Here is a 51,390-nt window from a genome sequence, read left to right on the forward strand (position 1 = left end):
ATCGCAGTACTGATCTACCACGGTGATCGTGGAGGTAGCCGTTCTTGAACCCAATTAAATACCCTTGCTAAGTTAAACTGTTAGTAATTAATTATACTCTCATGAGAGTAATAAAAGAGCGTTAATCTATTTTGTTCTCTTGGAGATGTCCCTCTCGGTGCATTCCTATTTTTTCATGACTTGTGCTAATGAGATGAGGATTAACTAGATTTTTCCCATCTGTATCTCACCTCACTCCTGCTTTCTCTCTGCTATTCTCAGTTTGGCCGATCGCGATCGCGGATTATTACTAATTTCCTCTTCTTGAGCAATAATCGGTTTTTTTGTCAAGACCTTTAATAAAGGTGAATTTCTTAAACCATGTTTCACGGGGCGGTCTTCCAGACTGTGAAAGCTGATAATCGCAATTCTGCCGCCAGGGACAAGGGCATTTGGTGCTTTATCCAAAAAGGTTTCTAGGGATTTTAACTCATCGTTGACGACAATTCGCAGAGCTTGAAAAACACGGGTAGCGGGGTGAATTCTCCCATAACGGTATTTCGGGGGAACTGAAGAAGCGATCGCATCAGCCAATTCTGTAGTCGTGTGCAACGGCCGCCGTTCTACAATACGACGAGCAATGCGCCGCGATAATCTCTCCTCACCATATTTAAAAAAAATATCTGCTAATTCTGCTTCATCCCAATTATTAATCACATCAGCAGCAGTTAGCGATCGCCCTCGATCCATTCGCATATCCAAATTTGCAGCTTGGCGAAAGCTGAAACCTCGTTCTGCTTGATCTAGATGGTAAGAACTTACCCCCAAATCGGCTAAAATACCATCGAAGGTGTTAGGGGTAAACTCGTAGTCAGCAAAATTGCGATGAATAAATTGTACGCGATCGCTATATTCAGCTAAATTCTTTTGCGCGGCGGCTAAAGCATCTTTATCTTGGTCAACTGCTGTTACCCGCACATCCGCCGCAGCTTCTAAGATCAAGCGACTGTGACCACCTGAGCCTACCGTCACATCTAAATAATGCCCGCCTGGACGCACCGCCAAACCCTCAATTACCTCCCGGCCCAAAACGGAAATATGGGAAAAAGCCAGTTCTTGTAAATCTAGCGGTGTTTGTGAATCTGATTTCATCTTTAATTTTATTTTTGATAAATAAATTGGCTCCTGTATTCTGACTTCTGAATTCTTCTTCAAAAATCTAAATAGCTGTTGGCTGTATACGTACCATTCTGCTTAGACACTAACTTATACAAGATTGAGCAGGATTTAACAACATCAGGATTTTAAATGCAAAAAGAGATTACATGAAAAAAACCTGTGCCTCAATCCCTTGCATATCAAGCTTCCCTATAATAATTGAAGAGGTGCAACGAAATGAAACATCAATTACAACTCCTCGGCTGCTATCCTCTCTCCAACATAACCCTGTAGAGTCCTAATTATATAGATTGCCCCTACAAACCTCATTTTGGCAAACTAGATAAATCGGGTCTGGTTGGCATCTGGGCGATTCAATTCAAAATTTTCACGAACGGAGAACACGAAATCTATGACCAGACTAGAAACCCGCACTGAACCAATGGTGCTAAACATGGGGCCACACCACCCCTCAATGCACGGGGTTCTGCGGCTAATCATGACTCTGGATGGCGAGGATGTTGTTGACTGTGAACCGGTTATCGGCTATTTGCACCGGGGAATGGAAAAAATCGCTGAGAACCGTACTAATGTAATGTACGTCCCTTACGTTAGTCGCTGGGACTACGCGGCGGGAATGTTCAACGAAGCCGTCACTGTCAACGCTCCAGAAAAGCTTGCAGGTGTTGCTGTCCCCAAACGTGCTAGCTACATCCGCGTCATCATGCTGGAGTTGAACCGCATCGCTAACCACTTGCTGTGGTTTGGCCCCTTCCTCGCTGACGTAGGCGCACAAACTCCCTTCTTCTACCAGTTCCGGGAACGGGAGATGATTTATGATTTGTGGGAAGCCGCTACAGGTTATCGGATGGTGAATAACAACTACTTCCGCGTTGGTGGAGTAGCAGCCGATTTACCTTATGGTTGGGTAGATAAGTGTCTAGAATTCTGCGACTACCTATTGCCCAAAGTTGATGAGTATGAACGCTTAGTAACCGATAACCCCATCTTCCGGCGACGTGTTGAGGGTATTGGTACTATCACCCGTGAAGAAGCAATTAACTGGGGACTTTCTGGCCCAATGTTACGCGCATCTGGCGTGCAATGGGATTTGCGAAAAGTTGACCATTACGAATGTTACGACGATTTCGACTGGGATGTACAGTGGGAAACCGCCGGTGATTGCTTTGCCCGTTACGTGGTGCGGATGCGGGAAATGCGCGAATCTGTGAAGATTATTCGCCAAGCAATTAAAGGACTTCCTGGCGGCCCTTACGAAAATCTGGAAGCCAAGCGTTTAGCCGCAGGTAAAAAATCCGAGTGGGACGCATTCGATTATCAATTCATCGGTAAAAAAGTTTCCCCCACTTTCAAGATTCCCAAGGGTGAAATTTACTCTCGTGTAGAAAGTGGCAAAGGTGAATTGGGAATTTACTTGGTTGGAGATGATAACGTCTTCCCTGCACGTTGGAAGATTCGCGCAGCAGATTTTAACAACCTTCAGATTGTCCCACATTTACTGCGGGGCATGAAGGTTGCAGATATTGTGGTGATTCTCGGCAGTGTTGACGTAATCATGGGGTCTGTGGATAGGTAGTAAATATCTATCTTGGTAGTTTTTAGAGCAGTTGTATTACAGTGCAACTGCTCTATTTTTTTATAGTATTGGGTAAAACTGCCGACCATTGCACAGTACAGTTGAGTTAGGAATTTCTTCCTTCTCTTCAATCTGGGGAGATTTCCCGATAAGCTTGCCGACACTGCTCATAATTGTCTGGCAAAATCTCGGCATTACCAAAATATAATTGCTCGTGAGTGGTAATTAAAGTCTCATAAGGCTGTATAGGAGTCACAGACGATCGCAGCAATTGCAGATATTCTCCATCAGTGCGACTGAGTTTGTGGGGTGCAATCGCGTTTTGATGCAACTGCTGCAACATTGCTAAATAGAGACAACGGCAAGCTTCACGGTAGTTTCCTTGACGGTAAAATTGTTGCGATCGCTCCAACAGAAGGGCTATGGATGACTCACTAGAGTGAGTTTTTACGCGAAAATCAGTGAGATTACCACTTCTATTCAGCCAAGAATATATATAAGGACTGAATTCTCGCCATAATCGCCAACCCACCCAAGCGATAAATAAACCTAGTACCAGCCAAAACAGGAATTTCAGCAATTCACCTAGCCTTGGGCTAATTGACCATCCACTAGGAAATTCGGGCATTGCGCGTTCAAAGCGGTAAAACTGGTATTCCCACCATTCTCCCGCTTGTTGTTGAAATTGAGAAAGCTGCCAACTCCAGCTAGTTTTTTCAAAAGTATCTGTCATAGGGGGGAGTGGGGAGCGGGGAGTGGGGAGCAGGGGGAGCAGAACTATTGATTATTGACCCATGCCCCATGCCCAATGACTAATGACTAATGACTAATGACTCTTGACTTTTTTATCATTATCCAGCCGATGACAATAAGTAGCACACCGAATGCAAGAAATCCTAAATCCCAAGCTAACTCATTTGGCCCTGGTTTCACATGATGGATACCGAGAATTTGATGGTCAATTAAACCTTCAACGAAGTCGAACAACCCAGTACCAATCAATATTGACCCAATAAAGGTCTGTGATGACCAAGGTACATCATCACGCCCTCCGGCACGCCATAGCAACACAAGTCCCACCACGGTGAATACCCAATCCAAGGTATGAAATAACCCATCCCATACCATGTTCAAATCTATATTTGCCGTGTTGTTCAGAGGTCGAATGTTACTGAGCATGTGATGCCACTGGAGGATCTGATGCAGTAAAATTCCATCAATAAACCCTCCAAGACCCACACCAAGAAAAATTCCAGCAGTAATTAGCGGTGCGCGTCGGTTAAGGGTTTCACTTTTCGCCTCCATTGTCAACCTCATTAGATAGGCTTCTTCACCAAAATACAACTCTTTTAGGAAAAATATCTTCTATCTTGAGGCAAGTACAATAGACATTTGATGATAATTAATTATGCGTTGCCCAAAATCCTTAGTATAAATACCCGTTACAAAACTTAATTACGTTATCTACGTAGAAGCGTCATTACGAATTACGAATTACGAATTACGAATTACGAATTATTTTTATCTGCATACCCGCTTTCACTGGGTCGAAATCTTGGGGAAAATGGGTGCTGCGATCGTAGTCTGCTTTTTCCAGCTTCGTTCCTTTGAGATCGGCTTGGCGAAGATTCGCTGACATCAACAATGCTCCCCTCAGATCGCTATCTTTCAGATTAGCTTGACCCAGATCGGCAAAACTCAGATCAGTTCCCCTCAAATTTGCGCCACTCAGGTTAGCTTCACTCAAGTCAGCATAACTAAGGTCAGAACCTTTCAAGTTAATGCCTTGCAAATCAGCATTACCAAGTTCTGCTTTACTAAAGTCCCGTTTTCCTGCTGCATAATTCTCCACCAGAGTAGCGGCACTATTTATAGGCTGTTGAGAATTTACTTCAGGCATATAACAGCCTCACAGGTTATTAGTTTCATACTAAGGATGAAAATTTTCCTACTTCATCCTTTCTAAATGTAATACATGAGTTCCTTTTGCTTTCGCATTGATCTTCGTTCGCAAAGGTCTTGGAGTGTATATTTTTCTAAAACTGAGTTAGCAGCCTGACGGGCTTCCTGCCAGACTTCCTGAATTAGCTCACCTTCTACTGTGTTTGGAGTTGGCTCAGAAGTAGAGACAACGATATCTGACCCTTCCATGCAGCTAAAAGCATCTAACACTGTAATCTTTCCGGGATCTCGCGCCAGAACATAGCCACCTTTGGCTCCGCGTATACTCTTAATTAAACCTCCACGCCTTAATGTGGCTAGGAGTTGTTCCAAATAGCGGTTCGGTATGTCTTGTAATGCCGCTATCTCTCGAATTTGCAGGGCTTCACCGTTAGGGTAGCAGGTTGCTAACTCTAACAGGGCTAGAAGTGCGTATTCTGATTTGTTAGAGATTACCACAGGCGTAATATTTTAAACTCACAGTTAAATATACAAAGTATTTGAATTGCTTTCCCTAAGCTACTGTTAAGAAAAACTTTACAATCAACTTATTGTTGACCGGCTAACCCCACTTTAAAGACCTTTCAGCATAGAAGCAATTATATTTTATTTTGAATTCAATAAATAAAAGTGATTGATTATTTACAGCAGAATTCAGAATATAGAATTCAGCAGTAAAACACGCTTTATGGCTGGGTAACAGACTTAGCTGGTGTACCTCACCTTCCTTGAAATCTGCTGTATAAAGTCTTCTAAAGTGTAAATTGACTTAAAAGCTGTGCAAGCTGCTATATATTCAAATTTCTCGAAAATGGCAGAGTTACGGTAAAGGTAGTTCCCGCACCGATCGCACTTTCGACAATAATCTCGCCGCCATGTAAATCTACAGCCTGCTTGACGATGGACATTCCTAATCCCATTCCTGGCATATTGCTTGCATTACTGGCGCGATGGAAGGGTTCAAAGATGTGTTTAATGTCATTTGGGGGAATGCCAATACCAGAGTCTTGAGTCTGGAATATAGCTTGCTCGTTGGCAGTGGTGACAGAAAACTTAACTGTGCTACCAATGGGAGAGTATTTTAGACAATTTGAGAATAAATTACTCAAGATTTGCCGTAGTAGTTTCGCGTCTAAGTTAGTTAAGGTGCATTGGCACTCACTGCTAAAAGCGATCGCGTGTTGTGAGCGATCGCTCTGTTCTAATTCTTCTAATAAATCGCGGCAAAATTCCACCAAATTCAGGGGTGTTGGATTAAACTCTAACTTGCCTGTTTCATCCTGACTCAGCACCAATACATCATTCAACAACTGGGTTATATGCATAACAGATGTTTGAATGCGGCGCAGGTGGGTCTGTTGTCGCTCGTCGCTCCATAGATGGCGATAATATTCTAGTAGTTCCGCAGAAGAGTGGATGGTGGTCAAAGGAGTGCGAAACTCATGGGAGGTGATGGTGAGCAAGCGGGATTTAAGTTCACTAAACTCCCTTTCTTTGGCAAGCGCTTGTCGCATCGCCTGTTCTGCCCATTGCAGCTTGCCTTGGGTTCGTTTGCTTTCGCTAATGTCCCGCAATATCCACCGCAAACTGATTAACCTACCTTCTTGATTACGGATAGCAACCACCTTAACCCCAGCAATAATTGGCGTTCTGTTACGTGGTCGCAGGTTTACTTCCCATTCTTGCATTTTCCAGTCTGGGATTTCGGCATGATCGCGCAGATCAAGCAGTTTCAGATGAAAAGCAATTATTTCTTTCTCAAGCACATAAATCCCCAGGAGTTTTCCCAACAGGAAACTTTTGGAAATGTTGAGCAGAGTAGTGGCGGCTGAGTTAGCTTCCTGAATTAGCCCTTTTGTATCAGTCACAAAATAAGCGTCTGGTACTTCCTCAAATAGTTCCTGGTAGCGTTGACCTTGTGCTTCTAATAACTTTTGGGACTTGGATAATTCTTGATTCTGCTGTTGTAAGTCTTCATGAGCTATTTGCAGTTCTTCCAAAGCTAGGTAGACTTCTTTTAATACTGCGGTAACGAGTTCAATCTCTTCTTGTGTATTTTGCTGTTCACTCTGGCGTTGCAAAAGGGCGACGCACTTACGTATCTTCTGTATCTGTAAGGCTAAATCGTCCAATTTCACGCTCGTACTCCTAATTTTGGATATTCTGACCGAAAAAGCAGCGCAGCACGCAATAGGTTCGCATAAGGGACTTCCAAATAAAAAAATATATATCCCAAAACTGACGCAAAAATCTTCTCTATTTCTCCCCTCTCTGTGTTCTCTGCGTCTGGAGTGGTAGCCTTCGGCAAGCCCTCCGGCTTGGTGCAGTCGCTCATGAGGGAAACCCCCAGGACCGCGCTGCTTCACCGCTTTGCGTCTACGTTCATTTGGATAATTTATTTCTTGGAAGTCCCTAAGATCCCCCCGCCTGCGGCGACCCCCGATAAATTGGGGGTAAAGATCAGGAAGAGCAAGCCTTTTGTCTAGCAATCTTGCTTAATTTGGCTCTTAAATCTGCCCATTTGACCCCTTCTAAGCTGGGCAAAACAATATGAGCGGCTCCAACTCGTTCAGTTGGGCCGAGTCCTACTGCCCACATACCACCGGCTAGGGCCGCCTCAACGCCTGCTGCGGCATCTTCTACAACTACAGATTGCGCTGGTTCGAGTTCTAGCTGCTTGGCTGCGTACAAAAATAGGTCGGGTGCTGGCTTGGGTTGTTGTACACTATAACCGTCTGCGATCGCATCTACTTTATCAGCAATGCCCAATCGCTCGATCACTGTGCGGGCATTTTTGCTAGCTGAACCAATACCTATTTTAATCCCAGCTTGCCGCAGTTCATCCAAGAGGGCGATCGCACCTGGTAATAAATCCTTGGGTGTCATGTTTTGGATCGATTCCACATAGTAGCGATTCTTCCGCTCCATCATCTCCTCGATTTGTGCCTCCGAATAGGGTCTATCTCCAATAATATGCATCAGGGAAGCACGACGGGATACACCCCGCAGCGCTTCGTTAGCTTGCCGATTAAACGGTATACCCTCTTCATCCGCTAGCTTTTGCCAACCTTGATAGTGAAGTTCTGCTGTATCTGTTAGCACTCCATCTAGGTCGAAGATGAATCCTTGGATGTTGGATGTTAGGGGAGTGGGGAGTGGGGAGTGGGGAGTGGGGAATGGGGGGGATGAAAGGGCAGGGGAGGCAGGGGAGGATGAGGGAGCAGGGGGGGAAGTCTGGTTTTTAGAAGCTTCTGAGGGGAAATTTGGGGGATTTGAGGAGAGGGAAAGTTGGAGATATTCTAGGTGACGAGTTCTATTTTGCGTGACTTGTTCTTTGCGTAGATCAAAGTCGTGCCATAATCCTTGCCAGTGGAGTTTAAATTTCAGGCGTGTCCAGCCATCAGGCAGATGGGAGTTGGCTACGGGGCCATTTTCGGTTAGTTGAATGCCGCCGAATCCAAAAATTACAGCTTGCCAAACGCCACCAGCAGTAGCACCGTGAATTCCATCGCTGGTGTTACCTCGGTTATCTTCAAGATCCACCATTAACGCTTGCATAAACACTTCGTAAGCTTCCGTTGATTTGCCCAAATCGGAAGCTAAAATTGCGTGAACTGCTGGGCCAAGGGACGAACCATAGCTAATGTCTGTGCGGGGTGCGTAGTAGTCCCAGTTTGTCTGCAATGCTTTTTGGTTGTAGGGAAAATCTGCTGATTCCCGCATTAAATAAAGGAGCATCAATATATCTGGCTGTTTGATTACTTGATATTTATTGGTTTTCTCAATACCCAAGATGGCTTGCATGGAGCGATCGCGCCCTTGGTAATCTGCTAAGTTGATATCTTCTAATTGGAAAAATCCCTCAAACTGCTCGATTAGCTCTGTTAATGGGTCATGGAGGAACAAGATTTTGGCGATGATATCTTGCCAGTGCGTTCGCTCCTGTGGTGTAAGTTTTAGTTTCTGTTCTAGTTCAGTACCTCGTTCGGGGAACTTGTGAGCCAACCAATCATAAACTGCGATCGCTTTCTCTAGATGCCATTGCGCCATCCGATTTGTAAAGGCGTTATTGTGGACGAATTCATGGTATTCATCCACACCGATCACTCCCCGAATTTCATACTGTTGGCGCTCAGGATTGAATTCGACCCGGCTACCCCAGAAGATGGCGGCATCCAAAATAATCTCTGCGCCGCGCTGTTGCATCCACTCATCATCACCAGTGGCTTGCCAGTAGTTCCAAGCGGCGTAGGGAATATCTGCATTGATATGAATTTCGCGATCGCGGCACCAAATCCGCACGTCTTCACCATAAAAATCATTTCCGAGCGCCCAACGTGGTGTTACTTCATCTCCGGTATCAGCACTTTCCCAGGCAAACATTGCCCCTTTATATCCGTAATGGGCAGCCTTGCGTCTAGCTCCTGGTAAGGTGTGCCAACGGTAACTGAGTAAATTTCGAGCGATCGCTGGTTGGGTAAACAGAAAAAAGGGCAGCATAAAAATTTCTGTATCCCAAAAGATATGACCGCGATAGCCGAACCCAGAAAGGGTTTTAGCAGGAATGCTCACCCTGTCATCATGGCGTGACCCAGCTATCAGTAGCTGGAATAGATTGTAGCGAACAGCAAAAGCAGCTGTGCTATCCCCCTCAATGAGGATGTCGCTTTGCTGCCACACCTCATCCCATGCCTGCTGATTGGCTTTTAGTAGTGTTGCGTAGTCTGGCAGGTGCGCGAGTTTTTCTGTAACTGCTGAAACTGGTGTCTCAGTCTCCCGCGAGGTAAAAACTGTCACGATTTTTTCTACGGTTACAGTCTGTTGTGATTTAGCCAGGTAGGTCATGCTCAAGGTTGGATAACCAGGTGCAGTACTGACTTGCGAAGATGCTTCAGTGCCTGAGATTCTCATTGTTGCGCCCATACCGAGTTCAATTCGGGAGTGGCGGGTGCGGCGTTGCAACCAGATTCCTTGGTCAGTCTTGCCTTGATCTAGTCCTTCCCAGTGATTAAAACCCTGATTTTCTGGATAGCCGTTGATACTTCCCTGAACTTCAATTGACCCATCAAAATCTACTGGCGTTAAATGGCAGCGTTGCGCCAACACATGCTGATCTGCAAAACTAGCAAAGCGTTCAAAGTTAATATCTATAGTGTTTCCACTGGGAGAGCGCCAACGCAAGTAACGGCACAGAAGTCCGTAGCGTAAATCAAGCTGCCGATCATAGCGCAATATCTCACCTTGATCGAGACGGAAGCGATCGCCATTTACAATCACTACCAAAGGTAACCAGTCAGGGCAATTTGCCAGTTCAGTGTACACCACCGGCACATCGTCGTAGACACCGTTGATAAAAGTAGCTGGCAATGCATGAGGATAACCTTCTTCAAAACTGCCTTTTGTTGCCAGGTATCCATTGCCGATTGTAAAGACGGTTTCTTTAGAGTGCAATTGCTCAGGGTCAAACTGGGTTTCGATTAAAATCCAGTCTGTGTAGATAAAATTGCGAGAATGACCTTTTGTTTGCATAAGTTGGGGAGTAGGGAGAAACTAATTCGTAATTCGTAATTAGGATTGGATTGGAGATTTTGAGTATCTGAGGTAGATGAATGAGTCTTTGAGGTGGATGAATGAGTCTTTGAGGTGGATGAATGAGTCTTTGAGGTGGATGAATGAGTCTTTGAGGTGGATGAATGAGTCTCTGAGGTGGATGAATGAGTCTCTGAGGTGGATGAATGAGTCTCTGAGGTGGATGAATGAGTCTCTGAGGTGGATGAATGAGTCTCTGAGGTGGATGAATGAGTCTCTGAGGTGGATGAATGAGTATCTAAGGTGGATGAATGAGTCTTTAGGGACTTCCAAGAAATAAATTATCTAAATGAACGAACCACAGAGACGCAGAGAACACAGAGAGGGGAGAAATAGAGAAGATTTTTGCGTCAGTTTTGGGATATTTTTTTATTTGGAAGTCCCTTAAGCCAATGCTTTAACTTGTAACTCCCCCTGCTCCCCCACTCCCCACTCCCTCATCCCCCCTTATGTTTTTCCAAAATCTTTTCGGCTCTAGGTTTATAAATGAGATGAAATAAGGTTTCCATATAGCGATCTCTGGCTTCGTTATTTTCTGGAGCAACAAAGTTCCAAAAACTAAATATTTTGGCAAGCTGTAGTAATTGATTACTATGTAAATGCCAATTGTATCTATGATGAATTCGCTGACTCATCCATTCTGAGACTTCCTGCCAATAGTCATCTTCAGTACTGCATTGTTCAACAAAGCCTAAAATTTTCTTTGCTGTACCTTCTAAGTCTGTAGGATTAACATTAAATTCATTCTCTTGGTTTTCGATAATTTCTAAAGAGCCGCCAAATTGAGTAGCAAAAGTTGGCAAGCCGGAAATCATCGCTTCCAAGATAGACCGACCGAAGGATTCAAAGCGGGCAAAGTGGACATAAATTCCCTGAGAATCTGCAACTACTCGGTAGGCTTCGCCGACGTTGCTGCTAGGGATACGCATCCCCACCCAGCGAATTTTGCCATTGAGATGATATTGCTCAATAATCTCGTGGAGTTTTTGGATTTCTTCTGCTTCTTCTAAGTTTGTAGCTTCATCTGGATGCAGTTTACTACTTAAAAGGATTAGGTTACAGCGCTCTTGCAACGCCTGACTTTGACCAAAGCATTCCGCTAACCCAGTGAGATTTTTGATTGAAGTGATGCGAGCAACGGCAAAGATTGGTCGCTTGTTAAGGTTATCTAAATGACCAAAGATTTGGGGGTCTTCGCGGGTAAAGAGGAGGCCATGAATTTGTGTGCAAAGCTTAATATCTCGGTCTTCTTTTTGGCTATAGGGAAAGAAAATCTTTTCATTTACTCCCGGCGGCACTAAGTTGAATTTAGGACTAAACAAATCAATGCCATCAACTACATGATAAAGTTGCGGCATCGTAAAGCATTTGTACGATTCGTATTGACCTATGGTGTCAGGTGTGCCGACAATTTCTTGATAGGATGATGTGATGATAAACTCGGCTGCATTCATGCTAATCAAATCGGCGGTAAATTGTACCGAGAAGTGATATTGGTCTTCTAAATCTTGCCAATATAAATTACTAAATAGATATTTAGGTTTTTCTAAGGAATGGGCAATGTTGCACTGGGTAACTTTCATCCGGCGCGATAAAAGAAAAGCCACTAAGTTACCGTCGCTGTAGTTGCCAACAAGAAGATCAGGTTTACCTTGGAATTGAGCTAGCAATTCTTTTTCTGCATCTAGAGCAAAGTTTTCTAAATAGGGCCAAATCTCAAATTTAGAAATCCAATTGTTCGTAATTTCAGGATTGAATTCACCAAAAGGAACGCGCAATATCCAAGCATTTTCAGTATCTTGAACTTTTTCTAAGCGCAGGTTGCAAAATGTCCCTTCGCAGTTAGGGATTAGCCGGGTGAGAATAATCACATGTGGCTTCATACCCAGCACATCCAGTCCAGCGAGTTTGATTTGTTCACGCAGTTCGTTTTCTAAGCTGCGGGCTTGTTCAAGGACGTAGATAACTTGACTTAGTGTTTCATCTCTTCCTAAGACATCTTCTTGTCCCACCCAGCCGTGGATGGAAATGAGGACAACGCGAAAAATGGCGGGGACGCGGGCCACAAATGTTTCTAAGATGCCAGGTTCTGGAGAATAAATGAGTCGATCGAGGAGTTCTAGGGTTTCGGAGACTCGCGCCGCAGTGTTACCCCAACCCGGCTCAAAGCCGAGTTCTTGAAGAGCGAAGCGGAATTTTTCATAAGGTTCATCAGGCTCAAGCTCATTTAGCAATTTGAGCGCTAGCTTAATTTGTTTGGCTAGGTGAATCCCTGAAGGAATGCGATCGCTCAACAGCAGCCGAATTCCATCGTGTTGTAGCCCCTGTAATGCTTGAAATAACATTTCCACCCAATATTGGGGGTCAGTCAACAATTGATTGCACAGGTAACGGTTGAGGAAGGCTAAACCTTGACCAATATTTCTGGGGTCGTCGATTCTTGGAGAACTTTCGTAAAACGGGTGGAGGTCGATTTCCAGGATGTGGGGTTGGTAGCGGTTGACTAGGCGATCTCTCACATCTAGCAGCGCTTGAGGCGTCATCTGCTCGAAACTATTAAAATCAGCTGTCAGTTTCCAAACTTCCTGGCTAGCAATCCTGGGGCGAACCACGAACCAGGTACTTTCTTCTTCAAAAATTATTTCGTGGGTGTACTGTATCAGTTTGCCCACAGAAGAAGAATAGTAAAAATAGGCTGGCTTTTGGGATTGATGACAGTAATCGGCAAAAGCTTGTAAAATTTCATTTCTCAGGAAGTAACGCTTACCTGAAGCACTCAACGTATAAATCAACTGATGTAGAGCAGTTTTTTCATCACCGTTGAAGACAGCTTGAACTAGTTCATACATGATGACGAATCCCAAAATTTTAGCTAGGTCACGACCTCATTTTTATCTCCAGTCTCCGGTTTTCTGAGGCACATTCCCCGTTTAATGGTATATAAACATGAAAACCACCCGCGTCTAACTCTGGGATGAAACGCTGCGAGGGCTTCAAATCTATGGGATGAGGGAGTCACAAAGAGGAAAAGGGGCAGGGGGCAGGGAGCAGGGGGGAGAACCCGTTAACAATTCAAAATTCAAAATTCAAAATTCAAAATTAAAGACATTTCAGACGGGGATTTAAACCCCGACTGAAATGGATGCTACATGTAATGGTTGGGGTCTTAAACCCTTTAATTTACGATAAATAAATTCATTGAAAGCTTAGACGCATTATTTCTTGTGTCACTTTCCGCTCAAAATAAATATTTAGAACTTCAGTTCCTTGCGGGACATGACTTTTACGTTAAGTTGACACCAATGAGCATTGCTGTGCCCTTACAAAAGATATGTTGGGCATAGAGTGCGATCGCCTCTATACCTTTTCGCTTATCTTTGCAAACTACGAGGGTCAAGAGCATCTCTGAGTCCATCACCGAGTAAGTTGAATGCTAGCACTGTGAGGATAATCAGCACAGCAGGCGGCCAGATTAGCCAAGGTTGCAATACCAAAATTGAAGCATTGCTAGCCAGAGAAAGCATATTCCCCCAAGAGGGGTCTGGTTGTTGAATTCCCAAGCCGATGAGACTCAGTATCGCTTCTGCACCAATAAAGCTGGGAATTGCAAGAGTAGCAGAGATAATTACATAACTAGCCGTTTGCGGCAAAACGTGGCGGAGGATAATATAAAGTGGGTTTGCGCCCATTGCGCGTGCCGCTTGGACAAATTCTCGCTCTTTGATTGATAGTACCTGTCCTCGAATCACCCGTGCTAAACCAGCCCAGCTAATAACCGAAGTAATCACCACAATCAGCAAAAAGCGCTGGGTACTGCTTAAACCAGGTGGTAAGACTGCTCCCAAAGTCACCAAAAGATAAATACTAGGGAAAGTCATTAGCACTTCTGCCAAGCGCATAATGACGCTATCAGTCACACCGCCGAAATAGCCGGAAATTCCCCCGATGATCAAACCGAGGGGGTAGGTAATGATAATGCCAAAAATACCGATAAACATACTGATGCGACCGCCATGTAAGAGGCGACTGAATTGGTCGCGGCTTTGGTCATCAGTGCCCAAGATGTTGAATTTGGCTCCAGTTGTGGTGCCAAATAAATGCCAATTTAAGGGAATACCAGGAAAGATTGTGACTTCATCCCACTTTGGGGGTAATGGCAAACTCATCTGCAACAATCGGTATTCTGGCCCGGAGACAAATAGACGCAGGGGTGAGGGCTTTGTCAAGTCTACAATGAGTTCGCGATCGCCTGTTTCTAAATTCGTGTCTCCCTGAGTCGTTGGATAAACATGGGGGCCGATAAACTGCCCTGACTGAGAAACCCAATGTATCTTAGTTGGTGGGAGCAGTGAACCATTGGGCTGTGAGGCGTAGGGGTCATAAGGAGCCACGAAATCTGCTGCAATTACTGCTACGTAGAAAATTAACAGCAAAATTGCCCCAAATCGTGCCAAAGGATTTTTTTTCAGTCGTCGCCACCAATCCATAGTAGTTAGGAGTTATAAGTTAGGAGTTATAAGTTATTAAACTTTTATCTTAATTCATAACTCATAATTAATAATTATTAACAGACGCGATTAATCGCGTCTCTAATTCCCAACTGTACAGACGCGATTAATCGCGTCTCTCCTAATTCCCAACTGTACAGACGCGATTAATCGCGTCTCTCCTAATTCTCAACAGACGCGATTAGTCGCGTCTCTCCTAATTCTCAACAGACGCGATTAATCGCGTCTCTCCTAATTCTCAACAGACGCGATTAATCGCGTCTCTACTAATTCCCAACTGTACAGACGCGATTAATCGCGTCTCTCCTAATTCCCAACAGACGCGATTAATCGCGTCTGTACTAATTCCCAACTCCTAATTTCTCTAAATAGCGCTGCTGTTCTTCCTGTTGTTTTTCATGTTCTACAACAAACACATTTGAGTAGAGATTAGCCAGAATTTGTTTTCCCTGTTGTGTCAGTGATAGATAATGCAGCCCCTCTTGGATATAGGGATAGACGCCATTCCAGTAAAACTTAGCGTAGTTATTACGTAAATCAGCAGGGGTTTTATAGCCCAAAACTTTATTTACACCAGTTTCTTCAAACTCGTAAAATAATGAAGTAATTTTTTTCAGGTAACGCGGGTCGCTTAGTTGACCAATCAAATCAGCAGCACGGACTAATCCTGCAAAACACCTTGTATCTTGATGATCTTCTGCCGCAGGCACGGGAAATCGAGTCAATTCAATATTGCTTTTAATTGCCTCAGCATCGATTAACTTGTGACCTCCAAAACGCTCATCAATAAAAAGCTTGGCTCTATCAACATGATACGGCGTCAGACTGGCATCAGAAGCGCCAGGAGCTACAGAAATCATTTTGCCATTTTTACCTGTGGCATATAAGCTTGCTGTCTCTCGGTCTTGTCGGCAAACTCCCTTAACGTAGCCAATATCATGAGACACTAAGGAAATGATACAATGCAGCCAGTCTTCACTGGAAACACCGCCTTCCCTAATGTGTTTGCCGCGTAATATTTCTTGCCCCACCAGGGTTACAAGTACTGTGTGTTCAACATTGTGATAAAGAGCGTCGCTATTGGCAATGTTTTCCAAAGCCATGTTACCAGCCCAGGCGATAATGTCCTGATAATCATTTTTGAAGCAGCCGTATGTGCGACGGTAACCTTCTCGAATTTCATTTACAAAGGCATCAATTAAAATTTCAGTGGCATTGAACATATCTGGTTACTCTGGTAAATACCAATTATTTATTGATTTGATTGATTTCAAAATTCCATAATCAGGGTCACTCTTGCGGGAATTTAACCTCTCTCTTTCTAGGACAGAGGCTTAAAAACCCGATTATTTCATTGCTCCTCCCCTCTGGGAGGCTGGGTGGGAAAAGTTCGTCGAACTCATGTGAATTTAGGACAATACATTTTGCTCCTTTGTAACTCACCTATAGCTATGGACGCTAGCTTGTCCTATGCCTAAATTGCATAGTAGAAAATAGTTTCCTGGTGACACAAAGGCTTTAGAGGAATTATCGATGCCGGTCAAAAACATTTTATTGATATAATTTTATACATTAAAAGTCGGATTTGAATTTAGATAAATCTAGATTAGCTTCACTAGTTTTTCATATCTAACCATTGGTTGACGGTGATCTAAATACATTTAGTGTGTGACCTTGAGTGGCTAGTACTGCAAGGCGGAAGTCACGCATTCATGCATACTTTAATTTTGGCCTTTCTGGCTGTAATGAAATGGTAGTTTATTTCCGCCGACCTGTACTAGCCGATGTTCGCAGCAGTGTTGTTAAGGTGCAACAACTACAAACTCAGTTGCAACAAACTGTGGTGCGATCGCACGGACGAGTCAGGGAGTAAAATTCAAAGTCTCTCCCTGTTTGGAGAGAGGTTAATTTCCCCATTCCCCACTCCCTACTCCCTACTCCCCATTCCTTAAGACTGTGCGATCGCATTTACCAGTGGGAATCATAACAAACAGATTCATTACGGTAAATATCCAATGGCTTACCAAAACATTACCGCTTCCCTTTCCCCAGCAGATATCCAAGAAATTAAAGCAGCCTTTGCGACTATTGAAGCAAAGTTACCTTTTCTTGTTACCCTCAGTGCAGAAGAACGACGCAACTTATTTAAGATGGGCGATAAAAGACTAGCTTTTGTCAACACTAGCCTGATTGCTGCCCAGTCTAACCGAGAAATTCTCCCAGCCAGTTTTGATTTAGACGAATTTGTGCGGGATTATCAACTAGCCGCCAACCTCACCGAAGTTTTGATTGGACTGCGACAACTGACAGAACAGGTAGATGATACCCTAATGGCAGTCGGTAGCGAAGCAATGGGTAGCAGTTTGACAGTTTATGATTATGTGAAGACTGCTGCTAAGAAAACTCCAGGGTTAAAAACTATTGCCGAACAGTTAGGCGAACGGTTTAAAGCTATTAAAAGTAAACCTGCAAAAGCTGCTGTAGATTCTTAAAGGATTTTTTAAAAGCCTTTAGTGATGTAGCAAATACTTTGAGATCCCCCTAAATCCCCCGATAAATTGGGGGACTTTGATTCTAGTTCCCCCCTTTTTTAAGGGGGGTTAGGGGGGATCAAAACGTTAACTGAACCCTATTGCTTTAAAAAGGGTGACTTTGACTCCGGTTCCCCCCTTTTTTAAGGGGGGTTAGGGGGGATCTCGAATGACTATGCACCTTAACCGAGCAGTATTGGGTAGGGGGTATAAACACTAGAAAATATGACAAACAAACTCAATAGCAGCAATCACCATTTACCTTACAATCCAAAGCTTGTAGAAAGAGCGAAAGAACTTCGTAAAAATATGACCCCAGCAGAAAAAAAGCTGTGGTATGAATATTTGAGAAATTTTCCATTTCGGGTTTTAAGACAACGACCGATTAATCATTTCATAGTTGATTTCTACTGTCCTACTTTAAAAACAGTTATTGAAATTGATGGGGATAGCCATTTTACAGATGCAGGTCAAGATTATGATCTGGAGAGAACAAACGTTTTGGAAGGCTATGGTTTAAAGATTATTAGGTTTACAAATGGTCAAGTTTTAAATCACTTTGATAGTGTGTGTGAGCAGATACAGCGTCTGATCCCCCCTAGTCCCCCTTAAAAAGCTACGGTGTCTTCTAGAGTTGCGCTACAGGCTTTTGATCCCCCCAACCCCCCTTAAAAAGGGGGGCAAAAAGCTCTTAAAGTCCCCCTTCTTAAGGGGGATTTAGGGGGATCTAAAAAGCTCTTAAAGTCCCCCTTCTTAAGGGGGATTTAGGGGGATCTAAAAAGCTCTTAAAGTCCCCCTTCTTAAGGGGGATTTAGGGGGATCTAAAACGTTTTGCTACCGAGGAGAGGACTTTTCAAATATCCTCTTAACCGAATCGTATTGAGAGTCTCCTAATTTGCAAAACGAGATGTATCTTTTGGTCAATGAACCTCAAAGCTTCGGCGATAAACCTCAAAGCTTCGTTGATAAACCTCAGAGCTTCGTTGATGAACCTCAAAGCTTCGTGAATGAACCTCAAAGCTTCGTCGATGAACCTCAAAGCTTCGTCGATGAACCTCAAAGCTTCGTCGATGAACCTCAGAGCTTCGTCGATGAACCTCAGAGCTTCGTTAATGAACCTCAGAGCTTCGTCGATGAACCTCAAAGCTTCGTTAATGAGTCTTTAATACTCGCCCACAAGCATTAAAGACTCTCAATCAGGAATTAGGAATTGCAAGCTTGTTGTTATACTCATAATTGCGTGCAATCTGCCGCCTTGCCCTGATTTATGCTCACCATACCCCGCTATACCAGCAAGCGATCGCTCTTTTTCCTTTTCTGTTTCACCCTACTCCTAACTCTCTTCCTCTCTTTACCTTGGGTAAACGCTGAAAAAAAACCTAAGCCGCAAGCATGGCAGATTAACGGTATCGTAGCAGCCCTAAAAGACCCAATACCCGAAGTCAGGGCTACAGCAACCCAAAACTTACAGGAATATCAGCTAGATAACCCTAAAACCCAGATAAAAAACTATGATGAGCTTGTAAAACAGTTTGTCAAACAGTTGCAGGATAAAGATTCAGCAGTCTCCCGTAATGCAGCAGCACAGGCACTAGGGCAGATGCAAGCCAAGGAACAAGCTCCACAAGTTGCTCAACTGCTCAAAGATTCTGACACTGATGTCCGTAAAACAGCAGCATACGTACTAGAGCAAATGCAAGCCAAGGAACAAGCTCCACAAGTTGCTCAACTGCTCAAAGATTCTGACACTTATGTCCGTAATGCAGCAGCAAAGGCACTAGGGCAGATGCAAGCCAAGGAAGTAGTTCCACAAGTTGTCCTGCTGCTCAAAGATTATGACTCTCGTGTCCGTAATGCAGCAGTAGAGGCACTAGGGCAGATGCAAGCCAAGGAACAAGCTCCACAAGTTGCTCAACTGCTCAAAGATTCTGACACTGATGTCCGTAGAGCAGCAGCATACGCACTAGGGCAGATGCAAGCCAAGGAACAAGCTCCACAACTTGCTCAGCTGCTCAAAAATCCTGACGGTGGTGTCCGTGGTGCAGCAATACAGGCACTAGGGCAGATGCAAGCCAAGGAAGTAGTTCCACAACTTGTCCAGCTGCTCAAAAATCCTGACGATAATCCCCGTTATGCAGCAATAAGGGTACTAGGGCAGATGCAAGCCAAGGAAGTAGTTCCACAACTTGCTCAGCTGCTAGAAGATTCTAAAGCCTATATCCGTGAAGTAGCAGCAGAGGCACTAGGGCAGATGCAAGCCAAGGAAAAAGCTCCACTAGTTGCTCAACTGCTCAAAAAAGATCGTGAAGCCTATGTCCGTAAAGCAGCAGCAGTGGCACTAGGGCAGATGCAAGCCAAGGAACAAATTCCACAACTTGTCCTACTGCTCAAACAAGATCCTGACTCTAGTGTCCGTAAAGCAGCAGCAGAGGCACTAGGGCAGATGCAAGCCAAGGAACAAATTCCACAACTTGTCCTGCTGCTCAAACAAGATCCTGACTCTGGTGTTCGTAAAGCAGCAGCAGAGGCACTCATAAAACTAGAACGACAAGATTTGCCTGTTGTTGTGCAAGTTCTAGATTCAGTTCACTCTTATCCCTCTGAAGTTGGTCAAATCAGGTTTGTAGCTCATTTTTTGGGAGGTGGTAAACCACAAGTAGAAATTCTTATGCAATGGGTTGGTAGGCCTAAAATGCGACCAGAGAAACCTACCCATGACCAGGGAGTGGAAGTAATGGAAGTTTTTAAGGAAACCTGGAAACATTGTGATTCTCTGCCAGAACTGCAAAGAGAACTAGCAGAACAAATTTCCAAAGTTGCTGCTAAGAAAAAAATTATTTGGAAAGCCCAGGATATTAACTTACTGCAAACTCACTATAGCAACCTCAAAAAAATTAACTCCACTCACGCCGATGCACTACAGTCAGTAATTAAGAATGTGGAATATTTGCAGTGGTTTCTCAATGCTAAAATCACTATCATCTCTCACGCTGCCTTTTGGCTAGCCCTCATCTTTGCCTACCCCAAATTTCCCCAAGTCCAAGCCATCTTCTTCTGGAACCCTTGGGTACGCCGTATTCTCGGCGTGGGCTATGTTGGCTTTCTCCTCACCTGGGTTCCTTTCCTGCGCCGCAAATTATTTGAACCATTCAAACCTTCCCTATTAGCCGATGCCGGGTTAGATAATTTTCATGACCAATCATACTTCCCAGAATCTAAAGTCAAAGTTCCCACTTCAGGAGACATCCAGCCAATTACCGCAGCCCTACCCAGTATTCAAGGACAAATTATCTTAGAAGGAGATTCCGGCTTAGGCAAGTCGATGTTTCTCCGTCATCTCTTGAAAAACTCCCAGCGCATAGTCGTTTATCTCCCCGCCCAAAAATGTCATAAAGGCGTAATTGAAGCCATCCAAGACAAGCTACACGGCCAAGCCCAAGATGCCGGCTTCCTAAAAAACCTCATTTACAGTGGCGCCATAGATATCTGCATCGACGGACTCAACGAAGTCACCGCCGACACACGGGCAAAAATCTGCCAGTTTGTCGAAAGCTATTTCCGGGGCAACATTATAATGACTACCCAGCCCCTAGAGTGGACACCCCCCTCAACAGCCAAAACATACTACTTGCAGCCCCTTGAACAACAACAAATTCAAGAGTTTTTGATATCCCGTCAGCCGCGACTCCCCAAACATGCCAAAGTTCAAGGTGCTGATTACGCCAAAGCCTGCACCAATTATTTAACAGAAGTCCTCAAACAGCAGCAAGCCCAAGAAGAGTTAGATGCTGTGCGCCGAATTCTTTCTAATCCAATGGATCTAACAGTAGTAGCGCTGATGCTATCACAAGGTAAACATCCAAACTTGTTTCGCCTGCAAGAACAGCAATACAATTTGATGGCGGCAGAATACCTGCAAGAATGGAATCAAGATTTTCCGCTCAAAAGATTTTCCGCCGCCGTCTACCAAATGCGACTCGAAGACAAACAAGCCTTACCTGGGGATGAATTTCACCAAGTTGTCAAGTCTTTAGAAGATGAGAAATACAAGATGGTAGTCAGCCGTCAGTGGCAAGATGAAAAAGGCGAAGCCAAGAAAGAATGGTACTTCCGCCACGATAAAATCATGGATTTCTTCTTAGTGCAAAACTTTCTGGGCGAAACTGATGCCGCCGAAGGACTATTAGTTGATAGAATGGGCGATCCGCGTTTTCGTGGTGTTTATTTCTTGCTAGCAACGTTGCTGCCTTTAGATGCAGCCAAAGAACTGCGGGAAGATTTGATTCAATACGCGGCGGATACTAAAGACAATACGGTGAGTAATACTTTTGTGCAGTTGTTGCGAACTAGGTAAATGGGGCATTGGGCAATAAAAGAACCCCACCCCCAACCCCTCCCCGCAGGCCTACCGTGTATACAGAAGTCTGAAATAGCTGATTAACCAAGTTTTTACCCCACCCTAACCCTTCCCTTGGAAAGGCTACGGTGTACACACAAGTCTTACCGCAGCCATATCTTTATTAATAATCTTGCACTGTGTTTCTATCCCGCCTCGGAATGAATTCCGAGTCTCATAGCTGAAGTCCACTTAAGTGGACTGAATAATCAATTTAGTCCACTTGAGTGGACTTCAGCTATCAGCCCTGAACTTTAGTTCTGGGCGGGATATCGGTGAGTGTGACAGTTTCACTCATATCACTGGTTATATTAACTTCGCTTTGAAGAAGATTGTTTCTGTTTGGAAACGCCACGCTGAGGATTTAAAAATGGGGGAATGGGACAGTCTAGCGTCATTGCGATCGCTCTTAGTAAATCTGCTTCTGATTGTGTAACTTTGTTGTTTAATAGTACAGTGTGGGCGCAGGCATCAACAATAGCTTGCTTGAGTTTGGGACTGGCAAGACGGAGGCGATCAATACTCTTCTTAAGCTCAGTGAAATTACAGGTAAGTGGCGTGTCTGGTTTTTCTTGTTCTCCAGCTTTCGGAAGTCGAAAAACTCCAGAACGAAAAGCATAGGCGATGTCTTCGGTGGAGGCATCGGGTTGGGAGTATCCGATGCGGGCAATGACGGACAGCACTAATAGACTATCTGGCCAAATCTCTTCTATGCAGGTAAATTCGACCGTTGTCGCAGATATAGGATTTATACTAGGTTGGAGGCGATGCCACAGGATTAACTGCAACACAAAATGCCAAAGTGATAAACTTCCGGTAGCTACAACTAAACCGTGGACGCATTTGCACAACCTTTGGCATTCTTTGGCAGAATTTTGACGCAATACAGGTACTGCTAAATCCACAAGTGGCAAGCGAATTCTGGGATCTAACTGGCTAATTTCGCTGCTCAATTCCAGGGTTTTATCTACCAACTCAGCAGGCTGCACCTCGCGTAACCAAGCAATTTGACGTTCTTGGATCTCGATATTTTCAGTATCTAAGGCTAGGGCAAAAGCGATCGCCATTGCACTTTCCTGCTCCCGCACGCCCAAACGCAGAGATTCTGGTAACTGCGATAACAGCGCTTGAGCATGGGCAAAATGCTCTGGTGTAACGCTTCCAACTTGGTTTACAACCTGTTCTGGCGTGGGGCCAGAACCACCAGCAAAGCCCATTGTTAGGGATTCCTGGGAGGGGGAACGCACTTGATTGCGAGATGGCATTGCTGCTAAATTGCTGACGTTCAAACCCCCAACGCGGCGGATACGTTCTGTTAAGGGTGGGTGAGTAGAAAACATATTTTCCCAGAAAGAGGGGTTGAGAGCATTGCCAAAAAACATGTGGCTAGCGGCTTCTGCTCCCGGCGCAATCAAACGTGAATCCATCTTTTGGAGTTTTTGGAAGACTCCGGTAAGTCCGTTGGGGTTACGAGTGAACTGTACAGCTGAAGCATCGGCGAGAAATTCCCGTTGGCGAGAGACGGCGGCTTTAATCAGGCGTCCACAGAGTAATCCGATACCGCCAATTGCCATTAGTGCTAAACCAAAAGCCCACAAAGGCAAACCCTTGTCTTCGCGGGAAGCACCGCGAATGCGCCAGAGCAATTCCCCAGTTAAATAAATGAACAAAATCCCGTGCAGTAGTCCCACCAAACGCAAATTCAGCCGCATATCTCCATTGAGAATATGACTGAATTCGTGGCCGATGACTCCTTGTAGCTCATCCCGGTTCAGATGTTGCAAAGTTCCACGGGTAACTCCAATTACAGCATCATTGGGCGTAAATCCGGCAGCAAAGGCATTAATGCTGGTTTCTCTCTCAAGGAGATAAACTTCTGGGACGGAAATACCAGAAGCGATCGCCATTTCCTCGACAATATTTAATAGTTGTCGCCCTTGTTCATCGGCCATTTCTGGTATCAGGAGTCTTCCCCCTAACTCTTGGGCAATTACGCTACCGCCCTCACGGAGATAGGCAATTTTATATAAGCTTCCGACTGCGATCGCAATTATTGTAATCCCAGCCACGTAAAGAAATATCCCTGGATGCCACCAAACACGGGGAGCCATGCGGAACAGAAATAAAGTGGCAATATAAATCGCCATAATCATGACTGCGATCGACAGGGAAAATAACCCGATTAATTGTTGCGTATTTTGGCGTGCCCGATCCTGATGTTCAAAGAAATTCATAGACACCTAAAAAGATACGCGTGGGGCATTTCTGATTTCTGGAGTAGCTTCGGCAAGCAATTCTGCAACAGTAAAGTTAAAAGTATTGGCTACAAGGTTGCTGGGGAAAGATTCGCTCTTGGTGTTGTAAAGTGTCACCGCGTCATTAAAAGCCTGACGTGCAAAAGCAATCCGGTTTTCAGTGGAAGATAATTCTTCCATTACTTGAGTCATGGCGCGATCGGCTTTCAATTCTGGATAAGATTCTGAAAGTACCATCAACCGATTTAACGCACCCGTCAGCGCCCCTTCAGCATTGCCCAACTGTTGCATCGCTTGGCGATCGCCGGGATTTTGTGCTGCACGACTGCTAGCATTAATTGCAGAATTCCGAGCGGCAATAACTGCTTCTAGAGTTTCCCGCTCATGTTTCATGTACCCTTTAGCAGTTTCCACCAAGTTGGGAATTAAATCATAGCGGCGCTGTAATTGAACATCGATTTGAGAGTAAGCATTTTTGTAACGGTTGCGATACTTAACTAAATCGTTGTAGCTATTAATGATAATTACAGCCACAATGGCAACTAAAGCAACAGAAAATATTAAAAGCCCCATATTTTTAGATGATTTCCATCAGGTACTTACTTTATATCCAGCAAAATTTGTGTGGATATAAAGATGAGTCTACTTGTAGCAAGTTGGCTTCGTCGTCTGTAAAATTAGTTACGCAATTTTACTGATGTAGGATTTTTTAAATAACCGCAGAGGCGCAGAGAACGCAGAGAGAATTAACAATTCAAAATTCACGCATTCAAAACTTGTACTGAGCGGCGTCGAAGTATTCAAACATTTTAGACATTTTCAGATGAAGAGAAGTGCCTTGCGCGGGTTCCCCGCGTTGTGGCAACTTCGGGGGATTTAAACCCCAACTGAAACTGCGCTACGTGTAATGGTTGGGGTCTTAAACCCTTTAATTTCCAATAATTTCCAACAATTCCAAATTGTTTGTGAATATCATCTCTCTTTTCTCTGTGTACTCTGCGTCTCTGTGGTTGATTAAAAATTGTAGCCAGATAAGTCACCTATGAATCTGAATAAATAGGCAATAACCACTGACAACAAAAATAAAAAGGATAGCGGCAGGAAAAATTACTACATCTCTGACAATAAATAAAATCCAATCTTTTCTTAGTTCTTGTTTAAACTTTAGTTCTCGCAGTTTTCGCTCAAGTTCTACATCTTCTTGTGACTGCAAATTTTCAGGTGACAGAATTAGTGGATTGTCGCCTTTGCTGGCAATTATTTTTGATAAATCTGTTTTATCTGTCATGCTGTTTAGATACCAATAATTTCAGTTTAAAGATTTTGGTTATCATCTCTAATCCAGATATGTTTGCCTTTTTGCTTGGCTTTTAAGGCTACTTCTAGGAGTGCATAGGCGTAGCCAGCCGTAGGCATCGCTTTTAACAGCACATCACCATTATCTCCATTAATCTGTTGCGCCAGATTGTTTAGTGTCTCATAAAGTTCTGGCGATAAATCTAAATTTATTTGAGGTCTTGGGGTTTTATCTTGTGCAGTCATTTATATTTTAAAGGATACGAGGGTGATACAAACTTGTGGCTAGTGTGAAGTTAAGCTGTCTACAGAACTCCCAGTTCTTAATTCTTGACTTTGAAATAACTATGATCATCCTACAACGTTACTTCAAATAGCCTGATGGGGGAATTATGAGCCGAGGAAGTAACATGATTAAAGATGAGAAATTATGGAAGCGAACAGACCATGATTACTAATGAAGAAATTACCATCAAAGTCCCGTCTGAGGTAGCAGAGGCATACCGCAATGCCACTGAAGACGAACGGGAACAAATTGAAGCCCGGATCGCAGTGTTACTAAAGTCTTCAATGACAAGCAAGCAGGAAGCCATTGCCAAGCTCAGACAAACAATGGATGAAATTGGCAGACGAGCCGCACAAAGGGGTTTAACGCCAGAAATTTTGGAGTCAATCTTGAATGACGGCGAATGAAAGACGGTTTGTGTGTGATGTCAATGTCATCATTAGTGCGGTGTTATTACCAGGTAGCAAACCAGATCGCGCACTCAGAAAAGCTCAAGATTTAGGGGAATTGTTGGTGTCTGAGTCCATTTGGCTGGAGCTAGAACAGGTACTCGCTCGACCCAAATTTAATCGGTACACCACGCCAGAAGAACGCAACGATTTCCTGGTGGATTTGTCCGAAACTGTACAGTTCATTAAAGTGACTGAACAGATTAACGAATGTCGAGATCCAAAAGATAACAAATATCTAGAATTAGCAGTCAGTGGAAAGGTAGAATGTATTGTGACCGGAGATGATGATCTGCTCGTGCTAAACCCTTGGAGAAGCATTGAAATTCTGACTGTTCAAGAATTTTTAGCAAAGAACTAGCGAAATAGTAAGCAGGTTATACGCCTGAGTAGGGTGCTAGGGCTAAAGTTTTCGTCAGATCAGTAAGGAGAAAGCGATCGCAGAGGTTTAACAGTTCTACCTCGGTCTGCGTCTGTCGCATCAGCCGCAGGAAATGACCTTCAGCATCAACACTCAGGGCAATGTAGTTGAGGAACATTTTGAGGTAGCCGACGCGCGATCGCACTGGCATAGTTTCTGCTGTGGGCGTTTGCCATAAACGATCAATATAGTTGCGTACCTCTACTAAAGGAATGGGCGTGATCGTCTCGAAGCGCAAAGCTTGCCGAATTTGATTAAAAAGCCAAGGATTCCCGATCGCCCAGCGTCCCACCATCACACCCGCCGCGCCCGTTTGAGAAAGCACTTTAAGGGCAGTTGTCGCAGAATGGATATTGCCATTGGCAAGCACTGGACAATCAACCCGTTTCACCGCTTCAGCGATCAAATCATATTTTACTGCCCCGTGGTACATATCTTTCACAGTGCGACCATGCAAACTCAGCAAATCAATGCTGTGGCGATTGATCATATCTAGAATTTCGTAAAAGTTATCTGTATTTTCAAAGCCTACGCGCATCTTGACGGTTAAAGGGCGATCGTTGACAGCAGAACGCAGTTCTCCCAAAATGCGATCCACTTTTTCTGGTAAGAGCAGCAATCCACCCCCAACGTTTTTGCGATAGATTCTAGGTGCTGGACAGCCCATGTTTAAGTCAACTCCAGCGATATTATAGTTGCAGAGTTCTTTTGCTGTTCTTACTAAGTCGGGAATGCTTTCGCCAATCATTTGAGCAAAAACGGGGCGACCCGTGTCGTTTTCAGTGATTGCTGCCAGAATGCTACGATTGAGCCGTGAGGTATCGTTCACGCGGAAATACTCGGTAAAGAAGTAGTCAGGGCTGCCGTAGTGGGCAATGACCTTCATAAACCAGAGGTTTGTCACATCCTGCATGGGCGCAAGAGCGGTGAGGGGTAAGTCTGGATGCCGCGATTGGGGGAGCGATACCTGGGACATAGAGATTTTAGCGATCGACAAAGCATCACTCTATCAAAAAACGCATATTTAATGCTTCTTTGCAATCAGTTTAAGCGTTACTAGGGACTGGTAAAAAATAAATTATTCCTATAGTTATTTCTATTTTACATAATATTTTTTAAGGTGAAATACAGTTAAATGCAAGTATCGGTATCAAGTAAATAACTCATAGACTAATGTAATTGTTAGAAATAGTACGGCTATCATAAATATCTTTGACTATTTCCTCAACATTCCGTTCATCTTCCCAAGGGCCAAGTCTTTCCATAAACGTGTCTAGTGGATGCGGTTTTGGCTGCTGCTCAGATGAGAGAATTATTTCATTAACTATCAATTGATTTGCTTCTGGAACTCCTAATTTTTTGGTTTCCTCTTTAGCTATAGCCATGATTTGCATCAATGTTATAGCCTGACGCAGAACATCACTTTTACTTGTGCCTATTTTATTTGCTAGTTCGTCTAATATTTGATTTAGTTCAGGTGACAAATCTAAGTTTAAGCGAACCATCTTTTGAGCGTCAGTCATGGTTCCATCCTTGTGTAAAATCTTAAGTATATTATAGTTGGCTAAGGCTGTAAGATTTATAGTGATCATGATTCAAGAATTTGATAGGGTTATTCTTAGTACTGATCTCCCAGAATATTAGATTAGGGTGATATGGGTATAGTTGTTTTGCGACAGCAACGTAGCCAACAATACAAGGGTGATGCAAACATAAATCAAACAAATGGATTAAGGATTCTTACTTTGTTATCTATTAGCTGATTGTGTTGCATATCTTCTGAGTAAATTATGGAACATTTACCTAGTAAAGCTGTAGCTATAATTAGGCTATCCCAATAAGAGTAGTTATATTTCGTATTAATTTCTAATGCTTGTATAACTTCTGTTGTGTTAATTGCTTGAACAGGAAAGGTGTTGATTATATCTGATATAATTGTGATTGCATGTGTTCTTGATGTAAATTTTTTTCTAGTTAAAACATGAAATAACTCACCCAAAACTTGAGTGCTAACTAAGAGCAATGAGGAATTATTTTTGATAATTTCTGCAACTTTATAGTATTTTTCAGGTGGGTTTTTGGCGTAGAGATAAATCCAGAGATTGGTATCGATAAAAATATTATTGCTCATATATTTCTTCTCGATTAAATTTGTAATCTGGAGGAAGTAAAAAAGAGTAATGATTGACTTTTTCTAAAAAATGGTGGATTTGGGATTCTCCATCATTAATTGTTTGAGTAGATTGAGTTGGTTCCAAAATTACAATTTGTATGGTTTTACCTTCTAATTCGGGGCTAAGTTTTTCACTCAGAACTAGTTCGCCATTAGTACAGGTTGCTTGGACAATTTTGAGCATAAAATTACTGAAGATGAAAATTGACTTTTTTCAATGTAAGCTAAAACTTTTCAAAAATCTTGGCTGCTTCCTTGCCGGATATATTTGATAAACGTCCCATTTATACTACAACTTCCCCGATAAACACTTGCGATTTTTTAACAATATAAAGTTTGCCATGTTTAGCTTGAACGTGGAGATATCCTGTAATGGCATCTTTAATATTTTCAATTGCCTCATCTAGTGTTTTGCCTTGACTCATGCAGCCTGGAAGTTCAGGAACCTCAGCAACATAACCTGCATATTCTGAATCAAAGGTAAAAATTACTTGAAATTTCATAATAAATTAATCTTGGATAGTTGAGGTCTAGAATAAATATAACGCTCAAAAAGGCGATAAATTAAGAGGCGACAGGCGATAAACTAAAGATAAGAATGTAAAAGAGGCGGATTGAAACTGCCGAATTATGAACTGGCAGTTGTGCCACAACGAAAAATCACCGAGTATCTGTTGTCGCCAACTCACCCCGATGGACGCAGCAAGGAAAAGTTTTTTATTGCGTTTGGTTTTTCAGTAGAGGATTGGGAAACTCTTGCTAAGGCATTACTAATTCATGTTGCTGATAACGATGTTACAAAGATTAAACCTCTTGCGAAAATCCTTGATCCGCCAGGGACTCAAGTCCCTCTCTTATAGCAAAAGTCCGTTTAAACGGACTAAAATTATTGTTATTAGTCGGTTTAAACCGACTTGAGCTATTAGCCCGAAAATTTATTTTCGGGCGGATGTTCGACTTTTGCAAGAGGTCTATTGAAGATTCACCATTTGGAACTAGATATGCTGTAGAAGGTACACTGCTTTCACCGGATGGTAGAAACCCTGTAATTCGTTCGGCTTGGTTTATTGAAACAGGGGAAACTATTCCTAAGTTTGTTACTTCATACCCACTCAAACGGAGAGAAGAATGATTCAAGAACTTGATAGGGTTATTCTGACTAGTGATCTCCCAGAACATAGTTTAGAAGAAGGTGATATAGGTACAGTTGTTTTAGTACATCAGGGTGGCAAAGGCTATGAGGTTGAATTTGTCACATTGGATGGGGAAACTGTGGCAATTGTTTCACTCCACAGTATACAAGTACGTCCCATTGGTAGGAGAGAAATTGCGCGATCGCGGCTGATAATCTAATTTATAATGGCATACAGCCAAATAATATTTTAAATTTTAAAATATATCACTTTATACCAGAGGCTAAAGTCATCTAATGTATTAGATATTTGTCGAATCTCTGCTAGATTTGGATGGATAAATTGACATGGTTTTCCAATAGCTGAGGTTTTTGCTAATTGTTTAAATGTTGCTTCGGCTGCTGTTAAAAAGCGGTCTGAAACATCTAAGTTATCTTGTGCTATGTACGTTGCTAAGTCTATTAAGTCCCGGATAACTTGAGGTCTTTTTTTTATTTCAAACATCACGGCTAAATTGCATCTTGATGTTTGTTCATTCTTTGTCGGATTGTTTGACGGATATCTTCCCAATCTTGAACAGTCATTTCTGTTGCATTCCCAGAGTTTAATCCTTCCAGAAGCTAACTTTTGCGACTCGTAAACTAACTTTTGCGACTCGTAAACCAGCTTTTGTGACTTGAAAAGCAGCTTTTGTGACTTGAAAAGCAGCTTTTGTAACTTGTAAAGCAGCTTTTGTGACTTGTAAAGCAGCTTTTGTGACTTGTAAAGCAGCTTTTGTGACTTGTAAACCAGCTTTTGCGACTCGTAAACCAGCTTTTGTCAAAGGATTTCAGCAAATCTACTCCGATTTTTCCTGCCTGCTAAGTTCTCTTGAATAAAAAAACGCAAATATACGCATTCCGACGCAATTTTCAGCGTTTCTATACGTATAAATGCGATAAAAGTAGAAACAATTCCAGCTTTATTTAATGGGCGTTGCTAAATCTAGGGATGAATGTCTCACGCAAAGGCAAAGCAGTGCGTTGTGGGGATTCCCCCCGTTATAGCGCAATACAGTTCAGTTAGTGATGTTTGACCTCGGAAGATCCCCCCAACCCCCCTTGAAAAGGGGGGCTTAGTTCCCTCCTTTTTAAGGAGGGTTAGGGAGGATCAAGCCTTAACTGAACTGTATTGCGTTATAGCGACTGCCGCACAAAGACGCAAAGGAAAATTCAATAAAATCATCCCGCATTTATGCAACATCATTTAATGAACTAACGCGATCGCACGTTTCGTCAACGCCTCAGCAGTCAATCCATTAAACGCCATCAACTCACCAGCACTGGCTGTAGTCTCCCCACGCTTCCATGCAAAAGTATCGCGCTTCGCATTACTCCGTAACAAAATTGGTTCCAGCATCGACGCAGCACCTCCAGTAACAGCAATTAGCGCATCGCCATCAAATAATTCGGCAAATTTCGCATCATCCAAGAAACCGCCTTCGGCTTGGGAACAAGTATCCCACGCGGTATCGTGGCTACGGTACAGTTGCCGAGGATTGATAACAGAAACTATCTTGGCACCAATACCTTCAGTTTCCAAAAAAGCAGCAGCTTCAAATACTGGCATTAATGTCATATCGCCAATTACAGCAAATACAACTTGTTTATCACCAGCAATTTCATGTAATAGCACCGCACCATCGCGCAACCCTTGACGAGTTTGTTTTAAAGTTGTGCGAATTGGCAATGGTGATTTACTTGCTGTAATCACAATTCCCTTATTCTTAGTTTTCAGTGCCCAGTCATAACAAGCTTGAATACTATTAGCATCAGGCGGAAATAATGGGAAAACATTTCCATTTCGCATCAACGAAGCAAAGTAAGCTTCAATTTCTGGACGTTGGTGAGTCCAACCGTTGCGCCCTTGCTCTAATGCGCCTGCTGTGAATAAAGTAATAGTCGAGGGAGTTGGACGACGCAATTCTGCCATTGCTTGGGTTACAGTTTGCCAAATTGGTAATCCGTTGATGGCAAAAGATTCGTAAGAACACCACAATGTTCTCGCACCCATTAACGCTAAACCAGCAGCTAAACCCGCACAAGCATCTTCACTCAATGGTTCATAAACTTGTCCATTTGGTGCTTGATTATATAAGTCGTCAGTTGTGGGGTGGATAATCTTTAATGCTTGGTTGATATTGGCAATTCCTGATGCTTCATTACCATCGGCGTTGGTGACAAGGAAATGCCGATCTTTATTTCCAACTATTCCTACCAATCGTCCCATTGCAGTTGTGGAAACTTTATGTTCGCCACCTACTGCATATTCTTCTAAAGGTAATTCGCCTAAATCTGGTAATGAGAATTCAAATTCTGTTACTACTGTTTTAGCTGCTGGGCCTCCGCCAGCGCGTTCGGCATTTGTCCGCACTAATTGCCAAGCTTCGGCTGATAAAGCACGGGTTTGCAATGCACTAATAATATGCGGCGCATTTAGCGTATCTTTAGGATAGAGGTTGTGGGATTTTGCCCCCCGCGCGTGGACTCCTGCACCTTTGAGTTGTTTAATAATAAAAACGGTAAGTTTACCACCCAAAGCCGATCGCGCTGCTTTATCTACACCCGAAAGTACTGCTTGAGTGAATGTTAGGCGTTTCTCAAAGGAAAACGCGGTACTATCAACGTAATCCCCTGGCTGGTTTTGATCGTCGAAATCCTTGGCATCCACTAACACGATTTCATCAAAACCGTTACCTTGCCAATATGCTTGCATCTGTTCATTGGTTTTGAGGGAAATCATGCTGTGATGTTCTTGGCTGTAACCGTTCCACACCAGCACCGGTAAGAAGTTGGTGACAGCAGGATAAGCAGTATGAAAGTGTGCGATCGCACTTACAATATAAGGCTCACCCAATCCACCATCCCCAACTGTAAAAGGGAACAACTTATCTTTGTGCAACAGTGCAGCCGCCATTGCAAAGTGTTGCCCTTGTCCCAAAGGCCCCGCAGGTGCGAGAATACCGGGGATGAAACCAGAAAGATGTCCTAAAAGTCCGTGCTTTTCTCGGAAGCGATCGCGCAATTGTTGGACTGTAAAAATTCCCATGTCCTCTAGCGAACGATCCAAGAACATGGCACTATAAAATCCAGGCGCGTGGTGTCCGACTTCGGTAATAATGTTCTTGTATCCCAGCATGACAAGAGATGCGTAAGCTTCTGCTTGGCTGGCGAATCCGCCGGGATGCCCAGAAGCTTTACTAGCAGTAACTTGTAAGGTTAGGTAGCGTAAGGCATCAGCAGCAAGTAAAGTTTGATATACAGCATTCGGTTCTGTGGGAGATGCGATCGCTACTCTGCCCGATTCTATAGCAGGTGTTGCACCATAAGTTTCAAAATCTGGTAAAGCTTCACCAAAATATTGAATTCCTTCAGAAAAATCGGGAAGCGCTGAAGATGCCTTTGGGGAGATTGCAGTCATGCTGAGTACCTTTTGACGATTAGGTGAAACTGTCTGACTTCTCACGGTATCTGGGGAACCTCTCTCTAAATCTCTCTCCTTTTAGGAGAGAGACTTTGAATTTTCCCCCTTCCCGCCACGGGTTGGGGGTTAGGGGGTTAGGTTTTTCGTGGGCTTTTCCAGATGACATGAAAAGTCAGATGAAACTGTAGATGCTCGTTGAATTTAACAAAAATTTTACATCTTTGAGGTTGTAACAGTTTATTGCTTTTTTGCACCCTCAGTATAAGTAACTTCAATCAACAAGAATTTATCAGTTTCAGTTAGTTAAAGTAGGAGCAAGACATAAAGTAACAAAAGAATTTTATGAAATTACCAAATGGCCCGCAAAGCCCAGCAGTTTTACAGATGCTACGCTGGATTACCAGCCCCATGTCATTTATGGAAACTTGTGCCGAAAGATATGGGGACATGTTCACCATCAGGTTACAAAGCAAATCTCCGCCACTGATATTTGTCAGTAACCCCGAAGTGCTACAGCAGATTTTGACAAACGATACCAAGGGGTTAGAAGCACCTGGTGATACAAATCTGGTGTTTGAATCTTTGCTTGGTAAGCGTTCTGTGATTACCATCAGTCGTGCAGAACACCAGCGCCAACGGCAGTTGTTATTGCCACCCTTTCACGGTGAAAGAATGCGAAGCTATAGTCAAATAATTAGTGATATTACCGAGAAAGTCATTAGCCAATACCAGATAGGGCAACCCTTCAATATCCGGTCTGCTGCCCAAGCTATTACCCTGCGGGTGATTATGCAAGCTGTGTTTGGGCTAGATGAAGGGCCACGCGCCGAAAAATTACAGCATTTTTTGGGTGAAATGCTGGAAAAGGGAAGTTCTGTGTTGAGTGTCGCTTTGCTTTATTTTCCAGCTTTGCAAAGGGATTTTGGCCCGATTAATTTCTGGGGAAAGCAGATGCGCCGACAGCAGGATGCTGACAAACTTATATACGAAGAAATTCGGGAACGTCGAGAACAACCAGACCCATCACGCACAGATATCCTCAGCTTACTCATGGCAGCGAAGGATGAAGCAGGTCAACCGATGACCGATGAAGAGTTACGCGATGAATTAATGACTCTTTTGATAGCAGGCCACGAAACCACAGCAACAGCGATCGCATGGGCATTTTACTGGATTCACAAAATACCATCAGTACGCCAAAAGTTACTGCAAGAACTAGATAGCCTGGGTGATAACCCTGACCCCAGCGCCATTTTTAAATTACCCTACCTCAACGCTGTTTGTTCCGAAACCTTGCGAATTTACCCAGTAGCGATGCTGACCTTTCCCAGAGTAGTCAGAACACCTCTATCTCTGGGTAGTTACGAACTTGAACCAGATACAATCGTTATTGGTTCAATTTACTTGACCCACCAACGAGAAGATTTATATCCGGAACCTAAGCAGTTTAAACCAGAACGCTTTTTAGAACAGCAATTTTCTCCCTATGAATATTTACCTTTTGGAGGTGGTGCAAGGCGCTGTATTGGTTTAGCATTTGCCCAGTTGGAAATGAAGCTAGCACTTGCCAAAATCCTTTCCAGCCAGGTATTAGAACTAGTTGACAATGGTGAAGTGCGACCTAAACGCCGTGGTTTAGTGACAGGCCCAGATCATCCCATCAACATGGTTGTCACCAGTCAACGTCAGGTGAAGTCTCCCATCCTACAGACAACCACTGTTTGATGCTGAAGGGTTTGATGGTTGGTTCAGCAAGTCTTCAACTTTCATCTCTACATTTAGATAGATTTTCAATGCTTTTACATAATCCCTTATAGTCCAATACAGTTCAGTTAGCGCCAAAAACCTTAAATTGTGTAGGTTGGGTTGAGGAACGAAACCCAACATTTCCGGGGCTTTGTTGGGTTGCGCTTTGCTTAACCCAACCTACAATTTTCCACAAAGCCAAGCGTATTGCCTTATAGTCCTTTTTTAAAGTGGTCTATGGGGGTATTTTAATATATTGCAACTCTCCTATAAATAAGTGGGTATTTTATTTAATTCACTCTCACCCAGAGGTGAAATATCGGTTAATGCAAGAACTAAACACCTTGGATGATCTTACAAATCCGGAAGCAATTACACAGTTACCTTATCTCACCGCCGTCTGTCAAGAAACACTGCGAATTCATCCTATTGCTTTAATTTGCACACCGCGAATGGTAAAAGATAAAGTAGAAATTATGGGGCATGAATTTACATCAGAAACAGTTTTAGTTCCCTGCATTTATTTAGCCCATCGCCGAACTGAGACTTACCCAGAAGCAGAACAGTTCCGCCCAGAAAGATTTCTCAACCAAAAATTTTCACCTTATGAATATTTCCCCTTTGGTGGAGGTTATCGCGGTTGCATTGGTGCAGCATTTTCCATGTATGAATTAAAATTAGTAACAGCCATAATTTTATCGCATTTTGAACTAAGTCTTACTGATAAACGTCCAGTGTATCCAGTTCGTCGTGGCATTACCATTGTCCCTAGCGGCGGTGTAAAAATGGTTGTTACCAAAAAGGCAAAAGTTAAAAGAGAAACAATATCCTTTACTTGATTACTCAATCCTCCGATTATATACCGCAATGTAGATTCGCTCGTTAGTATCTAGCCTTTACAGTAAGTAGTAAGAGGATATTTAGGAGATACTAATTCATGCAAGACGAACATAATTTAGAAGAAAAAGTTCTATCTCAGGGCGCTGAAATGATGGTATCCCAAGGGTTAGATGAAGTAGAAAAAATAGACATCAATGTACAAACTGATTTATTCAAAATAGTTCAGGGACAAGCGGATGGAGTTTCGTTTGCAGGTGAAGGATTGGTTATACAAGAAGGCATTCGCGTACAGGAAATCAAACTACAAACAGATAGTATTGACATCAATCCCTTAAGCGCTCTTTTCGGTCAAATAGAACTCAATCAGCCAGTAAATGCCATAGTTCGCATTATACTCACAGAAGTAGATATTAACCGCACTATGACATCAGACTTTGTTCGCAGTCGGATGCAAAACTATGATTTGGATGTAGATGGCGAGATTGTGAGTTTTGAGCCGCAAAAAATTCAGGTATTTTTACCTGGTGATGGCAAAATAGAATGTAAAGGAAGAGTGTTGTTAAAGGAAAAGGGAAATACTCGCCCTTTAGCTTACACTGCGATCGCTCGTCCACGTACTCTTTCACAACCCGCGATGCTGGAGAGTTTTAACTGCACTGAGGGAAGCGGGGTTTCAATAGAATTAGTTACAGCATTAATGCAGAAAGTCAAAGAACTGATGAATCTACCCTATTTTAAATGGGAGGATATAGCGTTTTCTATTAAAGATATAAAAGTAGAAATTGGTAGTTTGACACTTCTGGTAGAAACTCAAGTAAAGCAAATACCATCATCGTTAACTGAACTATTTCCTTAGTGGTATTGACAGTAGTTAAAGATAATTTTTGTAACTAGGGAGTGATGTAACTTTATTAAAAGTTTTGTAAGCTTTTAAAAGCTACTTAATTTAAAAATAACAACTATGCAAGAGTATGATATTGTGCTGATCGGTGCTGGACATAATGGATTAGTTTGTGCAGCTTATTTGCTGAAAGCTGGTTATAGTGTTCTGTTACTAGAAAAGCGTTCTGTTCCAGGTGGTGCAGCAACAACTGAAGAATGTTTACCACAAGAGGCTCCTGGATTTAAATTTAACTTGTGTGCTATTGACCATGAATTTATTCACTTGGGGCCAGTTGTTGAAGAATTAGAACTAGAAAAATACGGCTTGCATTATCTGGAATGTGATCCAGTTGTTTTCTGTCCTCATCCTGATGGTAAATACTTCTTAGGACATAAGTCAGTGGAAAAGACTTGTGCCGAAATCGCTCGTTATAGTGAACGTGATGCCAAAAAATACGCAGAATTTGTAGACTATTGGCAACGAGCGCTCGGTGCAATGATTCCCATGTTTAATGCACCGCCAAAGTCAGTTATAGACATCCTTGGTAACTATGACATCACAAAACTGAAAGATTTATTTTCAGTTATTGGTTCGCCAAACAAAACGCTGGATTTTATTCGTACCATGTTAACCAGCGCCGAGGATTTACTTAACGAGTGGTTTGATGAGGAATTTTTGAAAGCGCCACTAGCAAGGTTAGCATCAGAACTTGGGGCGCCGCCATCGCAAAAAACCCTTGCCATTGGTGCAATCATGATGGCGATGCGACACAACCCTGGAATGGCCAGACCTCGCGGCGGAACTGGCGCACTTGTGCAAGCTTTAGTGAATTTAGTCACAAGTAAAGGTGGTGTTATTCTCACAGACCAGCATGTTGAAAAAGTTTTAATTGATGATGGAAAAGCTGTGGGTGTACGGGTTGCTGGTGGTAAAGAATATCGCGCTAAATACGGGGTTATTTCTAATATTGATGCCAAGCGGTTATTTTTGCAAATGACTGATAAAAGCGATGTTGATGGGGCCGACCCCAATTTATGGGAAAGATTAGAACGCCGCATCGTTAACAACAACGAAACCATCCTCAAAATAGATTTGGCTTTAGACGAACCACTCCACTTTCCCCACCACGAGCATAAAGACGAATATCTCGTTGGTTCTATCTTGATTGCAGATTCGGTAACTCATGTAGAACAGGCTCATAGTAAATGTACCTTGGGAGAGATTCCTGATGCTGACCCATCAATGTATGTGGTGATGCCTAGCTACTTAGACCCCACATTAGCGCCACCAGGTAAGCACACCGTATGGATTGAGTATTTTGCCCCTTATCAAATTGCCGGTGCAGAAGGCACTGGTTTAAAAGGTACTGGTTGGACAGATGAATTGAAAAACAAAGTTGCAGATAGGGTAATTGATAAATTGGCAGACTATGCACCCAATGTCAAGAATGCAACTATTGCCCGTCGTGTAGAAAGTCCAGCAGAACTAGGAGAAAGATTAGGTGCGTATAAAGGGAATTATTACCATGTTGACATGACCTTAGATCAGATGATATTTTTCCGTCCCTTGCCAGAAATAGCCAACTACAAAACGCCAATTGATAATCTATTTTTGACTGGTGCAGGGACTCATCCAGGTGGTTCGATTTCGGGAATGCCGGGACGCAATTGTGCCCGTGCATTTTTGCAGGCAAAACATCCCATTAGTCAAACTTTGAAGGATGCACGCGATTCGATTAAGTCAACTGTCGAGTCGGTGTTTGGTATTAGTTAAGCGTTGCACAGACAGAGTATATTATCACCAAGGCATACATTAAACCTCTTGCGAAAATCCTTGATCCGCCAGGGACTCAAGTCCCTCTCTTATAGCAAAAGTCCGTTTAAACGGACTAAAATTATTGTTATTAGTCGGTTTAAACCGACTTGAGCTATTAGCCCGAAAATAAATTTTCGGGCGGATGTTCGACTTTTGCAAGAGGTCTATTTAAGAGACTTTTTGCAAAAGTCAAAAATAGATGTATGCCTTGACGCGATATTTACCACAATCATGTTCAAAGCTACTCTAGCTATGGAGTGAACGGTGCTACTAGTGTAAAAGTGGCATCGTTTAAAAACAAACTATTAGTGCTGTACGGGTCAATATATAGCTCGAAGTTTCTGTGGCGTATATAGTAAGTAGGAAAATTATATGACCTAAAAGAAACGTTTGTTAAACTTGCTAAACCTGGTTTTATACAAAACGTTGCATCATCTCTGAACAGGGCAGTATTGTCATTAGGAGCTAATCTAAAGATTTTATTGGGAGCAACTGGACGAGTATTGTGTATATTTTTGCATATAGTGAAAACTAGTGCGATCGCACCCTTGTTCATTAAAAGGGAAATTACCACACGAGTGCGATGTCTACGATGGGCTACGCCTACATAACGTATATATAGCAATCCTATTTGATTCCCTCTCCACCGAGAGGCTTAGATCCCCGATTTCTTTAAGAAGTCGGGGATCTTCTTGTTCCTAACTCCTGCACGGATTGCTATAGCAAGATAAATAATTGTTTTTTGAGTGAAATAGGCTCTAAGCAATTGCTTTATGTGTATTTAATATGATAATGTATCATACACTTGAATTTAAGAAGCTTCCATACATCCTCAACCAAATCATTTCTCAAAAGATAAGGAAATTAATGGGTAAAAACTAGTGTATTTTGATAATGTTCAAAAAAGGAACAACTTTTAACATCATCTTATAAGTTTTGTAGGTATAGCATGGTTTTTCGGTACTGCTTCGTTGCATCTGGTTTGATAGCTTTCTTGGCATTTGGTTGTAGTGGTGGGGCAAACTCATCAACAGAAAATACTACACAAATTGTGCAAGAAACTAATGTAACCCAGCTTTTCATAGAAGCGAAGGCTACCCAGAAAGCACAAGATTTCTTTGATCAAGGTAATAATTTATTAGATGGACAACGTTACAAAGATGCAATAAAAGCATACAACAAAGCGATCGCCATCAAAGTTGAGAGTCCTGAAGCTTGGATTAACCGTGGCATAGCTTTAACATCGTTGCAACGTTACCAAGACGCTATTGCATCTTACGACAAAGCGATCGCTATCCAACCCGACAAATATGAAGCCTGGTATAATCGTGGCATAGCCTTAACGTCGTTGCAACGCTACCAAGATGCGATCGCATCTTACGATAAAGCGATCGCTATCCAACCCGACAAGTATGAAGCCTTAATTAACCGAGGCATTGCACTGACAAAGCTGCACCGCTATCAAGATGCGATCACATCTTATAATAGAGCGATCGCCATCAAGCAAGATTTGCACCAAGCATATTACAATAAAGCTTGCTCTTATGCTTTACAAAGCAATCTCGAATTAGCAATTGAGAATTTAGATAAAGCTATCGAGTTTCTTCCTGATAAATACAAGAAGTTAGCAAAAACTGACCCAGACTTTAGCAAAGTGCGTAGTGCAAAGCAGTTTCAGGAATTACTACAATAATATTCTGTAACCAGCACTCAGTGTAGAATGTCAGCTTACTGTAGCAAGAAAATTTTCTCTAGAGCGGTTTACAATTAGACATGAAAAAATTGTTAATCACCGGAGCAAGTGGTTTTTTAGGATGGCATCTTTGCCAGCTTGCAAAACAAGAATGGGAAATTTATGGCACTTATTTTTCCCATTCTCTAGAGATTCCTGGCATCAAAATGCTAAAAGTGAACTTAACAGATTTTCAAGAATTGCAGCGTATCTTTAGTGATATAAAACCAACAGCAGTGATTCATACTGCTGCACATTCACAACCAAATTTTTGTCAAACCCACCCTGAAGAATCTCACGCAATTAACGTCACAGCATCCTGCAATATTGCCGGACTTTGCGCGGATAATTCTATTCCTTGTGCTTTTACCTCAACAGATTTAGTTTTTGATGGTTTAAATGCTCCCTATCGAGAAACAGATTTTGTGTGTCCTGTTAATCTTTACGGTGAGCAAAAAGTCATAGCAGAAGCAGGTATGCTAGAAAGATATCCCATGACAGCAGTCTGTCGGATGCCGTTAATGTTTGGTGCAGAAACACCCACAGCTAAAAGCTTTATTCAGCCATTTCTTGAAACTTTACAAGCAGAAAAAGAACTAAATTTATTTATTGATGAATTTCGCACCCCAGTAAGCGCAACAACTGCCGCCAAAGGACTTTTATTAGCATTAGAAAAAGTTAACGGCATCATTCACTTAGGTGGAAAAGAGCGGATTTCGCGTTATGATTTTGGGCAACTATTAGTTGAGGTATTTAAACTTCCCGCCACCAAGCTCAAATCCTGCCGTCAACAAGATGTGAAAATGGCAGCGCCTAGACCGGCAGATGTTTCTTTGGATAGTTCCAAAGCATTTGCATTGGGGTATCAGCCTTTATCTGTAAAAAAAGAATTAGAGGAGTTAGGAATTAAGACTCCTAACTCCTGTACAGACACGATTAATCGCGTCTCCTAACTCCTCACTTGATTTTAGTAAGCATCCATTGGCAGACAAGAACAAACAAAATTCCTATCGCCAAAGGCTGCATCAATGCGACCAACAGCCGGCCAGAATTTATACTCACGAGTCCAAGGTGCAGGATAAGCAGCTTGTTCACGAGAATAGGGATGATGCCATTCGTCGGTGATGAGACTTTCAGCAGTGTGGGGTGCGTTCTTTAAAACATTATCTTGAACATCCACCTTACCTGATTCAATCTCGGCGATTTCTTGGCGAATAGAAATCAACGCATCACAGAAACGATCTAACTCTTGTTTAGATTCACTTTCTGTAGGTTCCACCATGATTGTACCCCCTACAGGCCAGGATACAGTCGGCGCGTGGAAACCGTAGTCTATGAGACGCTTGGCAACGTCATCGATTTCGATCGCAGCTGATTTTTTGAGCGATGGCGAAGCGCCTCGCAAGCTACGCAAATCTAAAATACATTCATGGGCAACTAGACCATTTTTTCCCTGATACAAAACCGGATAGTACGATTCCAGTCTCTTAGCGATGTAGTTAGCATTGAGAATCGCCACCTTAGTTGCTTCGGTTAAACCATCTGCACCCATCATGGCGATGTACATCCAAGAAATCACCAAAATACTAGCACTACCCCAAGGCGCAGCCGCTACAGCACCAATACGTTGGGAATTAGAGATTTCTTCCCCACTCCCTACAACAGGATGTCCGGGGAGAAAAGGCACAAGATGAGAGGCTACGCCAATGGGCCCCATACCAGGGCCACCGCCACCATGAGGAATACAGAAGGTTTTATGCAAGTTTAAATGGCAGACATCCGCGCCAATATCTCCAGGACGGCAAATTCCCACTTGGGCGTTCATATTTGCCCCATCCATGTAAACTTGTCCACCGTGACTGTGAACAATAGCGCAGATTTCCTGAATTGGCTCCTCAAAAACACCATGAGTCGAGGGATATGTCACCATTAAGGCAGCTAGTTCATTACTGTGTTTTTCTGCCTTACTCTTCAGGTCATCAACGTCAATATTACCTTGTGAGTCACAGGCAACGGCCACCACCTTCATCCCGCACATCACCGCACTTGCTGGGTTTGTCCCATGTGCCGAGGTGGGAATTAAACAAACATTACGGTGTCCTTCTCCACGATTTTCGTGATATTGGCGAATCACTAAAAGTCCAGCATACTCGCCCTGAGAACCAGCATTTGGTTGCAGAGAAATACCCGCAAAACCAGTAATTTCAGCTAACCATGCCTCAAGTTGCTCAAACAGGAGTTGATAACCTTGCGTTTGTGACAAGGGGGCAAACGGGTGAATCTTGCCAAATTCCTCCCAACTTACCGGAATCATCTCAGCTGTCGCATTCAACTTCATTGTGCAAGAACCCAAAGGAATCATCGATGTCGTTAGCGACAAGTCCTTGCTTTCTAGCTTGTGCAGATAGCGCAATAACTCAGTTTCTGAATGATAGCGGTTAAAAACGGGATGGGTGAGATAGGTGCTGGTGCGGGGGAGGGGAAGATGGGGGGAGGGGGAGATAGAGAGAAGCGGAGAAAACCATTCTTCTAAGCTGAAGGGTAGTTCATTTTCGCCTGCGAAGATTGCTAAGATGTGAAGCACATCATCAACTGTAGTTGTTTCATCCAGCGAGATACCAACAGCAGTTGCATCAAAAATCCGCAAGTTAATTTGAAGCTGTTCGCTATTTGCCAGAATATCTTCTAAATTGTGTGTTCCCAGTTCTACTCGCAGCGTATCAAAGAAAGATTCTGAAACGACCCTATAACCCAAACGTTTCAGTCCTTGTGCCAGCAACACCGTCAAGGAATGGATATTTTCAGCAATTTGCTTCAGTCCATCTGGCCCATGATAGACGGCGTACATACTCGCCATTACCGCTAGCAGCACCTGTGCAGTACAAATATTACTAGTAGCTTTTTCGCGGCGGATGTGCTGTTCGCGGGTTTGCAAGGCAAGACGTAATGCAGGCTTACCTTGAGCATCTTTTGAGACTCCCACAATTCGCCCTGGAACCAGCCGCTTATACTCTTCCTTCGTAGCAAAGTATGCCGCATGAGGCCCCCCAAACCCCAACGGAATACCGAACCTCTGAGTGCTGCCTACAGCAATATCAGCACCAAATTCCCCAGGAGGGGTGAGCAAAGTTAAACTTAAAGGATCTGCTGCTACCGTCACCAATGCACCCTTAGCATGGGCTTTTTCTATAAAAGCGCGGTAGTCGTAAATGGTGCCATCACTAGCGGGGTATTGTAGAACAGCCCCAAAAATTGGTTGATCAAAATCAAATGTTTGATGATCACCAACAATAATCTTAATCCCTAATGGTTGAGCGCGTGTTTGCAACACGTCGATAGTTTGGGGATGGCAGTCATGAGAGACGAAATAGGCATTTGCCTGATTTTTACAAACACCATAGCTTAGGCTCATCGCTTCAGCTGCGGCTGTGGCTTCATCAAGTAACGAAGCATTGGCGATTTCCAAACCTGTTAAGTCGATAATCAGAGTTTGGAAATTTAGCAGTGCTTCTAGTCGCCCTTGGGCAATTTCTGGCTGATAAGGAGTGTAGGCAGTATACCAACCGGGGTTTTCTAGGATGTTGCGCCCAATCACAGGTGGGGTAATACTGTCGTAATATCCCATACCGATGTATGAACGGAAAACCTGATTTTTGGCAGCAACTTTTTTTAATGATGTCAGTGCTGCATACTCACTTTTGGCTTCTGGTAACTTTAACGGTTGCTTCAGCCGAATTGCCTGTGGGACTGTTTGGTTGATTAGGGCATCCAGACTGGGAAACCCCAAAACCTTAAGCATTTGCTGGATATCGTCGGAGTTAGGGCCAATGTGTCTTGGCACAAAACTACTTAACTTTTGACTTTTTTCGTTCAGCACTTGCTGCTCATTAGACTTGAGAATAGGGGCGTTTAATACCACAAATTACTTTCCATACGGTACTATTTCATATTTTGCAATAAATACTGATGAGAAGTGGATGTAACTTTTCAGTTCATCTAAATTTCATGACTTATCTTCGGATGGAGTAGGAGATGGGAGAGATGGGGAGAAGAGAAGCAAGGGGAGAGAGGAATTACTGAACAAATACCCTCTTTCCTCAAGAGCCTCCCCTGCTTATCCGAACTACCCCTTGTCCCCCACTCCCTACTCCCCTTCTACCTGGGCGCGATACTCATCTGCTGTCAAGGCATCCTCAACTTCATCAGGGTCATTGACGCGCACTTTCAAAAACCACCCTTCCCCGTAGGGGTCTTCTGACACATCTTCGGGAGAATTAATTAAGGCTTCATTGCGTTCTATAACTGTTCCTGTCACTGGTGAATTCAGTTCTTCAACGGCTTTCACTGATTCGATTGTGCCAAAGTTTTCTCCCCTAGTAAGAGCGTCGCCAATTTCTGGCAGTTCTAAAAAGACGATATCGCCCAATTCATGTACAGCAAATTCAGTAATACCAATGGTGGCAATTTCACCATCTATTCGCACGTATTCATGAGAATCCAGGTATCTGAAATCTTGAGGATATTCAAAAGACATATCACTTCCTCTCCCTTATCAAAAAAATTATTGTCCCAACACTCATCAAAGCCATATCTGGTAATGAACCTTACTGTAGATTGACTAACTCACAACACATTATTCCTCAAAAACCTCGACGCTTATCAGTTGGCGACACGATTTTTTGACCGATAAAAAGGACGTTTAACTACAACTCCTGGGTAAGCTTTGCCGCGAATTTCGACTTCTAGCTGTTGACCGATGGTTGCTAGTTGGGTAGGAACGTAAGCTAAGGCAATGGGATAACCAAGTGTAGGCGACAGAGTGCCACTGGAAACTTCTCCCACAACTTTACCTGCTGATAACACTTGATAGCCGTGACGGGCAATGTTGCGTCCTTGGGTTTGTAAACCCACCAATCGGCGCTGCACTCCACTGGCTTTTTGCTGTGCTAAAATTTCCCGACCAATAAATTCGCCTTTGGTATCTAAATGAACTAGCCACCCTAAACCTGCTTCTAAAGGTGTGGTGGTGTCATCGATATCTTGTCCGTAAAGTGCCATCGCTGCTTCTAGCCGCAGAGTGTCTCTCGCACCGAGTCCACAGGGGATAACACCAGCATTATGGAGACTTAACCACAATTCTACCCCCACATCCGGATCTACCATCACCTCAAAGCCATCTTCTCCGGTGTAACCTGTGCGGGCCAGGAAAGCAGGTTTACCTAGTAGGGTTGCTTCTAAATGTCCGAAGGCTTTGATTGGTTGTAAGTCTTCTTGCACTAATGGCTGGAGGTATTTAACCGCTTTTGGCCCTTGCACGGCAATTAAGGCTTTATCTGGTGAAAGGTCTTGGAATTGTACTTTATCCAGGTCAAGGTGTTGCAATAGCCATGCTTTATCTTTACCAGAGGTAGAGGCATTGACGATGATGAATGCCCTCTGTATACCAATGGTGTCTTCACCTTGGTAATAAACAATGATATCGTCAATAATTCCGGCTTGGGGATTTAACAATACGGTGTATTGCGCTTGACCGGGTTGCAATCGACTCAAGTCTGAAGGCACTAAAGGCTGGAGTTGGGAAATGAGATTTTTACTTTGGAGGGTAAATTTGCCCATGTGGGAAATATCGAACATTCCGGCTGTATTTCTTACAGCTTCGTGTTCGCGGCTAATGCCACTAAATTGCACAGGCATTTCCCAACCACCAAAGCTGGTAAAGCGTGCTTTAAGTTGTACACCCACTTGATATAAAGGGGTTCGCGCCAGAGATTGGGCGTTGTCTTCTTGATTAGCCACAGGTAATTTTGCGATTGCACCTCAACATCTATAATCCTACGAGATGCTTTCTGGTTTTACAGTCTTACGTATTGAATTTGGGCATGGGGCATGGGGCATTAATTGCTTATTTCTCCCCCTGCCTCCCCTGCTCCCCCTGCTCCCTCATCCCCTTTGTTCCCTTCTGTAAGGTTTAATAGTTAATGGTGCAAGTGTTGAGATTTATTAAGAAGACATTATGAAATATTGGCAACTGTTAGCTAGCTTTGTCTTAGCTATGGTTCTTTTTTGGTTTCCCCTATCGGCGCAAGCTGCAAGTTCTTCTAGTATTACCCGTTCTGTGGGGAATGATGAACTTAAGGGCAAGGATTACTCTGGTCAAAGTTTAATTGGCACTGAGTTTACCAATCTCAAATTAGAGAATGCTAATTTTAGCAATGCTGACTTACGTGGTGGCGTATTTAACGGTAGCGTATTGGAGGGAGTAAATCTGCATGGTGCTGATTTTAGTGAAGGCATAGCTTATCTAACAAGGTTTAAAGATGCTGATTTAAGTGATGCTGTGTTGACTGATGCAATGATGCTGCGTTCTATTTTTGATGATGTAAATGTCACAGGTGCTGATTTTACGAATGCAATTTTAGATGGGACGCAAGTGAAAAAACTTTGTGTTAAAGCAAGTGGTGTGAATTCTAAAACTGGTGTAGATACTCGCCAGTCTTTAGGATGTAAATAGAATTTATCGTCAATCAAAGGGTTTAAGACCCCAACCATTACACGTAGTGCGGAGTCGGAGCCACTCCGCCTCCGATCATTTTCAGTCGGGGTTTAAATCGAACGTAGTTGCCACAACGCTCTTAACCTATCGCTTGGCACTTCTCAACTCTTAGAGACGCATTCGCGTTCGTCTGAAAATGTCTAAAATGTTTGAATGCGTGAATGCGTGAATGCGTGAATTGTTAACCCCTCTTCTTCGCTGGTGGAGAGGGGGATAGATTTTAACTACGTCTATAAATTACTTTTTCTATTTTGAATGACTTTTATGCAATCCCTAGTACAGCGATCGCTGAAATAAACATACCATTTAAAATGGCGCAAGAAGCTCGGAATACAATTATGCGTGAATGCGTGATTTTTAACACTTCGACTCCTTTCGACTGCGCCCTTACTTCGACGCCGCTCAGTACAAGTCGGCTACGCTCTCCCAAGGCTCAAGGCAAGTCGCTCAGTGTTAACTTTTGACTTCCGCCTTGCGATCGCTAGTGATATGCTTCTCTTAAAAAGCTGGCATAATTTGCCCGAATTGTCATAGTAGTAGGATGACTTACACCTAAAGTTTGTTCACAAATTGTCAAAGCTTGCTCAAATAAGGGTTTGGCTTTCCTGTAGCGTCCCCTATAACGGTAGAGTGCTGCTAGATTATTTAGGCTAATGGCGACATCGGGATGGTTGTCTCCTAGTAGGCGTTTACTCAGTTCTAAAGCAAGCTTTAGCAAGGGTTCGGCTTCGCTGTAGCGTCCTGTAGATTCATAGAGTTTTGCTAAATTGTTCAGGCTAGTGGCAACATCGGTATGTTCTTCTCCCAGTAAGCGTTTTCTCTGTTCTAAAGCAAGCTTTAGCAAGGGTTCGGCTTCGCTGTAGCGCCCTGTAGATTTATGAAGTGCTGCTAGATTAAACCTCTTGCGAAAATCCTTGATCCGCCAGGGACTCAAGTCCCTCTCTTATAGCAAAAGTCCGTTTAAACGGACTAAAATTATTGTTATTAGTCGGTTTAAACCGACTTGAGCTATTAGCCCGAAAATTTATTTTCGGGCGGATGTTCGACTTTTGCAAGAGGTCTATTGTTTAAGCTGGCAGCAATATTGAGATGTTCCAAACTTAGGCGATTTTCAGCAATTTTTACACACTGCTGCACCCAAGGTTCTGCTTGCTGATAAAGTCCTTGTCCTTGATAAAACCAGCCTAAGCCTGTGAAAGGCCCAATTAAATCCTCGTCGCTGAGATATTGGGATAGGTGGGTTGCAACTTCTGCAAGGTGGGGGATATGTGGAGTGAGGTTGAAAATATCTTCACGGTTAGGCTGTTGAGGAATTTGCTTTGCCACTTCTGCCATCTGCGCTACAAAAGCAGTTTTCACCTTATCCGCGTCACTTAACTCATCCAACTTCATTTGGAAAAATTGCCGAATCAGTGGATGTAGACGATAAATTCCTTTAGCCTGCCATTGTATTAAATGCAGTTTCTGCAACTGGGCTATAGCTATCTCCCAGAATTCTTGTTCATCGTCATCTTCTATCGTCTCAACAGAAAAAGGAATATCAGCCAAAGCATACAAACTCAGCCAACAGCCTAAGCGTTGTGCAGGGCGAACGCATCTAAATATTGACGAAGTGGTAAGAAGAAATGGTTCTAGTAGTACATGTGAACTAAATAAAGGCGTTAGGGGCGATCGCCAGGGCAAACGCATCATGTCAACAAGACCTCTAATTCTCAACAAGCTGAAAAACAGTCGCATTAGTCGATGCTTATTGACAAGGATTTAGGCGTAGGTGTAGCCCGTCGTAGACATCGCTTTGAACTTGTGAAAATAAATCAAACGATAAATGGTGATTTTTCGTTGATTCTTAACCTCCGTTGCGAGCAAGTAAATAAGTCGGCACGATAAAATCAAGGTATGTTGAGTTTTGTAAAAACCCTATAACTATTCATTTATAAGCTTTTTACTAACTTTACACTTTGTTACATAGGTTGATTTTTTAACGCCGACCTACTTATAATTTAGATGCGTTTGCCCTAGAGGTAATCTCAGAATTTGATGTGCTATGCGACACTTTTAAAACAACCTCTAAAATCTCTGATAATACTTTTTATGAGTAAATAATAAATACAAAGCACTTTTAATTTCCTTGCAAATACCTAACTGTTAAGGTCTTTTTCATGCTGCGCTTATTGAAAAAACAGCTTAATTTAAATTCATTGTTAAACAATAGGTTCTGAACACGGCAAGCACAAAATCAAACAGCTAATACCAATGATGAATGTAAGGAGAATCTTTGAGGCATTGCACTTACACAATGCTCAATTTATCCTCCCTCTAGCAGCACTGCTCGAAGTACTAGTGGGTGCTTGTGTCAACCCATCCAGTACTCAGCAGAAGTTGGTACCAATACCTCCGCTCAAGGAAATTGTTGCCACCTTGGAAGACGAGGTGCAGGAGCTATCAGATAATCGCATCGCCTGGTCAACTTACTGGAAGCTCTGTTGGCAGAGTTATCCAGGAGCCAAGGCTTACGAACTTCAGACGCTAACCGGCGAAGGTGCGTCGCCAAAGCTACATCGCCAAAGCGATCGCTGCTTTCGCATTGAAGCCGCAGCAGGTGAGAACCTAAAATCCCAAGGCCTTTTCAACCGTAAGGTGTTGCTATTACTACAGAGGAGTCAGCTTGCCTATCGAGTGCGAGCAATACTTGACGAAAACCGTGTCAGTGAATGGTCTGCTGCTATGGCAGTAGGCGACACAACTACTGAACCTCGGCTACAAACTACGTACGACTTTGTCAAAAAAAGCGAAAGTTCTCAATAATTTCGTTTCTTTTGTGAGTGAGATAGTTGGCGAATTAGGACAACCTGTTGGCGCAGGTAATTAAGGCACAATCTTGCAAATTAGCGCATACAAATTACATATCAAGGAGTCACATATGTCTAAACAATTAAAGCAACTCATGTCAGCAATCACCCTTATGGGTTTCATCTCACCATTTGTAGGAGCTACACAGACTAATGCCGCAACTGGGCCGAGCTTCGTAGACCCAACCGCTACCCTTAATAACCCGCAAAACATTACAATCGGTTCGCTTACCTACGTCGCACCATTTGCCTCTCTCAAGGCTGGCACTCAACCTAGGACAAGTATCAACATTGGCAACGAGAGCAACGTTCAAGACAACGTAGTCGTCGATGCCAGCACAGGAGCAATTAACATTGGCGACCAGGTTATCCTCGCACACAACTCCACTGTGAAGGGTTCTGCAAGCCTCGGTAAGACAGGAATCTGCCCTGGTGGAGTTGCTGAATGCCCATCGTTCGTAAGCTTCAATGCTGTGGTCGATGGTGCCATCATTGAGAAAGATGCCATGGTCTTGGCCCTTGCCCGCGTAGCTCCTGGTGTAACAATCCCCTCGGGCTTAAAGGTACTCCCTGGTAAATATGTTGCCTCTCAGGCTGAGGTCAGAAGTAAGACAGCCCGTATTGTTGCCGCTGACCGTAAATTCATGAGTGGCGTAATTGAGGTCAACAAGGCCTTTGCGGTGCAATACACTCAGCTTAAAAACGAAGACCCCAGCAACGTTACAGGCATTAACTACGATCCAGGCAACACGACATTCAACCGGTTCCGCGATCTACCTACTTTTGCTGGGCAATCAACTCGTGACCCCGCATTTCGTAACCGCATCATCGGTGACGTGCAGTTCACCCAAAACTTGAATGATGCCAAGGCACTGATGAGTAACAAAATTTCCCTACGCGCTGATGAGGGTGAACCCTTCGTAGTGGGAAATAATAATGTCATCAAAGATAATGTAACGTTTCACGCGCTGGAACACACCGAGCTGCAAATAGGCAGCAACAACGTCCATCATATTAATGCTGTTATCCATGGTGGGCCGACATCATTTTCTGGAGCTAACGATACTACCATTACTGGCGATAATTTTGTCCTTAAAGACCGAGCAGTTTTCTTCCGTTCGCGTATAGGTAATAACAGTGTTGTGGGCACCAAGAGCCTGGTTCAGGAGTCTGACCTCGCCGCTGGCAGTGTTGTTCCAGACAAAACGATCGTAATTGGCAACGCGATCGCCGGCTCGGTTGAGTGGTAAGAAGCTCATCTGATTGAGAGCGGTCTAGGTTATCGCTAGAACTTACGCACTGTACAAATTAATCATGGTGTGCATTTACGAAACTACTTCGTTTTAGGCTTTGCTCCATTATTAATTTGATGGCTAATCGATCTCTACTGTAAGGGTTTAGCAGTGCTCATGCGTGTCAACTTAATGTAAAAGTCATGTCCCGCAAGGAACTGAAGTTCCTTGGCTTTTAGCGAAAGTCATCTGAGAGATGACTAATATATAGGCAAAAATCTTTAGTCTACTTCAGTAGACTTTAGCTATTAGCCTTGAACTTTAGTTCGAGGCGGGTGAGGAAGCTTTCAGTTAAGCTATAGCCGTAGCCATTTTAATTAGGACGCAGCTTGCTTGAGAACGATTTCCATAGCATCACGTAAATTATCAGATTTAAGTAATATAGCAACCGTCTAGCCCATTAGGACATAGACTATAAGTATTATCATGACCGACTCTCGCCTGATTTACTATGGCTAAACCTTACAGTTACGATTTCCGCTCTTATGGTGATCCAATCCATCGAG

Annotated in this window: 49 protein-coding genes; 21 read left to right on the forward strand and 28 right to left on the reverse strand. The window is 43.2% G+C overall.

The window, feature by feature from the left end; genetic code table 11:
- Positions 1–231: 231 nt before the first annotated feature.
- Positions 232–1,131 carry a 16S rRNA (cytosine(1402)-N(4))-methyltransferase RsmH gene (gene rsmH, locus LC653_RS28230; protein ID WP_229497965.1) on the reverse strand — a complete coding sequence of 300 codons (900 nt, stop codon included), beginning with the start codon at positions 1,129–1,131 and terminating at the stop codon, positions 232–234.
- Positions 1,132–1,549: 418 nt separating this feature from the next.
- Here rsmH and LC653_RS28235 point away from each other — a divergent pair, with 418 nt between their 5' ends.
- Complete coding sequence (locus LC653_RS28235; protein WP_179067814.1) at positions 1,550–2,734, forward strand: NAD(P)H-quinone oxidoreductase subunit H; 1,185 nt, start codon at positions 1,550–1,552, stop codon at positions 2,732–2,734.
- Between the two features lie 127 nt (positions 2,735–2,861).
- Here LC653_RS28235 and LC653_RS28240 read toward each other — a convergent pair whose 3' ends face one another.
- From LC653_RS28240 to pgmB, 6 genes are all read right to left on the reverse strand, one after another.
- A complete protein-coding gene (locus tag LC653_RS28240; RefSeq protein WP_229497966.1) occupies positions 2,862–3,467 on the reverse strand; it encodes a DUF4129 domain-containing protein in 606 nt (201 codons plus the stop codon).
- Positions 3,468–3,553: 86 nt separating this feature from the next.
- Entirely contained in the window at positions 3,554–4,039 is a 486-nt protein-coding gene (locus LC653_RS28245; RefSeq protein ID WP_229497967.1) for a DUF2243 domain-containing protein, read from the reverse strand.
- A gap of 196 nt (positions 4,040–4,235) precedes the next feature.
- Positions 4,236–4,634 carry an Alr5209 family pentapeptide repeat protein gene (locus LC653_RS28250; protein WP_229497968.1) on the reverse strand — a complete coding sequence of 133 codons (399 nt, stop codon included), beginning with the start codon at positions 4,632–4,634 and terminating at the stop codon, positions 4,236–4,238.
- Positions 4,635–4,696: 62 nt separating this feature from the next.
- A complete protein-coding gene (locus LC653_RS28255; protein ID WP_229497969.1) occupies positions 4,697–5,134 on the reverse strand; it encodes an RrF2 family transcriptional regulator in 438 nt (145 codons plus the stop codon).
- Positions 5,135–5,463: 329 nt separating this feature from the next.
- Complete coding sequence (locus LC653_RS28260; RefSeq protein WP_229497970.1) at positions 5,464–6,813, reverse strand: PAS domain-containing sensor histidine kinase; 1,350 nt, start codon at positions 6,811–6,813, stop codon at positions 5,464–5,466.
- Between the two features lie 322 nt (positions 6,814–7,135).
- Positions 7,136–10,204 (reverse strand): beta-phosphoglucomutase, encoded by a 3,069-nt coding sequence (pgmB, locus tag LC653_RS28265; protein ID WP_229497971.1) that lies wholly within the window; start codon positions 10,202–10,204, stop codon positions 7,136–7,138.
- A gap of 76 nt (positions 10,205–10,280) precedes the next feature.
- Between pgmB and LC653_RS28270 the strand changes: the two genes are divergently transcribed.
- Positions 10,281–10,544 carry a hypothetical protein gene (locus LC653_RS28270; protein WP_229497972.1) on the forward strand — a complete coding sequence of 88 codons (264 nt, stop codon included), beginning with the start codon at positions 10,281–10,283 and terminating at the stop codon, positions 10,542–10,544.
- A 157-nt stretch (positions 10,545–10,701) separates the two neighbouring features.
- Here LC653_RS28270 and LC653_RS28275 read toward each other — a convergent pair whose 3' ends face one another.
- The 3 genes from LC653_RS28275 to LC653_RS28285 all read right to left on the reverse strand — a co-directional run bounded on the left by LC653_RS28275 (position 10,702) and on the right by LC653_RS28285 (position 15,995).
- A complete protein-coding gene (locus tag LC653_RS28275; protein ID WP_229497973.1) occupies positions 10,702–13,113 on the reverse strand; it encodes a sucrose synthase in 2,412 nt (803 codons plus the stop codon).
- A 522-nt stretch (positions 13,114–13,635) separates the two neighbouring features.
- Positions 13,636–14,751: an ABC transporter permease gene (locus LC653_RS28280; RefSeq protein ID WP_229497974.1), complete on the reverse strand. Its 1,116-nt coding sequence runs from the start codon at positions 14,749–14,751 to the stop codon at positions 13,636–13,638.
- A 362-nt stretch (positions 14,752–15,113) separates the two neighbouring features.
- Positions 15,114–15,995 carry an Npun_R2479 family HD domain-containing metalloprotein gene (locus tag LC653_RS28285; protein WP_229497975.1) on the reverse strand — a complete coding sequence of 294 codons (882 nt, stop codon included), beginning with the start codon at positions 15,993–15,995 and terminating at the stop codon, positions 15,114–15,116.
- Between the two features lie 527 nt (positions 15,996–16,522).
- On the opposite strand from LC653_RS28285, the gene LC653_RS46420 reads away from it, so the two are divergent.
- The 5 genes from LC653_RS46420 to LC653_RS28305 all read left to right on the forward strand — a co-directional run bounded on the left by LC653_RS46420 (position 16,523) and on the right by LC653_RS28305 (position 21,657).
- A complete protein-coding gene (locus LC653_RS46420) occupies positions 16,523–16,645 on the forward strand; it encodes a hypothetical protein (protein ID WP_267923201.1) in 123 nt (40 codons plus the stop codon).
- Positions 16,646–16,787: 142 nt separating this feature from the next.
- Positions 16,788–17,264 carry a hypothetical protein gene (locus tag LC653_RS28290; RefSeq protein WP_229497976.1) on the forward strand — a complete coding sequence of 159 codons (477 nt, stop codon included), beginning with the start codon at positions 16,788–16,790 and terminating at the stop codon, positions 17,262–17,264.
- Positions 17,265–17,528: 264 nt separating this feature from the next.
- Positions 17,529–17,915, forward strand: coding sequence for an endonuclease domain-containing protein (locus tag LC653_RS28295; protein ID WP_229497977.1), 387 nt, complete (start codon positions 17,529–17,531; stop codon positions 17,913–17,915).
- 304 nt (positions 17,916–18,219) lie between these two features.
- Positions 18,220–18,489, forward strand: a complete 270-nt coding sequence (locus LC653_RS28300) for a hypothetical protein (protein WP_229497978.1) — start codon at positions 18,220–18,222, stop codon at positions 18,487–18,489.
- An 81-nt stretch (positions 18,490–18,570) separates the two neighbouring features.
- Positions 18,571–21,657 carry a HEAT repeat domain-containing protein gene (locus LC653_RS28305; protein WP_229497979.1) on the forward strand — a complete coding sequence of 1,029 codons (3,087 nt, stop codon included), beginning with the start codon at positions 18,571–18,573 and terminating at the stop codon, positions 21,655–21,657.
- Between the two features lie 353 nt (positions 21,658–22,010).
- Here the strand turns inward: LC653_RS28305 and LC653_RS28310 are convergent, their stop codons facing one another.
- The 4 genes from LC653_RS28310 to LC653_RS28325 form a co-directional block, all read right to left on the reverse strand.
- Positions 22,011–23,933, reverse strand: coding sequence for a M48 family metallopeptidase (locus LC653_RS28310; protein WP_229497980.1), 1,923 nt, complete (start codon positions 23,931–23,933; stop codon positions 22,011–22,013).
- A gap of 6 nt (positions 23,934–23,939) precedes the next feature.
- Positions 23,940–24,527, reverse strand: coding sequence for a LemA family protein (locus tag LC653_RS28315; protein WP_229497981.1), 588 nt, complete (start codon positions 24,525–24,527; stop codon positions 23,940–23,942).
- Positions 24,528–24,990: 463 nt separating this feature from the next.
- Complete coding sequence (locus LC653_RS28320; protein ID WP_229497982.1) at positions 24,991–25,242, reverse strand: hypothetical protein; 252 nt, start codon at positions 25,240–25,242, stop codon at positions 24,991–24,993.
- Between the two features lie 26 nt (positions 25,243–25,268).
- On the reverse strand, positions 25,269–25,496 hold the full coding sequence (locus LC653_RS28325; protein ID WP_229497983.1) for a DNA-binding protein: 228 nt from the start codon (positions 25,494–25,496) through the stop codon (positions 25,269–25,271).
- A 201-nt stretch (positions 25,497–25,697) separates the two neighbouring features.
- On the opposite strand from LC653_RS28325, the gene LC653_RS28330 reads away from it, so the two are divergent.
- Together LC653_RS28330 and LC653_RS28335 are read left to right on the forward strand one after the other, a co-directional pair.
- On the forward strand, positions 25,698–25,943 hold the full coding sequence (locus LC653_RS28330) for a hypothetical protein (RefSeq protein ID WP_229497984.1): 246 nt from the start codon (positions 25,698–25,700) through the stop codon (positions 25,941–25,943).
- Positions 25,930–26,346, forward strand: a complete 417-nt coding sequence (locus LC653_RS28335; protein ID WP_229497985.1) for a putative toxin-antitoxin system toxin component, PIN family — start codon at positions 25,930–25,932, stop codon at positions 26,344–26,346. Before LC653_RS28330 ends, LC653_RS28335 begins: the two co-directional genes overlap by 14 nt.
- 16 nt (positions 26,347–26,362) lie before the next feature.
- On the opposite strand, the gene LC653_RS28340 is transcribed toward LC653_RS28335, so the two are convergent.
- From LC653_RS28340 to LC653_RS28360, 5 genes are all read right to left on the reverse strand, one after another.
- Complete coding sequence (locus LC653_RS28340; RefSeq protein WP_229497986.1) at positions 26,363–27,382, reverse strand: tRNA-dihydrouridine synthase family protein; 1,020 nt, start codon at positions 27,380–27,382, stop codon at positions 26,363–26,365.
- Between the two features lie 187 nt (positions 27,383–27,569).
- Positions 27,570–27,929 carry a YlcI/YnfO family protein gene (locus tag LC653_RS28345; RefSeq protein WP_229497987.1) on the reverse strand — a complete coding sequence of 120 codons (360 nt, stop codon included), beginning with the start codon at positions 27,927–27,929 and terminating at the stop codon, positions 27,570–27,572.
- Between the two features lie 194 nt (positions 27,930–28,123).
- The gene (locus tag LC653_RS28350) at positions 28,124–28,537 is read right to left on the reverse strand and encodes a PIN domain-containing protein (protein ID WP_229497988.1); all 414 of its coding nucleotides are present in this window, start codon (positions 28,535–28,537) and stop codon (positions 28,124–28,126) included.
- The gene (locus LC653_RS28355; RefSeq protein ID WP_229497989.1) at positions 28,527–28,763 is read right to left on the reverse strand and encodes a hypothetical protein; all 237 of its coding nucleotides are present in this window, start codon (positions 28,761–28,763) and stop codon (positions 28,527–28,529) included. Before LC653_RS28355 ends, LC653_RS28350 begins: the two co-directional genes overlap by 11 nt.
- 100 nt (positions 28,764–28,863) lie before the next feature.
- A complete protein-coding gene (locus LC653_RS28360; RefSeq protein ID WP_229497990.1) occupies positions 28,864–29,082 on the reverse strand; it encodes a type II toxin-antitoxin system HicB family antitoxin in 219 nt (72 codons plus the stop codon).
- Between the two features lie 111 nt (positions 29,083–29,193).
- Here LC653_RS28360 and LC653_RS28365 point away from each other — a divergent pair, with 111 nt between their 5' ends.
- The 3 genes from LC653_RS28365 to LC653_RS28375 are packed head-to-tail and all read left to right on the forward strand — an operon-like array spanning position 29,194 to position 29,932.
- Positions 29,194–29,439: a DUF6883 domain-containing protein gene (locus tag LC653_RS28365; RefSeq protein WP_229497991.1), complete on the forward strand. Its 246-nt coding sequence runs from the start codon at positions 29,194–29,196 to the stop codon at positions 29,437–29,439.
- A gap of 29 nt (positions 29,440–29,468) precedes the next feature.
- On the forward strand, positions 29,469–29,711 hold the full coding sequence (locus LC653_RS28370; protein ID WP_229497992.1) for a DUF6883 domain-containing protein: 243 nt from the start codon (positions 29,469–29,471) through the stop codon (positions 29,709–29,711).
- A complete protein-coding gene (locus tag LC653_RS28375) occupies positions 29,708–29,932 on the forward strand; it encodes a DUF4926 domain-containing protein (RefSeq protein ID WP_229497993.1) in 225 nt (74 codons plus the stop codon). Before LC653_RS28370 ends, LC653_RS28375 begins: the two co-directional genes overlap by 4 nt.
- A gap of 29 nt (positions 29,933–29,961) precedes the next feature.
- Here LC653_RS28375 and LC653_RS28380 read toward each other — a convergent pair whose 3' ends face one another.
- The 3 genes from LC653_RS28380 to LC653_RS28390 all read right to left on the reverse strand — a co-directional run bounded on the left by LC653_RS28380 (position 29,962) and on the right by LC653_RS28390 (position 33,171).
- Positions 29,962–30,216: a type II toxin-antitoxin system RelE/ParE family toxin gene (locus LC653_RS28380; RefSeq protein ID WP_229497994.1), complete on the reverse strand. Its 255-nt coding sequence runs from the start codon at positions 30,214–30,216 to the stop codon at positions 29,962–29,964.
- 100 nt (positions 30,217–30,316) lie between these two features.
- Positions 30,317–30,535 (reverse strand): hypothetical protein, encoded by a 219-nt coding sequence (locus LC653_RS28385; RefSeq protein WP_229497995.1) that lies wholly within the window; start codon positions 30,533–30,535, stop codon positions 30,317–30,319.
- Positions 30,536–30,957: 422 nt separating this feature from the next.
- Positions 30,958–33,171 (reverse strand): phosphoketolase family protein, encoded by a 2,214-nt coding sequence (locus LC653_RS28390; RefSeq protein ID WP_229497996.1) that lies wholly within the window; start codon positions 33,169–33,171, stop codon positions 30,958–30,960.
- Positions 33,172–33,516: 345 nt separating this feature from the next.
- Between LC653_RS28390 and LC653_RS28395 the strand changes: the two genes are divergently transcribed.
- The 4 genes from LC653_RS28395 to crtO all read left to right on the forward strand — a co-directional run bounded on the left by LC653_RS28395 (position 33,517) and on the right by crtO (position 38,416).
- Positions 33,517–34,899 (forward strand): cytochrome P450, encoded by a 1,383-nt coding sequence (locus LC653_RS28395; RefSeq protein ID WP_229497997.1) that lies wholly within the window; start codon positions 33,517–33,519, stop codon positions 34,897–34,899.
- A gap of 251 nt (positions 34,900–35,150) precedes the next feature.
- Positions 35,151–35,759, forward strand: coding sequence for a cytochrome P450 (locus tag LC653_RS28400; protein ID WP_372478232.1), 609 nt, complete (start codon positions 35,151–35,153; stop codon positions 35,757–35,759).
- A gap of 98 nt (positions 35,760–35,857) precedes the next feature.
- Positions 35,858–36,616: an LmeA family phospholipid-binding protein gene (locus LC653_RS28405; protein WP_229497999.1), complete on the forward strand. Its 759-nt coding sequence runs from the start codon at positions 35,858–35,860 to the stop codon at positions 36,614–36,616.
- A gap of 105 nt (positions 36,617–36,721) precedes the next feature.
- Entirely contained in the window at positions 36,722–38,416 is a 1,695-nt protein-coding gene (gene crtO / locus LC653_RS28410) for a beta-carotene ketolase CrtO (RefSeq protein ID WP_229498000.1), read from the forward strand.
- A gap of 292 nt (positions 38,417–38,708) precedes the next feature.
- On the opposite strand, the gene LC653_RS28415 is transcribed toward crtO, so the two are convergent.
- A complete protein-coding gene (locus LC653_RS28415) occupies positions 38,709–39,083 on the reverse strand; it encodes an AbfB domain-containing protein (RefSeq protein ID WP_229498001.1) in 375 nt (124 codons plus the stop codon).
- A 324-nt stretch (positions 39,084–39,407) separates the two neighbouring features.
- On the opposite strand from LC653_RS28415, the gene LC653_RS28420 reads away from it, so the two are divergent.
- Positions 39,408–40,151: a tetratricopeptide repeat protein gene (locus tag LC653_RS28420; protein WP_229498002.1), complete on the forward strand. Its 744-nt coding sequence runs from the start codon at positions 39,408–39,410 to the stop codon at positions 40,149–40,151.
- An 80-nt stretch (positions 40,152–40,231) separates the two neighbouring features.
- A complete protein-coding gene (locus tag LC653_RS28425) occupies positions 40,232–41,143 on the forward strand; it encodes an SDR family oxidoreductase (RefSeq protein ID WP_229498003.1) in 912 nt (303 codons plus the stop codon).
- 14 nt (positions 41,144–41,157) lie between these two features.
- On the opposite strand, the gene gcvP is transcribed toward LC653_RS28425, so the two are convergent.
- The 3 genes from gcvP to gcvT all read right to left on the reverse strand — a co-directional run bounded on the left by gcvP (position 41,158) and on the right by gcvT (position 45,986).
- Complete coding sequence (gcvP, locus tag LC653_RS28430; protein ID WP_229498004.1) at positions 41,158–44,109, reverse strand: aminomethyl-transferring glycine dehydrogenase; 2,952 nt, start codon at positions 44,107–44,109, stop codon at positions 41,158–41,160.
- Between the two features lie 225 nt (positions 44,110–44,334).
- Positions 44,335–44,724 carry a glycine cleavage system protein GcvH gene (gene gcvH / locus LC653_RS28435; protein WP_100899443.1) on the reverse strand — a complete coding sequence of 130 codons (390 nt, stop codon included), beginning with the start codon at positions 44,722–44,724 and terminating at the stop codon, positions 44,335–44,337.
- 125 nt (positions 44,725–44,849) lie between these two features.
- Positions 44,850–45,986 carry a glycine cleavage system aminomethyltransferase GcvT gene (gcvT, locus tag LC653_RS28440; protein ID WP_229498005.1) on the reverse strand — a complete coding sequence of 379 codons (1,137 nt, stop codon included), beginning with the start codon at positions 45,984–45,986 and terminating at the stop codon, positions 44,850–44,852.
- A 217-nt stretch (positions 45,987–46,203) separates the two neighbouring features.
- Here gcvT and LC653_RS28445 point away from each other — a divergent pair, with 217 nt between their 5' ends.
- On the forward strand, positions 46,204–46,701 hold the full coding sequence (locus LC653_RS28445) for a pentapeptide repeat-containing protein (protein ID WP_229498006.1): 498 nt from the start codon (positions 46,204–46,206) through the stop codon (positions 46,699–46,701).
- 523 nt (positions 46,702–47,224) lie between these two features.
- Here the strand turns inward: LC653_RS28445 and LC653_RS28450 are convergent.
- Both LC653_RS28450 and LC653_RS28455 read right to left on the reverse strand, forming a co-directional pair.
- Positions 47,225–47,677 carry a tetratricopeptide repeat protein gene (locus LC653_RS28450; RefSeq protein WP_372478233.1) on the reverse strand — a complete coding sequence of 151 codons (453 nt, stop codon included), beginning with the start codon at positions 47,675–47,677 and terminating at the stop codon, positions 47,225–47,227.
- Between the two features lie 77 nt (positions 47,678–47,754).
- The gene (locus LC653_RS28455) at positions 47,755–48,480 is read right to left on the reverse strand and encodes a hypothetical protein (protein WP_229498007.1); all 726 of its coding nucleotides are present in this window, start codon (positions 48,478–48,480) and stop codon (positions 47,755–47,757) included.
- Positions 48,481–48,996: 516 nt separating this feature from the next.
- Here LC653_RS28455 and LC653_RS28460 point away from each other — a divergent pair.
- Both LC653_RS28460 and LC653_RS28465 read left to right on the forward strand, forming a co-directional pair.
- Positions 48,997–49,548, forward strand: coding sequence for a hypothetical protein (locus LC653_RS28460; protein WP_229498008.1), 552 nt, complete (start codon positions 48,997–48,999; stop codon positions 49,546–49,548).
- 115 nt (positions 49,549–49,663) lie between these two features.
- Entirely contained in the window at positions 49,664–50,842 is a 1,179-nt protein-coding gene (locus LC653_RS28465) for an LbetaH domain-containing protein (RefSeq protein ID WP_229498009.1), read from the forward strand.
- Positions 50,843–51,390 lie beyond the last annotated feature (548 nt).

Source organism: Nostoc mirabile CHAB5784, assembly GCF_020829645.1.
Taxonomy (GTDB): domain Bacteria; phylum Cyanobacteriota; class Cyanobacteriia; order Cyanobacteriales; family Nostocaceae; genus Nostoc; species Nostoc mirabile.

What these genes read in the sequence shown, in the direction of transcription:
- rsmH (WP_229497965.1), bottom strand. Translation starts at nt 1,131, where the DNA reads ATGAAATCAGATTCACAAACACCGCTAGATTTACAAGAACTGGCTTTT.
- LC653_RS28235 (WP_179067814.1), top strand. Translation starts at nt 1,550, where the DNA reads ATGACCAGACTAGAAACCCGCACTGAACCAATGGTGCTAAACATGGGG.
- LC653_RS28240 (WP_229497966.1), bottom strand. Translation starts at nt 3,467, where the DNA reads ATGACAGATACTTTTGAAAAAACTAGCTGGAGTTGGCAGCTTTCTCAA.
- LC653_RS28245 (WP_229497967.1), bottom strand. Translation starts at nt 4,039, where the DNA reads ATGGAGGCGAAAAGTGAAACCCTTAACCGACGCGCACCGCTAATTACT.
- LC653_RS28250 (WP_229497968.1), bottom strand. Translation starts at nt 4,634, where the DNA reads ATGCCTGAAGTAAATTCTCAACAGCCTATAAATAGTGCCGCTACTCTG.
- pgmB (WP_229497971.1), bottom strand. Translation starts at nt 10,204, where the DNA reads ATGCAAACAAAAGGTCATTCTCGCAATTTTATCTACACAGACTGGATT.
- LC653_RS28270 (WP_229497972.1), top strand. Translation starts at nt 10,281, where the DNA reads ATGAATGAGTCTTTGAGGTGGATGAATGAGTCTTTGAGGTGGATGAAT.
- LC653_RS28275 (WP_229497973.1), bottom strand. Translation starts at nt 13,113, where the DNA reads ATGTATGAACTAGTTCAAGCTGTCTTCAACGGTGATGAAAAAACTGCT.
- LC653_RS28280 (WP_229497974.1), bottom strand. Translation starts at nt 14,751, where the DNA reads ATGGATTGGTGGCGACGACTGAAAAAAAATCCTTTGGCACGATTTGGG.
- LC653_RS28285 (WP_229497975.1), bottom strand. Translation starts at nt 15,995, where the DNA reads ATGTTCAATGCCACTGAAATTTTAATTGATGCCTTTGTAAATGAAATT.
- LC653_RS46420 (WP_267923201.1), top strand. Translation starts at nt 16,523, where the DNA reads ATGGTAGTTTATTTCCGCCGACCTGTACTAGCCGATGTTCGCAGCAGT.
- LC653_RS28290 (WP_229497976.1), top strand. Translation starts at nt 16,788, where the DNA reads ATGGCTTACCAAAACATTACCGCTTCCCTTTCCCCAGCAGATATCCAA.
- LC653_RS28295 (WP_229497977.1), top strand. Translation starts at nt 17,529, where the DNA reads ATGACAAACAAACTCAATAGCAGCAATCACCATTTACCTTACAATCCA.
- LC653_RS28305 (WP_229497979.1), top strand. Translation starts at nt 18,571, where the DNA reads ATGCTCACCATACCCCGCTATACCAGCAAGCGATCGCTCTTTTTCCTT.
- LC653_RS28310 (WP_229497980.1), bottom strand. Translation starts at nt 23,933, where the DNA reads ATGAATTTCTTTGAACATCAGGATCGGGCACGCCAAAATACGCAACAA.
- LC653_RS28315 (WP_229497981.1), bottom strand. Translation starts at nt 24,527, where the DNA reads ATGGGGCTTTTAATATTTTCTGTTGCTTTAGTTGCCATTGTGGCTGTA.
- LC653_RS28320 (WP_229497982.1), bottom strand. Translation starts at nt 25,242, where the DNA reads ATGACAGATAAAACAGATTTATCAAAAATAATTGCCAGCAAAGGCGAC.
- LC653_RS28325 (WP_229497983.1), bottom strand. Translation starts at nt 25,496, where the DNA reads ATGACTGCACAAGATAAAACCCCAAGACCTCAAATAAATTTAGATTTA.
- LC653_RS28330 (WP_229497984.1), top strand. Translation starts at nt 25,698, where the DNA reads ATGATTACTAATGAAGAAATTACCATCAAAGTCCCGTCTGAGGTAGCA.
- LC653_RS28335 (WP_229497985.1), top strand. Translation starts at nt 25,930, where the DNA reads ATGACGGCGAATGAAAGACGGTTTGTGTGTGATGTCAATGTCATCATT.
- LC653_RS28340 (WP_229497986.1), bottom strand. Translation starts at nt 27,382, where the DNA reads ATGTCCCAGGTATCGCTCCCCCAATCGCGGCATCCAGACTTACCCCTC.
- LC653_RS28345 (WP_229497987.1), bottom strand. Translation starts at nt 27,929, where the DNA reads ATGACTGACGCTCAAAAGATGGTTCGCTTAAACTTAGATTTGTCACCT.
- LC653_RS28350 (WP_229497988.1), bottom strand. Translation starts at nt 28,537, where the DNA reads ATGAGCAATAATATTTTTATCGATACCAATCTCTGGATTTATCTCTAC.
- LC653_RS28355 (WP_229497989.1), bottom strand. Translation starts at nt 28,763, where the DNA reads ATGCTCAAAATTGTCCAAGCAACCTGTACTAATGGCGAACTAGTTCTG.
- LC653_RS28360 (WP_229497990.1), bottom strand. Translation starts at nt 29,082, where the DNA reads ATGAAATTTCAAGTAATTTTTACCTTTGATTCAGAATATGCAGGTTAT.
- LC653_RS28375 (WP_229497993.1), top strand. Translation starts at nt 29,708, where the DNA reads ATGATTCAAGAACTTGATAGGGTTATTCTGACTAGTGATCTCCCAGAA.
- LC653_RS28380 (WP_229497994.1), bottom strand. Translation starts at nt 30,216, where the DNA reads ATGTTTGAAATAAAAAAAAGACCTCAAGTTATCCGGGACTTAATAGAC.
- LC653_RS28390 (WP_229497996.1), bottom strand. Translation starts at nt 33,171, where the DNA reads ATGACTGCAATCTCCCCAAAGGCATCTTCAGCGCTTCCCGATTTTTCT.
- LC653_RS28395 (WP_229497997.1), top strand. Translation starts at nt 33,517, where the DNA reads ATGAAATTACCAAATGGCCCGCAAAGCCCAGCAGTTTTACAGATGCTA.
- LC653_RS28405 (WP_229497999.1), top strand. Translation starts at nt 35,858, where the DNA reads ATGCAAGACGAACATAATTTAGAAGAAAAAGTTCTATCTCAGGGCGCT.
- crtO (WP_229498000.1), top strand. Translation starts at nt 36,722, where the DNA reads ATGCAAGAGTATGATATTGTGCTGATCGGTGCTGGACATAATGGATTA.
- LC653_RS28420 (WP_229498002.1), top strand. Translation starts at nt 39,408, where the DNA reads ATGGTTTTTCGGTACTGCTTCGTTGCATCTGGTTTGATAGCTTTCTTG.
- LC653_RS28425 (WP_229498003.1), top strand. Translation starts at nt 40,232, where the DNA reads ATGAAAAAATTGTTAATCACCGGAGCAAGTGGTTTTTTAGGATGGCAT.
- gcvH (WP_100899443.1), bottom strand. Translation starts at nt 44,724, where the DNA reads ATGTCTTTTGAATATCCTCAAGATTTCAGATACCTGGATTCTCATGAA.
- LC653_RS28445 (WP_229498006.1), top strand. Translation starts at nt 46,204, where the DNA reads ATGAAATATTGGCAACTGTTAGCTAGCTTTGTCTTAGCTATGGTTCTT.
- LC653_RS28455 (WP_229498007.1), bottom strand. Translation starts at nt 48,480, where the DNA reads ATGCGACTGTTTTTCAGCTTGTTGAGAATTAGAGGTCTTGTTGACATG.
- LC653_RS28460 (WP_229498008.1), top strand. Translation starts at nt 48,997, where the DNA reads ATGATGAATGTAAGGAGAATCTTTGAGGCATTGCACTTACACAATGCT.
- LC653_RS28465 (WP_229498009.1), top strand. Translation starts at nt 49,664, where the DNA reads ATGTCTAAACAATTAAAGCAACTCATGTCAGCAATCACCCTTATGGGT.